The sequence below is a fragment of the Arthrobacter sp. SD76 genome, assembly GCF_049726125.1.
Classification (GTDB): Bacteria; Actinomycetota; Actinomycetes; order Actinomycetales; family Micrococcaceae; genus Arthrobacter; species Arthrobacter nitrophenolicus.
Genome location: NZ_JBNBLR010000001.1, coordinates 398,538 through 452,866, shown reverse-complemented (window position 1 = coordinate 452,866; position 54,329 = coordinate 398,538). Strand labels below are relative to the sequence as shown.

Here is a 54,329-nt window from a genome sequence, read left to right as displayed (position 1 = left end):
CGACTCCGGCGGAATGGGGGTATCACTCCGGCGAACCGTATCCTGATGCAGCTCCAAAGCGCTAGTCACAAGGGCGAAGTGGCTGAAAGCCTGCGGAGTATTCCCCAGCTGGCGGCCGGCCTTGACCGCCCACTCCTCGCTCAGCAGCCCCACATCGTTCCGCAGCTCCAGCAGGCGTTCGAAAAGCTGCCTGGACTCCTCGTGCCGGCCCGCCCCAGGAGTGCTTCCACCAGCCAGTAGGAGCAGGCCAGGAAGACGCCCTCGTCACCCGGCAGCCCGTCGTCGCTCTCGGCCGGGCGGTAGCGCAGCACGAAGCCGTCCTCGGTCAGCTCGCGCTGGATGGCCTCGATGGTTCCGATGACGCGCGGATCGTCCGGCGGCAGGAACCCTACGCGCGGGATGAGCAGGAGGCTGGCGTCCAACTCAGGCCTCCCGTAGGACTGGACGAACGTGTTGCGGGCGGCGTCGAACCCGTTGGCCATGACGTCGCGGTGGATGGTGTCCCGCAGCGTCTCCCAGCGTTCCACGGGACCCGGCAGCCCGGATTCGCGGACACCCTTCACCATCCGGTCCGCGGCCACCCAGGCCATCACCTTGGAATGCGTGAAGTGACGGCGCGGGCCACGCATCTCCCACAGCCCGTTGTCCGGCTGGTCCCAGATGGTCTCCAGGTGCTCCATCAGGGCGCACTGCAGGTCCCAGGCCTCGTCCGTGTGCTTGAGCAGCGAGTTGCGGGTCAGCGCCAGGCAGTCCAGCACCTCCCCCCAGACGTCCAGCTGCAGCTGTTCCGCGGCACCATTGCCGATCCGCACCGGGGATGAGTTCTCGTAGCCTTTCAGCCAGGACAGCTCCATCTCTGGCAGCCGCCGCTCGCCGTGGATCCCGTACATGATCTGCAGGTCCGCGGGATCACCGGCGACGGCGCGCAGCAGCCAGTCCCGCCAGGCGGCGGCTTCGGCGCTGTATCCGGCGGCAAGGAGCGCCTGGAGCGTCATGGTGGCGTCCCGCAGCCAGCAGTACCGGTAGTCCCAGTTGCGCGGGCCGCCCAGCTGCTCCGGCAGGGAGGTGGTCACTGCCGCCACGATTCCCCCGGTCGGCGCGTAGGTCAGGGCCTTCAGCGTGACCAGCGAGCGCAGCACGGCCTCCTGGTATTCGCCTTTGACGGTGCACTGCGACGCCCAGCCGCGCCAGAAGGCATACGTGGTGGCCAGGACCTTCTCGGCGTCCACGGTATGGGGCCGGCCCACGTGGCTGGGCGCCCACGTCAGCACGAACGGGATCCGCTCGCCTGCACTGACGGTGAACTCGCTGATGGTGTGCATATTTTCACTTTGGAGGGGCGCGGGGGTGACGAAGTAGACGGCGTCCGGGCCCGCAATGGCGTGCAGCCCGTACTTGTCCCGGCGGACCCAGGGAATGATGTGCCCGTAGTCGAAGCGCATGACCAGTTCGCCGCGCATCTTCACGCTGCCACTGACGCCTTCGACGATGCGGACGATGTCCGCCACCGCATCACGGGGCGGCATGAAGTCGATGACCCGCACCGTTCCCTCGGGCGTTTCCCACTCCGTCTCCAGGATCAGGGTGCCGTCCCGGTAGCCCCGCCGCGTGCACGGCCCGCCGTCCCGCGGCGCCAAAAGCCAGCGGCCGGCGTCGGGCGTGTCCAGCAGCGCGCTGAAGCAGGCGGGGGAATCGAAACGTGGCAGGCACAGCCAGTCGATGGAGCCCTCGTTGCTCACCAGGGCACCGGTCTGCAGGTCCCCCACCACCGCGTAATCCTCTATTCGCGCCATGACCTTACACTGCCATAAGTGGTGTCCTTCGGGAGGCCCGAAGGAAGGCACAATTCGGTGTAGCCTGCAGGGGTGGCAGTCCATATCGGCACGTCAGGGTGGAGCTACGACCATTGGGAGAACGTCCTCTACCCGCCCGGGCTCCCGGTGAAGGCCCGGCTCCAGCACTACGTTGCGCGTTTCAACACCGTCGAGCTCAACGCCAGTTTCTACCGCTGGCCCAGGGACACCACCTTCGCCGGCTGGAACCGGCGCCTGCCCCCGGGGTTCAGCATGTCCGTCAAGGCACCCCGCGGCCTCACCCATGCCAGGAAGCTCTACTCCCCCGAGGTGTGGCTGGAGCGGATCGAACGCTGCTGGCATGAACTCGGAGACAAGCGTGCGGTCCTGCTGGTCCAGCTGCCGCCGCAGATGGAACGCGACGATGCCCGGCTGGACTACTTCCTGGCCGCAGTTCCGCCCTGGATCAAGGTCACCGTGGAATTCCGCCATCCCACCTGGGACAGCCCGGAGGTGTTGGCACTGCTCGAACGGCACAACGCCGCCTACTGCATTATGAGCGGCGCCAACCTGCCCTGCCTCCTGCGCACTACGGCACCATTCGCCTACGTCAGGCTGCACGGTCCGGACCACCAGCACCTGTACGCAGGCTCCTACTCGGACGCCGACCTGCACTGGTGGGCGGACAGGATCCGAGGCTGGGCGGCCGACGGCCTGGATGTCTACGCCTATTTCAATAACGACGGCGGCGGCAACGCAGTACGGAACGCGGAGGCCCTGCGCGGCATCCTTGGGACGGGCTGACGCGGGAGGGCAGCACCAGGGAGCGGCGTCACGTTACCACGGGCTCCTCGCCGGCCGGCGCCCTGTGGCAGAGTGGAGCCATGGACACCGCGCCGCAGGATTCGCACCGGAACCCCGCCACCCCTTCCAGCCAGGCCGCGGACAGCGCGCCCGGGCTGTCCGGCAACCAGGTTTTCCGCCTTGCCCACAAGATCTCCGACACCTTCAACGGCGTCCGGATCAAGGTGGCCAAACGCTGGGATTTCGTGCCGCAGACCATCGCCTACCAGGGATACGGCTCCACCACCCTGGTCCGCGTGCTGGGCCGGGTCCTGATGACGCAAAAGCCGCGGCCCGGCAGCAAGGCCGAAACCGCGGCGAAGAACGGCAACCAGAACATCCGCGGCTGGCGGGCATTCACCGGGGTGCCGCTGCAGTTCACCGACGTCGAAATCACCATCGGCGATGTTGTCACCCACGTCCGCGCGGACCGGGGCGGGCTCATTGACACCGAGGTCAGCGTCCAGCTGACCCCCGGCTGGCACACCGCCGTGCTGCGGGCTGAAGGAACCGAGCCTGCCGAGGCCCTCATCCAGGTGATCGCCCCCGACGTGAAGTTCGGCATCGTTTCCGATATTGACGACACCGTCATGGTCACTGCCCTGCCGCGTCCGTTCCTGGCCCTGTGGAATACCTTCGTGCTCAACGAACGCGCCCGCATGGCCACCCCCGGCATGGCCGTCCTCCTGGACCGGCTGACCATCGAACACCCCGACGCGCCGGTGATCTACCTGTCCACCGGCCCGTGGAACGCCGCTCCCACGCTGGCACGGTTCCTGACCCGCAACATGTACCCGAAGGGTGCCCTGCTGCTGACGGACTGGGGGCTGACCCACGACCGCTGGTTCCGCAGCGGGCAGGAGCACAAACACCGCAACCTGGATCGGCTGAGCAAGGAGTTCCCGGACATGCGGTGGCTCCTTATCGGCGACAACGGCCAGCATGACGAAGCCATCTATTCGGGCTTCGCCAGCGAAAACCCGGACAAGGTGGCGGCCATCGCCATCCGCCAGCTCTCCGTCAGCGAGTCCGTGTTTGCCGGCGGCCACTCGGAGGACGGCGACCACACCGCCTCCAAGGTCCCATGGATTTACTCCCCGGACGGCGCCGGAATGGCCAAGCAGCTGACCATGCTGGGAATGCTCTAAGCCCGGCGCAGGCTCAGGCGCTGGCACCCAGCGGGGACACGCCGTCGTCGGGCGCTTCCGTTTCAAACTCCTCCGGCACCACAGCCTGCGCGATGGCGGCACCTGCGGCCACGGCCAAGTCGCGTTCCTCGATCAGTTCCTGGAGCCAGAAATACGAGGCCTTGGGCGTCCGCTCCAGCGTCTCGAAGTCCACGTGCAGGAGCCCGAACGGCTGGTTGTACCCGGCGGACCACTCGAAGTTGTCCAGCAGCGACCAGACGTAGTATCCGCGCAGGTCCACCGACTCCGCCTCGCCGCCCGGGGAGGTTGCCCGCAGCGCCGTCTCCAGGTGGTCCGAGAGATACTTCAGCCGGCGCTCGTCCGGGATGAACCTGGTATTGGTGGACTTGTCCCGGACAATGATGTCCTCGAAGCTGGCACCGCCCTCGGTGAGGATCACCGGCGGCAGGTTGGGATACCGCTCCGCCATCTCCTTCAGGGCCACCGCCATGTACTCCGGCTTCACCGGCCAGCCGTAGGACGTGATGTCCGCTTCCGGCCAGGTCTCCACGTGGAACGGGGTACCGCCGCTGCCGGCCGCGCTGAGGTCACTGCCCATGGCTTCGGCCATGCTCGCGGGCACTGCGCCGCCACCCGGGCCCACCGCCACCTTGGTGGGCATGTAGTAGTTGAGCCCGTAGAAATCCAGCGGCTGGGAGATAACCGCCATGTCCTCCTCGGGGTGCTCGAAGGAGGAGAAGAACTTGGCCGCCCGGATCAGGTCCGGGTATTTGCCGGTGAGCACCGGGTCCGCGTAGAGCCGGTTCTGGGCGAGGTCCATCAGCCCGGCGCTGATGCGGTCCAGCGGATTGATCGAGTTCGGCACCATGGGCGAGTAGACATTGGTCATGCCGATTTCGCCCGGCACCTTGGCGGCCCGCAGTGCCTGCACGGCCAGACCGTGCCCCAGCAGCTGGTGGTGGACCGTGGGGAAGGCCCCCAGGAGCAGCTCCTTGCCGGGCGAGTGCAGGCCAAGGGAGTAGCCGTTGGTGCTCACGGTGGCAGGCTCGTTGATGGTGACCCACCGGGCCACCCGGTCACCGAAGGCCTCGGCCAGGATCCCGGCGTACTCCCCCAGCCGGTACGCGGTGTCCCGGTTCAGCCATCCGCCCGCCTCGTCCAATGCCAGCGGGGTATCCCAGTGGTAGATGGTGGCCATGGGCGAGATTCCGCTGGCCAGCAGCTCGTCCAAAAGCCGGTCGTAGAAGGCCAGCCCCGCCTTGTTGGCCGGTCCGCTGCCGGTGGGCTGGATCCGCGGCCAGGCGAAGGAGAACCTGTAGGAGTCCACGCCCAGCTGCTTCATCAGGGCCACGTCCTGGGGCATCCGGTGGTAGTGGTCGCAGGCCGTGACCGGGCTGTGGCCCTCCACGATGGCGCCCGGCTTCGCGGCAAACACATCCCAGCCGGCGGGCCCGCGGCCGTCCTCGTCCAGCGCCCCTTCGATCTGGAAGGCGGCGGTGGCAACACCCAGGGTGAAGCCGGGAGGGATGAGAGCTGCGAGTTCCTTGGCGGTGATATGCATGGGCGGGCCTTTGTCACAGTGGATAAGTACGTCTCAGGATGGCACAGCCAAGGTCCCCTGACGAGCCGGGATATGGGTGGGTCACTGCGAGCCGAACAGGAACTCCTTGGCGTGCGCCACGGCCTTGCGGAACGCGTCGTTGCGGAGGGTCACCAGGTGCTCCGTTTCACCGTCCGCGGGTTCCAGGTAGGCGGTATAGCCCGGGCGCAGGACCCAGATGTCCCCGGAAGGCGGCAGGTAGAACACGCCAAAGGACCGTTGCTGCTTTTCATCGCCCGTCCACACCGGCACCACAGCAAGTGCCGCACCCGTTGCCGGGTTGATCCATTGCGCCCGGGGCAGGGGCTCCTCGTGCGCTTCCGGGTCGAGGAATGGTGCCGTCCCAACACCCCACCGCTGCTCAAAGCGTTCATGGAATGCCGGAATCAGGTGTGAATCGTAGCGCCGCCAATCGCTCATGCAGATCTCCGCCTCCTTGCGGGTTTCCTTGCTGTTTTCATTGGGAATACTCCAAACACTCGCTGCACGCCGTTTGCTAGGACCAGGGCCCGCTTTCCCAGCGCACGGGGGTGACCCTGATGGCCGGTCCGGAGGCTCCGCCGCGGGCGGGCACTTTCCGCACGGGAATTACCCTCGGACGGGAGGCCGCCTGCTGTTTGTCGTAGGCGGCGCGGCGCTGCGGATCGCGCAGGACGCTGAAGGCCTGCATGATCCGCAGCAGTTCACCTTCCGGGTCAGTAGCGCCCTCCATGTCGGGATGGTGGCTGCGCATCAGGGCCCGGTAGGCCCGGGAAATGTCCTGCTGGCTGGCCTCCGGCCGGACGTGCAGGGTGGCGTAGTAATCGGGGGTGTCAGTCATCGTGGCCTCCGCACCGGCGGCGCCTGGGCCGGAAGGCCGGCGCCGCCGTTCGGACAGGAACATCGCTGCCAGGGCGGCGCCGTGCGCGTGCCCTGCCATGCGGGGAGCTAGGTTGAGATCTGCTGCTTCTGGCCCTGCTGCGTCTCAATCTCGATCTTGCGCGGCTTTGCCTGTTCGGCGACGGGTATCCGCAGGGTCAGGACACCCTGGTCGTAGCTTGCCTTGATGTTGTCCGTGTTCAGCGTGTCGCCCAGGATCAGCTGGCGGCTGAACACACCGCGCGGACGCTCGGCAGCGACCAGTTCGACGTTCGGCTGTGTGGGGTCCTTGCGCTCGGCCCGGACGGTGAGGACGTTGCGTTCAACATTGAGGTCCAGCGAGTCAACATTGACGCCCGGAAGGTCAAATGCCACCACGAATTCACCGGCTTCCTGCCAGGCGTCCATGGGCATGGCAGCCGGGCGGGCGGCGGTTCCAAAGACCTGCTGCGTGAGCCGGTCCAGCTCGCGGAACGGGTCCGTACGCATCAACATCATTTTTCCCACTCCTTCAGCTTGTAGGTGTTGGATCGGTTCCGTATCCATCCGCCGATCTATGGTGGTGGATATAGATTTTTTATAGCACCCGTGGGAAACTGAGGCAATACCGCCGGACGACGATTTTTGGAGGCACGATGGCAGACGGAGCAGGACGGGCGCCGCGCCCAGCCAGCGGGCGCGCGCTCTACGCCATTTCGGTTGCAGCCAAGCTGGCGGGGACGGGCCAGCAGAACATCCGGTTGTATGAGACCAAGGGCTTGCTGACCCCGTCCCGGACGGCGGGTGGCACCCGCCAGTACAGCGACGACGACATCGCCGTGCTGCTAAGGATTGGCGAACTCCTGGAACAGGGGCTGAACCTCGCAGGCGTGGCCAAGGTGCTGGAACTGGAGGCGGCCAACGTGAAGCTGCACCGCGCCCTGAAACGGGCGAGGTCCCGGCCGCCTGCGTGAAAAACGCAGGCTAGTCCCGCGGCGTCTCCGCCTTGGACAGCTCCCCGGTGATCCGCTCCCCCGGAACCCGCGCGGTCCGCCAGGTGTCCACGGCAATCACGCCGCCCAGGATGATGAGCGAGAGGGAGACCGAGGCGAGCGCGTCGCTGAGCCAGTGGTAGCCCAGGTACAGCCGGCTCAGCGCCGCAAGGAAAATGCCGAAGCCCGCCCCCACAAAGCCCCACACCGCGGCGCGGTGTTTTTCCGCCGGGAGAAGATCAGGAAGGCGCCCACCAGCAGGAAGTCGCAGGCCCCCAGGACGTGCCCGGAGGGGAACGAGAACGTGTGGTCGATGCCGAAGAGCATCTGGTCCACGGGAGGCCGCGAGCGCCGCACGATCTGGAGGATGATCTGCGAGATGATGACGCCCGTCAGCATCGCGGAGGCCAGCAGGATGGGCCGCCAGGCATGCTTGGCCGCGAAGCCCCAGGCCACCACCACGACCAGGAGGATGATGGGCAGCGCTATGGGGCCGAAAACCACGGCAAGGAAAATCATGATGGCGGTGAGGGTGTTGGACCTCAGGCCGAGCAGCCAGTCACGGACGGGGCCGTCCGCCGCGGAGAGCCCGTCCGCCTGCAGCACGCTGATGAGGGTGGCCGCAAAGAGCGCCACGCCGGCCACCACCAGGATGACTGACGCCCGGTAGAGGCCCCGCCGGTCGGCAGGGTCGAGGTAGCGTTCCTCCACCACGAACTTGTCGTGGAAGTACCGCCACTTCCCCACATGCTTCCCGGTTCCCGACCCCGATGATTCGTGCTGCCCCACTGTCATACCCGTCCCTAGGTGCGAAATTGCTTAGGGTGAAGATTATCCCGCCTGCCGGACATTGGTGCCGCTTCCGGAGGAATCTTCCGTCCGGCCGGGTTGCGCGGGTCCTGGATCGTCGTACCCCCGCGCTAGCCTGACTGCATGGGTGCCATGAACGAGCTGATCAACGCCGGCAGCGTAAGAACCCTTACCCGGATCCTGGGGCAAACGGCCCCGGCGATCCGGTGGGACCGGACAGCCGCTGCCGCGTCGGGACTGGACCGTCTGGTCCTGCGCGCCCGTACCGACCTGCTGGCCGGGGCCCTCGTGGCTGACATCGCCGGCAGCCCCTCCCCGGCTATGCGACGGCGGCGCGAAGCTTCCGTGCGGCCCTGCAGGTTCCGGAGTTCACCGGCTGGTTCGTCTGGCCGGTGTCCGAGGCGGCTGTCACTCTTGCCCTGGACTCCGGAGCTGCGGGGGATTTCGACGACTGCCTGGCGCTCATGGCGGCACTCACGCCCAGGCTCACCAGCGAGTTCGCTGTCCGCCGGCTCCTCGCACGCGACCCTGAACGGGCCCTGGCAGCAGCCCGGGAGTGGGCAGACAGCGCGGATGAACACGTCCGGCGCCTGGCGAGCGAGGGCACCCGCCCCTACCTGCCGTGGGCTGTCCGCGTGCCCTCCCTTATCCAGCGGCCGCAGGCCACCATCCCCATCCTCGACGCCCTTTACCGGGACCCATCGGAGTATGTGCGCCGCTCGGTGGCCAACCACCTGAACGATCTCGCCCGGCATGCCCCGGACCCGGTAGTGGACACGGCGCGGCGCTGGCTCACCGCGCCGGACGCCAACACGGCCCGGCTGGTCCGGCACGGCCTGCGGACGCTGGTCAAGAAGGGACATCCTGACGCGCTGGCACTGCTCGGCTTCACACCCGGGCAGGTGGACGTCAGCGGCCCGAGCCTGGACCGGAACGTTCTCACCCTGCCGGACGAGCTGGCGTTCACGTTCGCCGTCACCAACACCGGAAACGGGGACGTGCGCCTCGCCCTGGACTACCGGGTGCATTACCGCAAAGCCAACGGCCGCGAGTCCGCCAAGGTCTTCAAGATCTCCACCGTGACCCTTGGCCCGGGGGAGAGCCGGAGCGTGACCAAGCGCCATGCCTTCCGGCAGATGACCACCAGGGTGCACTATCCGGGTGTCCATGCGCTGGAGCTGCAGGTCAATGGCGTGGCCCAGGGCAGGACGGAGTTCCTCGTCGAGCTGCCTTAGCTGCTGCCCTGGCTCGAACCGCTTAGAAGGAGCCGGTGGTGAACTGCCAGGTGCGGGTGGCCAGCTGGTTCCCGGCGAGGTCGCGGACCGCGGTCCCGCCGCCGGTGACCGTCACGGTGTACTTGGTTTTGGCAGCCAGCGCCTGCTGCGGGTCCAGGATCCACTGGTTGGTGGTGCCGTTCCGGAAAACGGTGGCCGGTACCACGTCTCCGGTGGCGGAGTTCTTCACCGTGAAGGTGGTGCCGTTGACGCCCTGGACCGCCTCACTGAAGCTCACGCTGATGTTGTTGCCGCGCCGCACCAGCAGCTTGTTGCTGGTTGGGATGGTGCCGGTGACCACCGGGGCGGGCCCGGTCAGGAAGGTCCAGCTGCTGGAGGCCAGCGGGGTTCCGGCTGCATCCCGGATGGCGGCCGAACCGCCCACCAGCGACGCCGTATACACGGTATCGGCGGCGAGGCTGGCCGAGGGGTCAAGGGTGGCGGTCCGGGTGGTCGCGTTATAGGTGACGGTGGCCGGAACGCTGCTGCCGGCCGCGTTCTTGAGCACGAAGGTGGCCGCGGAGACGCCCTGCACTGCAGTGCTGAAGGTGGCCGTCACGTTGGTGCCGGTCCCCACCGAGGTGGCGTTCGCGCCGGGAGCCACGGCCGTGACGGTGGGCGCAGGAGCCGGGGCGGGCGCGGGTGCAGCAGCTACGGCCCCGGCGTACAGCAGCCGGTTGGGGGTTCCGCTGGTGGCACCGCTGATGACGCCGGCGGTCGCGTTGGACACGAGTGACCCGGCTACCTGCGCCGGGGTGAGGGCCGGGTTCTGCGAGAGCAGCACGGCGGCAGCGCCCGCGGCGTGGGGCGCGGCCATGGACGTACCGGACATGGAGGCCGTTGCCGTGGCGGAGGTGTAGTACGTGGAGGTGATGCCCACGCCGGGGGCGTACAGGTCCACGCAGGAGCCGTAGTTGGAGAAGGACGCCTGCCGGTCTGCCGAATCGCTGGCAGCCACGGTGACGGCCGCGGGGACCCGGGCGGGAGAACTGCCGCACGCGTCCACGGCGGAGTTGCCGGCGGCAACCACTGCGGAGACACCGTCGTTCATCACAGCCTGGATGGCCGTGTCCACCGCCGTGCTGGCAGCGCCGCCCAGGCTGAGGTTGGCCACCGCCGGCACGCCTGCCGGATGGTGGGCCGCGATCCAGTCCAGTCCGGCCACCACGTCCGAGTTGTAGCCGGAACCCTTGCAGTCGAGTACCCGGACGGGCACCACGGTGGCCGCCTTGGCCACGCCGTAGGTGGATCCGGCCACGGTCCCGGCCACATGTGTGCCGTGGCCGTTGCAGTCGCCGGAGCCCAGGCCGTCAGCAACCGCGGTCCAGCCCGCCGCCACCCGGCCGCCGAAGTCGGCGTGCGAGGCCAGGACCCCGGTGTCCACCACGTAGGCGGTCACACCGGCCCCGGCAGCGGTCCACGAGTAGGAGCCGGACAGCGGCAGGCTGCGCTGGTCCACGCGGTCAAGGCCCCACGGCGAGGGCTGCTGGGTGCCTGAGATGCTGACGGGGGCGTCCGCCTCCACCGACAGGACGCGGCCGGAGCGGCCCAGCGCCTCGGCCTGGGCGGGGTTGGCCGTGATCACTGCGCCGCGGAGCGCGTTCTTGAAGGTGCGGCCGACGCCGAGCCCCTGCCCGCGCAGGTTTGCCGCCTCGGCTTCCACATCGGCATTCGCAGCGAACTGGACGATGTAGCGGCCCGCAGTGCCCGCGTCCTCTTTCGGTGCCGCTGCGGCAGGGACGGACGTGGCGGTCAGGGCGACGGCTGAGACCAGTGCTGCGGCTGCGGGCAGCACAAAAGATGGGGTGCGAATTTTGGGGTCCTTCGTGGTGGCGTTGGGGGTGCGGAGGCGGGGGAACCACCGCTGTTACCACCAGAATAGGAGCCCAAATGTGCCCGCCGGAGGGTCTTTGCAGGATCCTGCGGGAACCCTTGGACATTCCTGCGCGCGCATTCCTGCGGGCGCCGGGTTTTCCGCCGCCGGCCCCTGCCCTCGACCCTGCCTTGGACCCCTCCCGGTACCGTGCCCGCCGGGCTACGGCCGGTGGTCCCGCCAGCTGTGAACAGGTTCGAACCCCAGGAGCCGCCTGGCCTTGTCGATGGACAGCATGGTTTCGTGCTCGGCCAGTTCCTTGGTCACCTTGACCGCCGGGAAGACCTCGGCGGCGAGGCTGGCACTCGACCGGTCCATGACCGTGTCCGCGTTGGCGATGATGAAGGCCTCGAACCCGGGCCTGCCGTTCTCCAGGGCCCGTGCCACCGCCTGGGCCCCGTCCCGGCCGTCGATGTAGCCCCAGAGGTTCCACTTCCGCAGCATTGCATCGGCGTCGAAGGACGGGAACCGGGCATAGTCCTCCACGTCCATGACGTTGGAGAAGCGCAGGCCCACGATGCTCAGTTCCGGATCCCACCGCGTCAGCTCCACGGCCATCTGCTCCTCGAGGTGCTTGACCAGGGAGTAGGTGCTTTCCGGCCGGGCAGGGTATTCCTCGTCCACCGGGATGTAGGGCGGGTCGACGTCGAATGGCAGTCCCAGCACCGTCTCGCTGGAGGCGTACACCACTTTCTTGATGCCCGCGCGCCGGGCCGCCTGGAAGACGTTGTAGGTGGAGAGCATGTTGTTCTCGAACGTAGCCGCGTCCGGAAGGATGCCCGGCGCCGGGATGGCACCCAGGTGGACCACGGCGTCGAAGCCGCTGTGCCTGTCGTCCACGCCCAGCAGCGCATCCACCACCTGGCCGTAGTTGCGCAGGTCCACCACCAGCAGCCCGGGGCTCCGTGCCCCGTCCCGGTCCAGGTTGAGGACCTGGTGTCCGTCATCGGTGAGCCGGCGCACCACGTGCCGGCCGAGTTTTCCGCTTCCGCCGGTAACGGCAATTCTCATCAGGATGTCCTTCGGTTGGTTGTCCGCACCGGAATCAGGCGCGGGGTGTGGCAAGGAACTTTTCGACGGCGGCGATCGCCAGCGCGGTGATGTCGGCCGGGTCGCCGCTGCCGTCCACCGGCACCAGGATCCCCCGGCCCGCATAGACCGAGACCACCTCGTGGGTCTCGGTGTGGTAGAGGTCGAGCCGGCGGCGGAACACGTCCACGGTGTCATCCGTGCGCCCCTGTTCCTCAGCGCGCCGGCGCATCCGCTGCTCGAGTTCGGCGTCCGGTGCCCTTAGCTCGATGACGGCGTCCAGGGCGAGTCCCCGGGAGGCGAGCAGGTTGTCCAGTTCCACCACCTGGGGTGCGGTGCGCGGGTAGCCGTCCAGCAGGAAGCCGGACTGGACGTCGCTATCCAGCAGCCGGTCCTTCACCAGGGCGTTGGTGAGGTGGTCCGGGACGAAGTCGCCGCCGTCGAGGTATCTGGCCGCCTGGGTGCCCAGGTCCGTCTCCCTGCTCACGTTGCTCCGGAAGATATCCCCGGTGGAGACCGCAGGGACGCCGAAGTGCCGGGCCAGGTGTTCGGCCTGGGTTCCCTTGCCCGAGCCGGGCGGACCGATGATGAGCAGTCTGGTCATGTTCGTGTCCCTTCCAGGGAAGCTGGCGCGGGCCTCCGGCCTGCCGCCGGGGCGCCGGCACCTGCTTCATTCTGCCGGGAACACCGGCAGTGCGCCAGAGTGGCGCGTTCCGGCGCGGATGAATGTGACGTCAGGCCTGACGCCGGGATGTATATACTCGGACATATCGGTTTAGCAGCAGGCCGTTGGACAGTTCATCTATCCAGCGACCTCCACCGGTTCCCCGCCTCTCCAGCGGCCCGTGTGTGTTGCCGGGTTGTTTGACCTGAGCGAATGGCACCAGAAAAACCGTGGCCAGCGAGTCAACAGCAAAAACCGATACATCCATTACAGAGCACCTGCATGAGCTGGTCCTGAACAGCTCGGACGTCGAGGATTTCCTCACCGAACTGGCGCAGGTGTCTGCCCGCAATCTTTCCGAGCCAGGCGACGAAATGCTGTGCGCCATCACCCTGCTCCGGCAGCGCAAGGCCGCCACCGTGGCCAGCAGCAGCCCGGAGGCAAAGGCCCTTGGCCTCCTTGAGCACCAGTTCGCAGAAGCTCCCAACCTGACTGCCTCCACCACCCGGGAGACCGTGCACGTTCCGGATCTCGGGCGGACGGGCGGTGGCCCGAGTACTCCGCCGCCATGGCCGCGGAGGGGGTCCGTTCCGTCGTGGCGCTGCCGTTCCACCTGGAAGGCGAAACCAAGGCTGCCCTGCTGCTCTATTCGCGCAGGCCCAACCGCTTTGATGGCCGGGTCCTCGAATTCGCCGAGGATTTCGTTAGCCAGACGTCACTCGCGCTGCGCCTGGCCGTGCGTTTCGCGCATTACAGCGAAACGGCAGCCAACCTGCGCGCCACGCTGGAATCCCGCACCGTGATCGACATGGCCGTGGGCATCATCATGGCGCAGAACCGCTGCAGCCAGCATGACGCCTTTGAGATCCTCAAGACGGCGTCCAGCACCCGCAACTCGAAGCTGCACGACGTGGCGGCCGCCGTCGTCAACGCTTTGGGCCAGGGCCCGGCGCGCACACATTACGACGGCTAGTCATTGCCTCCGCAAAGCGCCCCGGCGCAGGTAGAATTAGGCCAACTTTTGCCGGGGGGCTGCGATGGAAAATAAAAGGGTCTGCCTTGTCGTCGAAGACGACAAGGACATCCGTGGACTGATCACCGTGATTCTCTCGCGCGCCGGATTCGAGGTGCAGGTGGTCTCGACCGGGGAAGAGGCAATCGCCGCGGCCGGGGATCCCGCCATTGCGCTGGTCACCCTGGACGTTGGCCTGCCGGACATGGACGGGCACGTGGTGGCGCGCGCCATCCGCGAGCTCAGCAAGGCCCCTTTGCTGTTCCTGACGGCCCGGTCCGAGAACGACGACCTGCTGGCCGGGATGGCTTCCGGTGCCGCGGCGTACCTCACCAAACCCTTCCGGCCCACCGAGCTCCGGGACCTGGCACTGCAGCTGTCCCCGCCCCCGTTTCACAGGCCCCGCACATATAGGGCAAACCCTGCTGCTAACTTGGCTGCCTAGAAATGGGGCATGACCCAGCAGCAGAAAACTTCCCGTAAACCCGGCCGCGTCCGGCGCGCCGTCATCGCAGGCGCGGTGGCCCTCACCCTCTCCGCCGGCGGTGCCACCGCCTGGGCACTGGACAGGTTCGTCATCCAGCACGTGGAAATCTCCGACGTCTCCGCGTACCAGGCAAGCCAGTCCGGCACCACCACGTCCGCCGTCCAGGCAGGAACCTCCACCTCCGCCGCCGTCACCACGGACACCACCTACTCCTCCGAGTCCTCGGACATCACCATCTCCACGGTGACCACCGGCAGCGGCGACAGCACCGTCACCTACTACGTGGCCGACGTCGTCCTGGGCGACGCCACCACCCTCCAGTCCGCCTTCGCCAACGACAGCTTCGGCGAAAACATCACCGAAACCACCTCCGCCATCGCCGAGGCAAACAACGCCATCTTCGCCATCAACGGCGACTACTACGGTTTCCGCGATACCGGCATCGTGATCCGCAACGGCGTGGTGTTCCGCGATGAGGGCGCCCGCCAGGGACTGGCCTTCTACCGCGACGGCACGGTCAAGGTCTACGACGAAACCACCACCACCGCCGAGCAACTGGTGGCGGACGGCGTCTGGAACACCCTCTCCTTCGGCCCGTCCCTGCTGGACAACGGCGAGGTGGCCGAGGGTATCGAGGACGTGGAGGTGGACACCAACTTCGGCAACCACTCCATCCAGGGCGAACAGCCGCGCACCGCGGTGGGCGTCATCGACGAAAACCACCTGGTGTTCGTGGTGGTGGACGGCCGCAGTCCGGGCTACAGCGCCGGCGTCACCATGACCGGACTCGCGGAAATCATGCAGGACCTGGGCGCCACCACCGCGTACAACATCGACGGCGGCGGCTCGTCCACCATGTACTTCAACGGCGGGCTGGTGAACAACCCGCTGGGCCAGAACAAGGAGCGCGGCACCTCCGACATCCTCTACATCGCAGGGTAGGCCCGGCCATGATCATCCTGATCCCGGCCTACCAGCCAGGCCAGCAGCTGCCGGAGCTCATCCGGGCCCTCCGCGCCGCCGAGCCGCGCGCCGCCGTCGTGGTGGTTGATGACGGCAGCGGCCCGGCGTACAAGGACGTGTTCGACGGCGTCCGCGCACTGGGGTGCCACGTCATCAGTTACGCCCGCAACAGGGGCAAGGGCTTCGCGCTCAAGGCCGGGTTCGGCTTCATCGAGGACAACGTTCCCGGGCAGGACGTGGTGTGCGCTGACAGCGACGGGCAGCACACGCCGTCGGACATCCTTAAGGTGGCCGCCGCCGTCGAAGCGAACACCACCCGTGCGAACCCCACGGAGGACGGCAGCGGGGACGGCAGCCGGCACTTCCGCGGCACGGCCACCATGGTGCTGGGCAGCCGGGCATTCACCGGGAATGTCCCGCCACGAAGCCGGATCGGCAACACCGCCACCCGGCTGCTGTTCACCCTCGCCACCGGCGAGCGCATCCCGGACACCCAGACCGGGCTCCGCGGCTACCCGGCGGCAATGCTGCCGTGGCTGCGCTCGGTCCGCGGCGACCGCTACGAGTACGAACTCAACCTGCTGCTGCAGGCACCGCAGGCCGGCTATTCGATCTCATCCGTGGACATCACCACGGTGTACCTGGACCGCAACTCCGGCTCGCATTTCCGGCCGGTCGTGGATTCCGTCCGGATTTACGCCCCGCTGCTCAATTCCTGGCCTCGTCCTTTACTGCGTTCCTGGTGGACACGGTGGTGTTCATGCTGCTGACCGTGATCGTCGATTCCCTGCTGCTGGCCGTGCTCGGCGCCCGGGCGGTCAGCTCAGCGGTGAACTTCCTGGTCAACCGGAACATGGTATTTGAGCACGGCCGGGACAGGCCGGCCACCAGCGCCGGGCTGCGCTACTTCGGCCTGGCGGCAGTGCTGCTGGCCGCCAGCTTCAGCCTTATCTGGGCGCTTGAGGCTGTTGCCGTGCCCGCCCTTCCCGCCAAGATCCTGGCGGAAATCGCGCTCTTGGCGGCCAGTTTCACCATCCAGCAGCGGTACCTCTTTCCCGGAAAACACTCCGGAATCCAGTCCCAAAGGCCGTGCCCGTGACCTCGGGCGAAGCCCCGGCCGGCACTCGATATATCCGGCTAGGTTCCGTCACAGCACATGCACAGTTTGGGCGGGCATCGTAACTACCAGTCCACCAAGAACACCCCGGAGACCTCCCATGAATTCACTTGTTTTTATCCTTGCCGACCTCGCCGCCATCAGCATCCTCACCTTCGCCCTGTACCTGCGCCGGCACCGCCGCCGCGACCTTGTGGTCTCCTACCTGGGCATGAACGTGGGCGTCCTGGCCGTTGCCACGGCGCTGTCCGGCTCCGCCGCAGGACTCGGCCTGGGGCTCGGCCTCTTCGGGGTCCTGTCCATCATCCGGCTCCGCTCCACCGAACTGGCGCAGCATGAGGTGGCCTACTACTTCTCGGCCCTGGCCCTCGGCCTGATCGCCGGGCTGGGCATCGAGCCGCTGTGGCTGACGGGCTCGCTGATGGCCCTGATCCTGCTGGTGATGTTCGTCGGCGACCACCCCAGGGTCCTGCCGGCCCACCGCCACCAGACGGTGGTCCTGGACCGCGCCATCGCCGAAGACGGCGAATTGTACGCCCGGCTCGAGGAAGTCCTGCACGGCAAGGTCCATTCGGCCACCATCTCCGAACTGGACCTGGTCAATGACAAGACCATCGTGGACGTCCGCTACGCCTACTCCCCCGCCGTCTTCCCGGCGCCGGCTGTCCCGGCCAGCATTTCAGCCATCACGACGGCGGCGCCCGCCCCGGCGGCGCCCGCACCGTCATTCGACGCACCGGCGGCTGCCCCCGCGCCGGCCCATGCCCCCGCACACGCCCAAGCCCCCGCACACGCCCAGGCAGGTGCGGCATGAGCACCAAGGCAACGGCCGCCGTCGGCAACCTCCACCTCCTGCCGGCCATTGGACTGGAGGAGCTCAACAGCGAGGCCGCCCTCCAGACCCGGGTGGACCGCAAATACGTTGTCCCCACCCGCCTGGCCCGTGAACTGCTGGCCACTGCCGGCACCGGGATGAGGGTCCTGGAGATGGAGGGATCCCGCAGTTTCGCCTACGACTCCGTCTACTTCGACACCGCCACCCTGGACAGCTACCTGCTGGCAGCCCACGGCCGGCGCCGCAGGTACAAGATCCGCACCCGGACCTACGTGGACAGTGCCATGAGCTTCCTGGAAGTCAAGACCGAAGGCGCCCGGGAAGCGACCGTCAAGGAACGGATCCCGTACCAGCTCGAAGACCGCTCCCGGCTCACCGCAGAAGGCCTGGAGTATGTCCGGGAAACACTGGCCGCGGCCGTAGGGTCAGTCCCGGCAGGTGCGCTGGAGCCGGTCATCGAAACCCGCTACCACCGCACCACGCTGTACCTGCCGGAATCCGGCAGCCGGGCAACGGTCGATACCGGCGTCACCTGGCAGTGCCCCGGCGAACCGGCCTGGGTCCTGGCCGACGCCGTCATCCTCGAAACGAAGTCGGGCTCCACGGCCGGCCCCTGGACCGGCACCTTTGGGCCAACGGCGTCAGGCCCTCCCGGATCTCCAAATTCGCCACCGGGATGGCGGCCCTCCGGCCGGGCCTCCCCGCCAACCGCTGGCACCGGACGCTCTGCCGCACCATGGCGCTCCGGCCCGCACCCTGATCCCTGAAACCCTGAGCCCCGCCACACTTCCCCCTGTTCCTCCACCATTCCAAAGGACACTTCCATGAAAAGCCTCCGCTCCTACCTTTCCGTCGCCGCCCTCACCCTCGCCGTCGGCCTCGCCGGCTGCTCCGTGGCTGGCAGCACCTCCACCGGTGTTTCCGCTGTCAGCGCCACCGGCACCTCCTCCGCCGCCACCGGGACAACACAGGCGGTATCGCTGGACACCCTCGCCGCGGACACCCACTACGACGCCGACGACCTCACCTGGGACGCCGCCGCCGAGGTTGCCGTGACCCTCGCCGACGGTGCCAGCTCCGTCGCGTCGGGCTCCCCGGACGCGGTGACGGTCGACGGCGATACAGTCACCATCAGCGCCGCCGGCACCTACCGGCTCAGCGGCTCCCTGGCGGACGGGCAGATCGTGGTGGCCGCCGCCGAGGAGGACACGGTCCGGATCATCCTCGACGGCGCCAGCGTCACCAGCTTCACGGGCTCACCCTTCGTGGTGCAGAGCGCAGACGAAGCCATCGTCTACCTGGCGGACGGGACCAGCAGCTCGCTCACGGACGCAGCAACCTACGCCGACCAGGGAACGGACGCCCCGAATGCCGCCCTGTATTCCATGGCCGACCTCACCATCGCGGGCACGGGCACCCTCACCGTGGACGGCAACTACAACGACGGCATCTCGTCCAAGGACGGCCTGGTCCTGGCAGACGGAACTGTCACCGTGGACGCCGCGGACGACGGCATCGTGGGCAAGGACTACGCGGTGCTGCTGGACGGCGCGTACCAGGTCAGCGTGGCGGGCGACGGCTTCAAGTCCGACAACGAGGAGGACGAGGGCCGCGGCTGGGTGCTGGTCAACGGCGGCACCCTCAGTGTTTCCGCCGGTGACGACGGCATCAAGGCCTACAACACCCTCACCATCGCCGCGGGCAACACCACCGTGGAGGAGTCCGAGGAGGGCCTGGAGGCGCAGCACATCGTCATGGCCGGCGGAACCGCCTCCGTCACGGCCAACGACGACGGCGTGAACGCCTCGGGCGGCAGCACAACCACCGCGTCGGGCCAGGGAGCGGGCGGCGGCATGGGCGGGGGCAGCATGGAGGTGGGCGACTACACCGTGGAGGTGACCGGCGGGCTGCTGACCATCAACTCACAGGGCGACGGGCTGGACTCCAACGGGAACGCCAGCATCTCCGGCGGCACCGTTGTTGTCAACGGCCCCACGAACAACGGCAACGGGGCGTTGGACGTGAACGGCGAACTCGCTGTTACCGGCGGAACTGTTGCCGCGGCCGGCAGCGCCGGCATGGTGGTCACCCCGGGCGAATCATCCACCCAGTCGGGCGTCCAAGTGACGCTGGGGTCCTCGGTTCCGGCCGGCACGGTCATCCAGGTGGCAGACCCGTCCGGCACCGTGGTGGCTGCCTTCGTGACCACCAAGGCGACGGCGTCGCTGGTGTTTTCCTCCGCCGCGATCACTGCCGGGGAAGGGTACACCGTCTACACCGGCGGCACCGCCACCGTGAGTGCGGGCATCGGCGAGGGGTCCCTGGACGGCGCCACGGAACAGGGCACCGTCACGGCCGGCGAATACACTGCCGAGCAGGGCCCGGGCGGAGGCAGCGGCCCCCGCTGGTAAACCCCCCCGCCGGTACACCCGCACGAACGTTGCTCTATCAGATTTGGCTCCTGAAACCTGGGTTTAGGAGCGTTATCTGATAGAGCATCCGTGCCGCCGGTGGCGCTTGAACCCTATTTGGCGAGGAAGTTGAGCAGTGCTTCGTTCACCTCGGCGCCATGGGTCCAGAGCAGGCCGTGCGGGGCTCCCTCGATCTCCACGTACTCCGCGCTGGGCAGAGCCTTCGCGAACAGCCGGCCGGTGGAGTCAATGGGGAGGATCTTGTCCGCGGTGCCGTGCAGGATGAGCGCGGGAACGTCGATCTTGGGGATGTCCGCCCGGAAGTCCGTGAGCCAGGTGGGCTGGGCGGCAACGGATGCGGTGGCACCCGCGCCGGCGGCAAGGTTCCAGCTCGCGTTGACGGCTTCCTGGCTGAGCCGGGGGGGTGCCAAGGAAGGTGTCGGAGTTGTAGAAGTTCTTGAAGAACCCGGTAAAGAAGGCGTAGCGGTCCGCCGTCACCGCTTCCATCAGGCCGTCGAAGACTTCCTGCGGGACGCCGTCCGGGTTGTCGTCGGTCTTGAGCAGGAACGGCTGCAGGGATCCGAGGAAGGCGGCGCGGGCCACGCGGGCGGAACCGTAGGTGCCCAGGTAGCGCGCCACCTCGCCGGTGCCCATGGAGAAGCCCACCAGCACCACGTCGTTCAGGTCCAGCGTGGTCAGCAGCCCGTTGAGGTCGGCAGCGAAGGTGTCGTAGTCGTAGCCTTCGGTGGGCTTGCTTGACTTGCCGAAGCCGCGGCGGTCATACGTGATGACCCGGTAACCGGCGTCCAGCAGCGCCGCTGTCTGCTTTTCCAGGACGAGCCGTCCAGGGGGTAGCCGTGGATCAGCACAACTGGCTGGCCCGAGCCGTGGTCCTCGTAGTAAAGCTCGATGTCGGTGCTGTTCTCGGTCCCAACGGTGATGAAAGCCATAACGGGCAGATTCCTTTCGAGGCTGGTCGGAGCGGGCACCGTTGTGCGGCGCCCGCGCACTCCCTACTCTAGGGCCGCGGATGGCGTTCGGCGCCGAACCTGCTACTGCGATGGCTGGGGCAGTTCACAGGAGATTTGCGGGTTGACCCCCATGTAGTTCAAGGGCCCGGCCACGATGGTGACGAGCACGGTTCCCGCCTCGGCACAGTTATCCGGTGCTCCGCTGAAGTAGCCGCGCTGCCATGCGGCCACGCCGCCGATGAGCAGCCAGATGACAAGAAGTGCTCCCAAGAACCGCATGATTCCTCCGTAGGCCGCGGCGGCTGTGGGATCAATTATGCGCGCCTGCCCGGGAGGTTGGAGAGCGTCGGCCGAAGACATGCAGGAAGTGGGAGAGCGTCGGTGGTGGGACAAAAACCTCCGGTTCCGGGTGGTCCCGGAACCGGAGGTTCCTTCAGTGCGCGTTGGACAGGCGGCGCGGTGGTTAGGCCGTGGCCGTCTTGCCCGGCAGTGCCAGCTTGAAGACCTTGGCCCAGGAGGATCCCACCTGCTTGATCAGCGGCCCGGTGGTGTACTTGAGCCCGTAGCGCTGGCAGATTTCGCGGACGCGCGGGGCCACCTCGGCGTAGCGGCTGGAGGGCAGGTCCGGGAACAGGTGGTGCTCGATCTGGTGCGACAGGTTGCCGGTCATGATGTGCATGAACTTCGAGCCCGAGATGTTGGCCGAGCCGATCATCTGGCGGACGTACCAGTCGCCGCGGGTTTCGCCTTCCACCATTTCCTCAGTGAAGGTGTCCGTGCCTTCGGGGAAGTGGCCGCAGAAGATTACCGCGTGCGCCCAGACGTTGCGGATCGCGTTGGCCGCGATGGTGCCGTAGAGGGCCTGCTTGCCGGAGCCGGTCAGCATGGCCACGGCGGGGGTGGCGGCGTAGTCCTTGGTGAACTGCGTGACCACCTTCTTGCCCAAAGCCTTGAGGTCCTTGAGCAGGGCCTCCTTGGACTTCGTGCCTTCCTTGTACTCGGTCAGTTCGAGGTCGTAGATGGCGATGCCCCACTCGAAGAGAGGCGCCAGGATGGCGTTGAACAGCGGGTTGGCCAGGTTGACGGGCTTCCACGGCTGCTGTTCGTCCATGCGCAGGAGGTTGTATCCGACGTCGTTGTCCTTGCCCACCACGTTGGTCCAGCGGTGGTGCAGGTCGTTGTGCGTGTGCTGCCAGGAGCGCGAAGGCGTGACGAAGTCCCACTCCCAGGTGGTGGAGTGGATGTCCGGATCGCGCATCCAGTCCCACTGGCCGTGCAGGACGTTGTGCCCGATCTCCATGTTCTCCAGGATCTTGGCCAGGCTCAGCAGCGTGGTTCCGGTAACCCAGGCGGCCTTGTTCTTGCTGACCAGCAGCGCTGCGCGGCCGGAGATCTCCAGTCCGCGCTGGATCTTGATCATCCGGCGGATGTAGGCCGCGTCCTCGGCGCCGCGCTTGGCCAGGATCTCGTCGCGGATGGCGTCGAGTTCACGGCCCAGCTCCGCCACCTGCTCGTCGCTCAGGTGCGCCGCTGCAGGCGGCCGGACGGTGGGGCTGCCGGACTCAGCCAGCTTTCCGGGGCGCGTCCTGGACCCGCCGGCGGCGCTGCCTTTGGTGGATGCGGGAGTGGTTTTGCTGGGTGAGATTACCAGACATACCTGGTGCTCCTCAGAGTTCGAGGTTGACGGGTCCGGCGGCTGCCGAGACACACGTTTGGATCAGTTGGCCGGGTTCGCCGTGGACTTCCCCGGTGCGGAGGTCGCGGACCTGGCCGGCCCGGAGCGGGGTGAGGCAGCTGTGGCAGATGCCCATCCGGCAGCCGCTGGGCATCAGGATTCCGGCGTCCTCGCCCACGTCCAGGAGGGGGTGTCGCCGTCGGCTTCCACTTCCCGGTCGGACGTTTCGAAGGTGACCACGCCGCCGTCGTGCCCCACGCCGAGGTTGAAGGTGGTATTGAACCGTTCGATCATCAGGTTGCCGGTGGTACCGGCCACCGCTACCTCGGAGCCGGGGGCCGCCGTGGTGAGCGCGGCACGCTTCCAAAGGGCCTCGGCGTCGTCCAGGAAGCTGTCCGGACCACAGGCGTAGGCTGCGCGTTCCTTCCAGTCCGGGCAGAGCTCGTCCAGCTGGTCTGTGCTGGTCAGGTCCATGCGGCCCTGCTCACCGGTAAACCAGTGGGCAAGCCGGAAGTTGGGGAACTGGTCTGCGAGCTCGGCGAGCTCCTCACGGAACAGGCTGTCGCCGGGAGTCTTGGCCGAGTGGACCAGCACGACGTCGGCATCCGGGCGCCGCGGCACAAGCGTGCGGATCATGGACATCACCGGAGTGATGCCGCTGCCCGCCGTGACCATCAGCAGGGGCCGGGGGTGCTCCGGGAGAACGAAGTCGCCCTGCGGGGGTGCCAGGAAGAGGACATCGCCGGGACGGGTGGTGCGCACCAGCGTGCCGGACACGGCACCGACATCCGTGACGGTGATGGCCGGATCCTTGCCCGCCGGGGCGCTCAGGGAATAGGAGCGCCAGTGCCGGACGCCGTCGAGTTCGACGCCGATGCGGGCCCACTGGCCTGCGAGGTGCGAGTGCCAGCCGCGCCCGGGCCGGAAGAAGATGGTGGCAGACTGCGCAGTTTCCTGCACCACGCGCGTGACCACGCCGCGCAGCTGGCGGGCGGAGTACACCGGGTTGAACAACGCAAGGATGTCCTCGGGCGCCAGTGGCGTGGTGAGTACTGAGGCCGCCTGGGCCAGCTGTCGTAGCCGGATCATGCGATTAAGCCTAGAGCGGCGCGAGCCATATTTCTCTCTCTCCGTCATATGACCGTTCCGCAGTCACGCTGTAAATGGGCGCTAAGCCCCCAAGCCGCACTTTAAGAGTAACGGCTGGCGTCCATGGATGGTTCCATCGCAACTCAGTAAGCATGCTTAGTGTATAACCAGAAGAGCCACCCGGGCACAAGTTTCTTCCGAGCGGGTGCGGAGTTTTACGGCCGGTCAGGAGCGGGAGGGGCCCATCCCAGCGCCGGGGCTATATGCCTGGCCACGTTGCCTAAAAGTTTGGCGTTGAACTCCACTCCCAGCTGGTTGGGGACCGTCAGCAGCAGGGTGTCCGCCGCCTGGACGGCTGAATCGGCAGCCAGCGCTTCTGCCAACTGGTCGGGTTCGCCCACATAGCTCTTGCCGAACCTGGCGGTGAGCCCATCGATGATCCCCACCTGGTCCCGGCTGTCCCGCAAGGCGCTCCCCGCGAAGTAGCGGCTGTCCTCGGCATCCACGATGGGCAGCACGCTGCGGCTGACGGAGATCCGGGGTTCGCGCCGGTGGCCGGCCGCGGCCCAGGCGTCCCGGAAGAGCCGAATCTGCTCGGCCTGCAGTTCGTGGAACGGAACGCCGGTGTCCTCCGTCAGCAGGGTGGAACTCATCAGGTTCATGCCCTGCTCGGCAGCCCAGACGGCGGTCTTGCGGCTCCCTGCTCCCCACCAGATGCGTTCGGCGAGGCCGGGCGACTGGGGCTGGACCGGCAACAACCCGGTGGCACCCCCGGCGTACCGCGGATCAGCCTCGGCCACGCCGGCGCCGCTGACCGCCTTCCGGAAAAGGGCCGTGTGGCGCCGGGCCATATCGGCGTCGGTCTCACCCGGTTCCGGCAAATAGCCGAAGGCTGACGCGCCCTGCCGGGCCGGCTCGGGTGAACCTCGGCTGATGCCGAGCTGAAGCCGGCCGCCGCTGATCAGGTCGGCGGCTGCTGCCTCTTCGGCCATGTAGAGGGGGTTTTCGTAGCGCATGTCGATCACCCCGGTGCCGATTTCGATCCGGCTGGTACGCGCCGCGATGGCGGATAGCAGTGGGAATGGGGAGGCCTGCTGACGGGCGAAGTGGTGGACACGGAAGTACGCGCCGTCCACACCAAGCTCCTCCGCGGCGACGGCCAGCTCGATGCCCTGGAGCAGCGCCTCACCGGCGGTCCGGGTGCGGGAGCCCTGGCCGGGACCCCAGTGGCCGAATGACAAGAATCCAATGCGCTCCATACCTGTCCCCAACCTCCGGGACCCGGCGGCATTCCCGGCTGGCATGATGGCTGCGTGGGTACTCCTGACGCGACATTAACTATCGGCAAGACTGTCCTGCTGTTCACCCCGGCAGCTGCGGCGGAGATTGGCGGCGCCTGGCTTGTGTGGCAATCCGTGCGTGAGGGCAAGGACTGGTGGTGGGCAGGGCTGGGCGTCATCGCCCTGGGCGCCTACGGCTTTGTGGCAACCCTGCAGCCGGACGCCCACTTTGGCCGGATCCTGGCAGCCTACGGTGGCGTGTTCGTTGCCGGTTCGCTCGCCTGGGGCATGATCTTCGACGGTTTCCGGCCGGACCGCTGGGACGTCGCAGGTTCCCTCATCTGCCTGCTGGGCGTGGCCGTGATCATGTTCGCGCCGCGGAGCGGCAGTTAAAGGAGGTCCGGCCGCACCGCCTAAACTGGCACCGTGACCAACTCGCAGCCAGCATCCAGCGAACCTTCACCGCCGTCGCGCGGAAGGATCGCCGAGCGGCTGCTGCCGGGCGGGGAAGAGCCGGACCCCCGGTTCACCCTCGCCAACGAGCGCACCTTCCTCGCCTGGATCCGCACATCCCTGGCGCTGCTGGCGGGCGGCATCGCCATCGAGGCGTTCACCGCCGACCTGTTCCTGGAGCCGGTCCGCAAGGGCCTGGCCATTGTGCTGCTACTGCTCGGCATGCTGCTCAGCGCCGGGGCGGCGGTACGTTGGCTCCGGGTGGAACGCAGCATGCGCAACAAGGCACCCCTGCCGCTGCCCCTCATTGTGCCGCTGCTTGCGGCGGCAGGCGCCCTGGCGGCCGCCGTCGTGCTTGTCTTCATCCTCTGGCGCTGACGGATGGCACGTTCCCGCCCCGGTCCCCACGGTGATCCCGGCCTGCAGCCGGAACGGACCAGCCTTGCGTGGGGCCGCACCATGATGGCGCTGGTGACCGTCAGCGCAATTTTCCTGCGATGGCTTCCGGCGCACGGATTCCCCATCCTGCTGCTGTTCGCAGTTTCCTCGGCGGCCGCACTGGCTATCTACCTCACCCAGCGCCGGCGCTACAGCACCAGCTCCCATGGCATAGCCAGGGAAAACGTCGACGCCGACATCACCGCAGTGCTGTGGACGGCCTTCGCTGGGGTTGTGCTGGGCGCCTTGGGCATCGGCGTGGTCCTCGCCGCCTAGCTGCCGGCGTACGTTTCAGAACATCGGCAGGACAAAACCGGCCAGCAGGGCCACCGCCCCGATGCCGGTCAGCACGCGGCCCAGCACCGCAGCCGTCCGGCCGGCCTCCTCCGGCTCCGCAGTCTGCCATTGGGTGGGACGCTTCGGATGGTAGTAAATGGGCAGCGTATCGCCCTCGGAAAGGTGCTTGATGTCGTGCGGCGACATGGGTGCCCGGTGCACCTGCTGCTTCCGGTCCAGCCAGCGGAAACCCACGCCGGTGCTGTCCGAGTACACCACGGCGTCGGCCACTGCCCAGGGGTGCACGAAGCGGCGGAGGAACCCGGTGTAGAACAGCAGGCCCAGGCCGGTGGGCAGGCACATCCAGGTCAGCATTTCCAGGATTGGACCTGCCATATCGAGCACAGTGGGCATGAACCTGATGGTACCGCGCAGGGGGTGGTGGGTTCTGCAGCGACTACGTACCCTGAGGGGACCAGAGGGACCTGCAAGGGAATGAGGGGAAACCGTGAACGATCAGGATATTTTGGCGCGCATCCAGGCCCTGGTGGAGGAGGAGCATTCCCTCCGCGAGGCGGCGGGCGACGGCCAGGTGCCGGACCAGGCCCGGCTTAAGCAGGTGGAGGAAAGCCTGGACCAGTGCTGGGACCTGCTGCGGCAGCGCAGGGCCAAATCGGAGTCCGGGGAGAACCCCAACGAGGCCGAGGCGCGGCCCGTCAGCGAGGTGGAGGGCTACAAGCAGTAGCTCGCTAAGCTGGGGATGCCCCCCGCCTAGCGCGCACCTGCCCCGCGGGCACCAGATTGGAGTTCATCCATGCGTCTCGCAGTCGCTCAGATCGTCAGCAGTGCTGACCCGGCAGCCAACCTGGAACTGATCCGGGACTACGCCGCACAGGCCAAGGCGGCCGGCGCGGAACTGGTGGTCTTTCCCGAGGCGGCGATGCGGGCTTTCGGCCACTCCCTGCGGGACATTGCGGAACCTCTGGACGGGCCGTGGGCCGATAAGGTCCGAAGCATCGCCAGGGAGCTGGAGATCGTGGTGGTGGCGGGGATGTTCACTCCCGGGAAGGACGGCCGGGTCCGCAACACCCTGCTGGTAACCGGCCCCGGCGTGGACACGTCCTATGACAAGGTCCACCTTTTCGACGCCTTCGGCTTCACGGAGTCCAAGACCGTGGACGCCGGGGAAAGCCCCGTCACGTTCGAGGTGAACGGAACAGTTTTCGGCCTGGCCACGTGCTACGACGTCCGGTTTCCGGCACTGTTCACGGCCAACGCGAAGGCCGGGGCCCAGGTGAACATCGTGTGCGCCTCCTGGGGTGCCGGTGAAGGGAAGGCGGAACAGTGGGACCTCCTGATCCGCGCCCGGGCACTGGACAGCACCACCTTCGTGGTGGCCTGCGGCCAGGGCGACCCCGAGACCATCGGTGCGGGACCGGCCGGCAGCGCCCCCACCGGCATCGGCCACAGCGCCGTCATCTCCCCGCTGGGCTCCGCCCTGGCAGCGCTCGGCGGCAAGCCCGAACTCGCCGTCGTGGACATCGATCCCTCCTCGGTTGACGAGATTCGCGCCAAGCTCCCGGTCCTCACCAACGCCCGGCAGTTCTAGCCAACAGCAGTGAGCCGCCGTTCACGGACAGGAAACGTGGCGGCAGGAAGCGTTCGACGGCGTTCCTCACCTTCTCCCCCGGCACTTCCCCGCCGTTCCGGGCCGGGAGAGCCGTGCACGCCTTTTCCCGCGCAGCCGGAAGGGTGCCCGTTAACACGGCGGAAACATCTTCGACACGCGAACTTCACGCCGAAGCGGTTTGTGTAACCTCGCCGCAACTTTCCAGGGCGGTAACCGAAACACAGGCAACGAAAGATTGGTCCCCGGGGGAATTGCCGGGACGTCAGGATCGTCCCGGGAGGATCTTGCGCGAAGGGACCGCTGGTGGAAATTTCTGCCCAACACGTCTGGCTGATGATGTCGGCCGCCATGGTACTGCTGATGACTCCGGGACTGGGTCTTTTCTACGGCGGCATGACGCGCGCCAAAGCGGCCCTCAACATGATCATGATGAGCTTCATTTCCGCCGGCATCGTCGGGGTGGTGTGGGTCCTGTGGGGCTACTCGATGACCACCGGCGACGGCGTGCTGGGCCTCTTCGGCAACCCCTTCACCAGCTTCGGACTGCAGAACCTGATGGGCTCCCCGGACCTGATCAAGGCTGGTTTCAGCTCCACGTTCGCCATCATCACGGTGGCCCTGATCAGCGGCGCCATCGCGGACCGGGCGAAGTTCGGCGCCTGGGCGCTGTTCGTGCCGCTGTGGATCACGGTGGTCTACTGCCCGCTCGCCTACATGATCTGGGGCGGCGGCCTCCTGAGCCCGGGCGGTGCCCTCACCGCCATCTTCGGCCAGGTCATCGATTTCGCCGGCGGCGCCGTGGTGGAGATCAGCTCCGGAACAGCAGCCCTGGTCCTCGCCCTCATCGTCGGGCAGCGGCACGGCTTCGCCAAGGACCCGAACCACCGCCCGCACAACGTGCCTTTCATCATGCTGGGTGCCGCCATCCTCTGGTTCGGCTGGTTCGGCTTCAACGGCGGCGCCGCCACCACCGCGGAGCAGGCAGGCCTGATCTGGGTGAACACGCTGGTTACCCCGGCCGCGGCCATGCTGAGCTGGCTGGTCACGGAGAAGATCCGGCACGGCCACCCCACGTCCCTGGGTGCGGCATCAGGCGTGGTGGCCGGGCTTGTGGCCATCACCCCGTCCTGCGCCAACATCAGCCCGGTGGCCGCAATCGGCCTGGGCCTGGTGGCCGGTGCGGCCTGCGCCGTCTTCGTCGACCTCAAATACCGGTTCGGCCTGGACGACTCCCTGGATGTGGTGGGCGTCCACCTCGGTGCCGGGCTCATCGGCACCCTGGCACTTGGCTTCATCGCCCTGCCCGTTGACGGCCAGGGCGGCGGACTCTTCTACGGCGGCGGCGTCCAGCAACTCATCGCCCAGACGGCGGCCGTCGTCGTCACCATGCTGCTCTCCGGACTCGGCACCCTGGTCATCGGCCGGGCGATCAACAAGACCATCGGGTTCCGGGTCAGCCACGAAGCCGAGACTGCCGGCGTGGACCTGTCCGAGCACGCAGAGAGCGCCTACGCCTTCGGTGAGCTGGGCGCCGGGTTCAACCCGCTCCGGTCTGGTTCCGCCGACCCCCACGGTACAGCCGGGAACGCTGTTGGACAGCGGGCCAAGGAAGATTCCTTCGCCTAGGGTGCCGAGCCGCCGGGCTTCCCTGTCCTAGTCCGCCAGGATCTTGTACAGGGCCCGGCGGGTTTCATCCAGCTTTTCGATGGCTGCCGCACGCTGCTCCTCGGAGACGCCGCTGCGGAACTGGTGGATGACGCCCATCAGCTTGCCGATGCTCTGGTGGAATTCCCGGTCCGAGCTGTCCGGGCCGGCGTTCCACGCATTCTCCATTTCCTCGGCGTGCTCTGCAACGTAGGCCCTGCCCGCGTCGGTCAGGGCAAACTCGGTGCCGCGCCCTTCGCTCAGCGCCTCGATGAGGCCCTCGTCCACGAGCTGCTGCAGCGTCGGATAGATGGACCCGGGGCTCGGCGCCAGGCGCCGTCCGTCTTTTCGGCGATGGTCTTGATCAACCCGTAACCATTCGACGGAGACTCGGCCAGGAGCGAGAGGATGGCCGCGCGGACATCGCCGCGGTTAGCCCGCCTCGGACCGCGGCCGAAGCCCGGACCAAAACCGGGCACGAAGCCCGGGCCGAAACCGGGTCCAAAGCCCGGGCCGGATCCGCCGCCGCGGTGGCCGTGCGGCCCGCGGTGGCCCCTTCCCCGTTCAAACCTGCCCCTGCCGGCTTCGCGGTGGGGGAATTTTTCGTCAGAAACACCCTTCATGATGGATCGTCCTTTCCAAGGAAGTCGTTTTCACTGACCTCTTCAGCGATAGTTAACGATATGTCGGTAACTATCGCCCGTCAAGGAACAACTGTGACCAAATCCTGATCTGCCTGGCTCTGGAAGACCCACCTACCCGGGCGTAGTCTTTTCACACCTCCAAGCTCCGAGGGCTGAAGAATGGCGAAAAAACGGAAGCGCAGGCGCGGCGAAGGCAGCGCCGTGGGACGAATCCTGGGGTTCCTGGCCGCGAGCGCCATGTGCGGCGTCCTGGTGGCCAGCCTGGTGGTCCCGGCAATAGCCGCCGCAGGATTCGGCGTCAGCAACTCCATCGGGTTCTTTGAAAGCCTGCCCGAGGAGCTGACCGTCGAGCCGCCGTCGCAGTCCACCAAGGTGCTGACCTCCGACGGCCAGACGATTGCCACGTTCTATGCGGAGAACCGCGTCCGGATTCCGCTGGACCAGATGTCGCCGTACATCAAGGACGCCGTCATCGCCATCGAGGACAGCAGGTTCTACGACCATGCCGGCGTGGACCCGCAAGGCATCCTCCGTGCAGTAGTGGCCAACCTGACCAGGGGCGAGCAGCAGGGCGCTTCCACCATCACGCAGCAGTACGTCACCAATGTCATCAATGAGTCGCGGGTGTCGCAGGACCGGCCTGACGAGGTGGTCCTCAGCGGCCAGAAGGACATGGGCGACAAGCTGCGGGAGATGAAGCTCGCCATCGCCCTGGAGAAGAAGTTCAGCAAGGAGCAGATCCTTGAGGGCTACCTGAACATCGTGTTCTTCAACAGCGACGCCTACGGCATTGAGGCCGCCGCACACTATTTCTTCAGCACCACCGCCAAGGACCTCACCCTCCCCCAGGCGGCTTTGCTGGCCGGACTGGTGAACAGCCCCACGTTCTACAACCCGGCCATCAACCCGGACAAGTCCATGGCCCGCCGCAATCAGGTACTGGGCGAAATGCTCACACTGGGCAAGATCACCCAGGCCGAGCACGACCAGGCGGTTGCCACCCCGATTGAACTCAAGATCAGTCCGGAGCGGCAGGGCTGCGCGAACGCCAGCATGGCCCCATACTTCTGCGACTACGTCTCACACCTGATCCTGAACAATCCAGCCTTCGGCCAGAATGAGGCCGAACGCCAGCGAAAACTGTATCGCGGCGGCCTGACCATCATCACCACGCTGGACAGCCGGTTGCAGGCCGCTGCCCAGGCGCAGGTGGACGGCACGGCCGGGGCCAACCCCGACCGGTGGGGCGCCGCGCTGGTCACGGTCCAGCCGGGAACCGGCAAGATCCTGGCCATGGCCCAGAACACGGTGTTCCTGGCGGAGCCGGGCAAGTTCGACACCCACCTGAACTTCAATGTGGATGCCAAGGATCCCCAGGGCAACAACCTGAATGGTGCGGGCGGGTTCCAGACCGGTTCCACCATGAAGCCGTTCACGTTTGCCCAGTGGTTGAACGAGGGCAAGCCGCTGACAGCGGAGGTGGACGCCTCACGGCGCGTCTATCCGCTGGGCTTCCCGTGGCGGTCGAGCTGCGGCAGGGTGCTGGGCGCCTACAGCACGGCGCAGAATAACCCCGAGCTGGGCGCCGCGGATGACCTGCAGAATTCCGAAGAGGGCTTCTACCGGAAGATGCCCATCAACTATGGCCTGTACAACTCCATCAACACGGCCACCTTCGCATCAGCCGCGCAGCTGGATTTCTGCGGCATCCAGAAGATGGTGGACAGCGTGGGCCTGCACAACGGGCTGGACGGGTCGCCGATCAACATGCACCAACTGGGCAACCTGCTCGGTGCCACCAACGTGGCTCCGCTGCATATGGCGAACGCTTTCGCGACCTTCGCCAATGACGGCCGCTACTGCGCCCCGATCGCACTGGTAGAGATCACCGACGCAGCGGGCGGCAAGCTGCCGGCGCAAGGAGTCGAGTGCCGGGATGCCGTCAAGCCGGACGTGGCGCGGGCGTCAATTCGGTGCTGCAGGACGTGCTGGTGAGGGGTTCGGGTTTCTGGATCAACCCCAAGGTCCACGACAAGTGGCCGACGGCCGCCAAGACCGGCACGTCCAACAACAACGGGGCAACCTGGATCGTCGGTTACACGAGCGGGCTGTCCACCGCCTCCTTCTTCGGGGACCCCCTTGAAAGCCAGAAACGCCCGGGCCAGAACGTCACCATCAACGGGACGTTCTACCCGCGGCTTGACGGCTACATGATCGCAGGACCGCAGTGGGCGAACTACATGCTGAAGGTGGCGCCGCTGTACCCGGCAGCACCCTTCCCCGGCCCTCCGCCATCGATGATCGGGCCCAACCCCACACCCAAGCCCTGAGTCCCAGAACTCTACGTCAGTCATCCAGGGGACCGGCCTTACCTGGTACCTGGACGGAGTTCTACACTGCTGCCCGCTTCCGGGCTTGTCCCGAGGCGGATCTACCCAGAAGCGCAGTTCCCGGCAGTGGGGGTGCGGTGGAGTGGTAGGTGTGGCCTGTTGGGGTGCGGGTCTGGACGGTGTGCCGGAGGCCGGGCAGCGGGAGTGGTTTTGCCGACCAGCCGCCCAAGCCGCGTCGCTCTGCCACAATGAACGGCGTGAAGAGCCTCGAAACGGAGCGGCTGATCCTCCGCCAGTGGGAACCGGAGGATGCCGGTTTTGTGCTGGATCTCTACTCCCGGTGGGAGGTCCAGCAGTTCATCGGCAATCCGCCCAGGTCATGACGGACCTGCAGCAGGCGGAAGAACGGATCCGCGTGTGGCGGGCGACGGACCACCCTGGCCATGGAGCCTGGTCCGTTCAGATCAAGGCCACCGGGGAGTTGGCCGGAGCGCTGCTCCTGAAGTCCATTCCGGCGTCGGGCGGTTCACTTCCCCTGCAGCCCTCCGGGGACACTGAAATCGGCTGGCATTTCCACCCCGACTACTGGGGCCACGGCTATGCGAGCGAGGCGGCGGCCGCGGTCCTCGCGTATGCCTTTGACAGCGGCTTGCGGAAGGTAGTGGCAGTGACGGCGCCCGCCAACACCGCGTCACAGAAGGTTTGCATCCGGATCGGACTGGTTCACAAGGGGCAGACTGGGCGCTACTACAACGCCCTCTGCGAGCTCTTCGAGCGCACTGCCTAGCCGGCGCCCTTCCACAGCTTCTGCCACCACGAGCGCGGAGCTTCAGGCTCCGGCGCCGGCTCGACGGTCCGGGAGGCGCGCCGCTGCCGCCAGCGGACCACTTCCTCTTCGACATCCCGCAGCCTGGTGATGACCGGTGGGCCGCCCTGCAGCTGCCGCCGTGCATCGACCACCCGGCGGTTGAAGTCCTGCAGGATGTCGCGGACCTGCTGCTCGGTGTATTGGGCATCAAGTTTGGCATCCAGCTCCGCATCCTCGGTGCGCAGGAGGATGGCCGGCGGGCCGAGGCCGCTGATGTTCTCGCGCTGGAGCAGGCCCTTGACCCACCAGTCGGGATCGTACGACTCACCCAGCCCCGGGATGGGCTTGCCGGCGTACTTGAGGTTGTCGAACTTGCCCTGGGCCATGGCGTCCCGGACCAGGTAATCCGCCCTGGCGGCATCGCTTACCTTGCGGCGCTTTTCCCGTTCCTTCGCTTCCAGGGCATCAAGGGCGGCTTCCTCCTCGGCGCTGATGCCGGCTCCCCGGTAGGACCGCACCTCGGCGGCGCGCTCCAGCCGCTTCCGGAATTCCCCGGACCCGCTTCCCATCCTGCCACCGCCTTCCGCAGCCAACCCCGCCACTGCTACAAGTATTTCGAAGCCCTCCGGACGGTTCAACGCCTTCGCCAGCACAGGGCAAGAAAACGCTTCCCCGATATGCGATACTTCCAGCATGCCCGATCCTCTGAAACGTTCCACTTCCGTCCTGCGCGCCACCCACGCACCCTGGGACGGGCCGCTGGTCCGGCCCGCAATGAGCAACACGGAGGAACGCCACGAAAGGTTCCGGGTCACCAGCCGATACGTGGAGCTGGGCGGGAAGCCGGCGATCCCGGTGTCCGGCGAGCTGCACTACAGCAGGGTTCCCCGCGCGCGGTGGGAAGAGCGGCTGCGGCTGATGAAGGCCGGCGGAATCACAGTGGTGGCCTCCTACACGTTCTGGATCCACCATGAGCGCACCGAGGGCAAGGTAAGTTTCGACGACGGCCTGGACGTGGCAGCGTTCGTCCGGCTGTGCAGGGAGGTCGGTCTGGACGTGGTGCTGCGCGTCGGGCCCTGGTGCCACGGGGAGGTCCGGAACGGCGGATTTCCGGACTGGGTCAAGGCGGCGCCGGCGCAGCACCGCACCAATGATCCCGCCTACCTGGACCTGGTAGGGCGCTGGTTCGGCTACCTGGGCGAGGAGCTGGCCGGGCTCCTCGGGCCGGACAGCAACGTCATCGGAATCCAGCTGGAAAACGAGCTGTACGACCAGCCGGACCACCTCACCGAACTCAAGAGGCTGGCAAGGAACGCCGGACTGTCCGCGCCTGTGTGGACGGCGACGGCGTGGGGCGGCGCCGAGCTTCCCGACGGCGAGGTCCTGCCCCTGTTCGGCGGCTACGGCGACGGCTTCTGGGTGGACGCCGATGCACCGTGGGACCCCACCTTCCGCGAGCACTACTTCTTCAGCCACACCTGGGACGATCCGGGCATCGGCGCGGACGTCCGCGGGCAGCTGGGAACCCGCGCAGCCGCAGCCCCGCGGACGCCGTCGGCCCTTTCCCGCCCGCCACCTGCGAGCTCGCGGGGGGCATGGCCACCGCCTACCAGCGCCGGCCCTGGCCTCAGGGCCTGGATGTGGGTGCGGTGGCGCACAACAAGATCGGCAACGGCTCGGCCTGGCAGGGTTACTACATGTTTGCCGGCGGCATGAATCCGGCCGACGGACTGCAGGAATCACAGGACACGGGCTACCCCAACGACCTCCCCCGGTTCGACTATGACTTCCATGCGCCGATCGGCGCCTCCGGGCGGCCGGCGTCCAGTTTCGCCGCGCTCCGGAAGCAGCACGCCTTCCTGGCAGCGTTCGGCGGGCGCCTTGCCCGGATGCCGTCCTCTTTGCCGGATGTCATGCCCGCAGGAGTGGAGGACGCCACCACCCTTCGCTGGGCGCTGCGCAGCGACGGCAGCACGGGCTTCGTCTTCATCAGCTGGCACCAGCCGCATGTCCCGCTGCACACCTACCGCGGCGCGCAGTTCGAGGTAACGCTCGACGGCGGAGCGGTCACCTTCCCCGCCGTGCCCGTGAACATCCCGGCCGGAACTCTCGCCCACTGGCCCGTCAACCTGGACGTGGCCGGCGTGACCCTTGAGTGGGCCACGGCCTCCCCGCTGACCCTGCTCGAACCGGCCCCGGGAGTAACGGGCGGCCGGCCCACCCTGGTCCTCGCCGCCGAAGCCGGCATTCCGGTGGAGATCCGGTTCGCCGCCGGCACGGACGCCAGCGGTTCGGCTGCCGGCAGCGGCCGCACCGCCCGGCTTCCAGGCGACGAGCCGGAGGTGCTGACCGCGAAGGCGGGGAACGCCGTCGCAGACATCCTGGTCCTTCCGGCCGAAGCCGCGGACACGGCGTGGGTCCTGGAGAGCGCAGGCGGCCGCGAGCTGGTCCTCTCTGCCGGGCAGCTGTGGCTGGACGCCGACGGACGCCTTGCGGGACGGTCGGCGGAGCGGCCGGACGTTCTGCGCTACAACCTGAACACCCGCACGTTCGACGCCGTCACCACGAACCACACCAGCCCAAGGCAGGGCAGGATGTCGGTTGAAGCGGTCCTCGTCCGCGAAGCCGGCCCCGTTCCGGCATCCTATGGGGAAGCCGCCAACCGCGCGGCCGCACCCGGGCCGCCCGTCATCGATAGCCTGGCCGGGAGTACACCCTGGAACTCCCGGGCGGAGCCTTCCCCACCGGCCACGAGGAGCTCGAGATCCGTTGGGCCGGTGACGTGGCCCGCATCCTGGTGGACGGCGTGCCGGTGGCCGACCGTTTCTGGGACGGCTCCCCCTGGATCCTGAACGTGGCCGACGCCGGCATCCGGCCGACCCAGGCGGGCCCGCCCACGTCACGCTGCAGATCCTGCCCCTGTCCCCGCTGGCCAAGGTCGGCGTACCGGCAGAAGCGCAGCAGCGGAGGGAGGCCACGGCCGGGGACCTTGCGGCGCTGGATGCCGTCCACCTGGTGTGCTGGATGGGGTGGCACGAAGCTGCGGACTGAACTGCCGGCCAGACACCGCAGCGCCTAAGCTGGCACAAAACGCGGCCACTGCAGAGGAGAAGCCCATGGACACCAGCGGGCAGGCGGAGCGCTCGGAGACCTTCAGCTGGACAGACCCGAAGGTGGGACTGAAGTACCTCCCGACCATGTCCGGGCTGGACTTCCTCTCCGGCATGCGGGACGGCAGCATCCCGCGTCCGCCCATGGCGTCGCTTATGAACCTGCGCCTGCTGGCGGTGGAAAACGGGCGGGTGGAGTTCGAGTGCCGGCCCGGCGAGGCGCACTACAACCCGCTGGGCGTGGTGCATGGCGGACTGGCCTGCACACTGCTGGACACGGTAGTGGGATGCGCGGCGCACAGCACGCTGGCCGCCGGCTTCGGCTACACCTCGATAGACCTGTCGGTCAGCTACCTTCGCCCCATCACGCTGCAGCATGCCGTGCTGCGGGCGGAAGGAACGGTGGTGAAATCGGGGTCCCGGGTGATCTTTGCGGAGGGCCGTGTCCTCGCCCCGGACGGCGGCCTGCTGGCCACCGCCACCAGTTCGCTGCTGGTTTTCGCTGCCGCCGCCCCAACGCAGGCGACACCCAAGGCATAGCGGACGACGGCGGGACGTCCCGCCGTCGTACGCTATCGTTCGGTCAGGCGTTGGCGTGCTCGGCGAGGATGCCGTCCATCTGGCCGACGGCCTCCTTCAGGCCCTCTTCCATGCCCATCGCCACCATCTGTTGCAGCTGTTCTTCGGACTCGAAGGTGGACAGCATGGTCATCCGGGTCCGCTCCCCCACAGATTCCAGGGTGACGGCAGCATGGGCACTCCCCATGTCTCCGGTCGGGTTGCCGTCACTGTCCGCGAAACCGTCGTTGAACTCGAGCCGGCGCGGCGCCTCAATGTTGGTGAACTCCCACCAGCCGTGGGACTTCTCTCCTTCGGGACTCGTCATGTAGTAGCTGGCCTTACCGCCCGGGACGAACTCATGCTTGTAGAACGTGGCCGGGTAGGTGGGCGGACCCCACCAGCGCTCCAGCTGGCGCGGGTCTTCGAAAAGCTGCCACACCCGCTCCACCCCCGCCTCAAACTCGGCAACGAGCGTCATGCTCAGGGCCTCGGGATTCGTGTCCATACTGATGACTGTCATGGCAATGCCTTCCTAACCTTCAGCGAGAATGTCGGCCATCCGGGCGGCACGCTGCCGCCAGATTTGTTCATATTCGTCGAGCAGCCGCCGGGCTTTCTGCAGGCCTTCATGATCACCCCGCACAATCTGCTCCCTTCCGCGCTTTTCCTTGGTAATCAGGGATGCACGCTCCAACACCGCCACATGCTTTTGCACTGCGGCGAAACTCATGGCGTAGAGGGCCGCGAGACCCGAGACCGAGTACTCGCCGCCCGTCACCCGCCGGACGATGTCGCGGCGCGTCGAGTCGGCGAACGCCTGGAAGAGGCGGTCAAGTTCGGTTTCGCGGAGCTGATCTACAACCATTTGGTTGTACAATATGCCTTGCCCGGGGCGGGGGTCAAGGGTTTTTCCCCTCTTTTGTGGCTTCAGTCCACGGTCTGGGCACGACGGGTAGGTTGAAGCGCATGAGCATTTTCCTTGCCGGTGCCGGGCCGGACCCGTTGGCCTTTCCCGAAGTGTTCGACCGCTTTGCCGGGGAGGTGTCGCAGAAACCGGGTGCTGCCCGCTGCGCGACGATTGCCGTGGTGGTCCATGACCGGGCCGGCAACCCCGCTGGCCGGCTGGCCGAGTATGTCGAGCCGCTGCGCGCACGGCTGCCGTTTGAACCGGTTCCGGTACTCCTCGGCGGGGCCGGCGCCGCGGACCCGGAAATGTTCGACGGCGTGGATGCAGTGGTGGTGGGCGGCGGACTGACGCCGGCCTACCTGGAAGGCCTCCAGCCCGCGATGGCGGCACTCACCCGGACAATTGCACGCGGCGCCTCCTACCTTGGCTTTTCCGCGGGTGCCATGGTGGCGCCGGAACGCGCGCTGATCGGCGGCTACCGGGTGGATGGCACCGAGGTATGTGGTGAAGAGTGCTCCGAGGGGCTGGATGTGCTCGATATCCGGGTCGGCCTCAGCCTCGCCCCCTTTGCCGTGGACGTGCATGCCGCACAGGCCGGAACACTGGGGCGGGCGGTCGGCGCCGTGACAGCAGGGCTGGTGGAGCGGGCTGTTGCCATCGACGAAAACACCGCCCTTGTCCTGCCCCGGACGGGATCGCAGGACTTCGAGGTCATCGGCAGCGGCAACTGCTGGGACGTCCGGGCACACGCGCCAGGTGACGCGCAGGCGGCCGGCGCATCCGCCGTCGTTTCCGTCCTGCGGGCGGGCTGACGGCCCGCTGCTGCTACCCGTCGAAGTGGGTCTGGATGCTGTCGCCGGAGAGCTGTTCGATCAGTTCGGTGGCAACATCACGCAGCTTGCGGTTGCGGTTGCTGGAGACCTTGGTGAGGATGTCCATCGCCTCGGCCTGGGAGCAGCGGTTTTGCGCCATGATCACGCCGCAGGCCAGGTTGATGGCGGTCCTGCTCTCCAGCGCCGCCTCAAGGTCCTCCGCCCGGTTCTGGGCGGTGTTGATCCGGACGGACAGGTGCAGCGTGTTGTGGGCTGCCGCAGCAAACCCCCCCGGCCTTTTCATAGACGTCCGCGGTGAAGGCTCCCGGCTTGGTGGCAAAGAAGTTCAGGGCTGCGCGGGCGTCGCCGCTGATCTCCAGCGGCACGCCCAGGGTGCTGTGCACGTTGGCGGCGGCAAGCGCCTCGTTGTAGGCGGGCCAGCGCGGGTCCTTGGAGACGTCGTCGATCATGACCGACGACATCTCGCGCAGGGCCCGGATGCAGGGACCGTCCCCCAGGCTTTGCTCCACGTGGTCGAGGTCCAGGGCGCGCTGGCTGCTCCCGGCCGCTGTGGCCGGCCGCCGGCGGAGCTGGAGCGTCACCGCGCATTCGATCTGGTCGTCGGCAGCTTCGGACACGGCCGCTGCCGCCAGGCCGGAAAGTCCGGAGAGGAATTCCACCGCGTTCTCCGCGCCCACCAGGATTTCCTGCAGCTGCTGTATTGACTCGTTATCTGCAGAACTCGACATGGGGACATCTTACTGGCCGCCCGGAAAAAGGAGCCGTGACGTCCGGGGAAACGTAGCCCCCTCCCGCAGGGCGGGGAACGGCTTGGCATATGCTGGGCGTATGGCGCAGCAACTACCCCTGGACGAGCTCAGCACGATTATTGCTCGCATCCAGGGCCTGCTGCTGACGGAGGAAAAAGTGACCACGGCGGTCCAGCTCCTGGCCAGGGCGGCGAAGGAATCGGTGCCCGGAACCATCGGCGCCGGCGTTTCCCTCCTGGATGCCCGCGGCCGCCGGACCAGCAGCGGCTACACGGACGGCATTGTGGAAAAAGCCGACGCCGCCCAGTACGAATACGGCGAGGGCCCATGCCTGACGGCCTGGGCCTCGGAGAAGCCGGTCCTGGTCCAGGACGTACATACCGATCCGCGCTGGACCGGCTGGCGCAACGCCGTCCGGGACCTGCCCGTCCGGGCCGTTGTGAGCGCCCCGCTGATCGCCGGCAAGGAAGCCCTGGGCGCCCTGAAACTGTACGCAGCCACCCCAGCCACCTACGACGACTCCAGCGCCAGGCTGCTGCAACTCTTCGCCGGCCCGGCCGCCACCCTGCTCTCGCATGTGCAGGCCAGCGAGACTCCAAAAAGGATGACCGAAGGCCTGCAGCTCACGCTGAACACCCGGGATACGGTCAATCAGGCATGCGGCGTCCTCATGGAACGGCTGGGCGTTTCCCGCGATGCCGCGCTGCAACAGCTGCTCCGGCAGGCCAGGGAGCGGGCCAATACCCTGCAACAAGTCTGCGAGTCTGTCCTGGCCGGGACGCCAGCATCCGGAATCTAGGCACCGCCCATGGGCTTCGATCCAAATGAACCGGAACAACGGCGCCGTCTCCGCGCAGCACTGCGGGCAGCGGACATCAGCGTCTCCGAGCTCTGGCTTAAATGCTTCAGCCTCTCCGGCGATGCCGGTGAATATGAAGTGGAAGCCTACTTGCAGGGACTCCTGTCCCTGCCCGCCGTCCAGCGGGACCTGCTCGCTTTGGCAGCCAACGAAATGATCGACGAACTCCCCCGGCCGCGCGCTCCATATTCGGACGACTTCGACCGCGAAGCGGAAGAGCTGGACAACCGGGATGAGTCCGGCGGGGCCGCTGGCGGGCGCGCTGCAGAGGCGGACGAATAGCAGTCGCCGGACGGGGGCGCCGTATCGGAAAGCCTTGCACAAGCGTAGTGTCGAAGGTAGGAGATTTCGGGATGGCAAGAGGATCCGGAGGTTGAATACAGGGGCCAGTCCGCAGTAAGCGCGGCGGCCGACAGCCAGGGCAGAAGCTGGCGCAACCAGGAATCGGGGCCTTATGGCCGGGAATGATGCGCTGACCACAGCTGAGGAATACCAGGACCTGCTGCTGGAAAGCGCAGGGTTTGCTGAGTTCCTCCTGGGGCTGGCCGCAATCTCCGCCTCGCAGATCGCCGACGGCACGGCGCCGGTGCTGTGCACCATCACAGTGGAGCGCGACGGCGCCCCCTCCACCGTTGCCAGCAGCACCGAGGAGGGGCGGCGGCTGGACGAGACGCAGTACGTGGCCGACGCCGGCCCCTGCCTGACGGCGGTCCGGCAGCAGACGGTGGTCCTCATCGACGACATCGATGCCGATACGCGCTGGGGTTTGTACGCCAGGGCGGCCCTCCAGCAAGGGGTGCATTCGATGATGGCGGTGCCGATACCGACAGATTCCCCGGCCAGGGCCGCACTGAACTGCTACGCGCAGCGGGCACATGCATTTGACCAGCGGACCGTAAGCCGGGTGCAGGGGCACGCCCAGTCCCTGTCCCGTATCCTCCGGCTGGCCCTGCGGCTGCACGCGCCCGAGGCCTACACGGGGCACCTTCGGAATGCCCTGAAATCCAGGGCGGCCGTGGATGCTGCCATTGCACTGATCATGCTGCAGCACCGCGGCGGTCGCGAGGATGCCCTCGAACTGCTCCAGGTGGCCGCCAAGTCCAGCGACCGCCGGATCCAGGACATCGCCAGGGACATTGTGGACGGAGGAAGCTTTTCCGCCGCCCGGCTGGATGGAGGCTAGGAATGGGCATCGAGGGCCACGTACCGGACACTGATACCCGCCTGCAGGAGCTGGTGCTGGACAGCCGGGACGTCCGGGACTTCCTGGCGGAGCTCGCTGTGCTGGCGGCCGCCCGCCTGTCCGGGCCGGGCAACACCATCCACAGCGGGGTTACGGTCCTGCGCCGCAAACGGCCGGAGGTCGTTGCCTGCAGCGATGCCGTGGCAGCGACCCTGGATGAGCTGCAGAACAGCTTTGGCGACGGCCCCTGCCTCACTGCGCTGCGTACGGGGACAACCATCCTGGCGGCGGACCTTTCCACCGAGCAGCGCTGGACGCCCTATGTTCGGGCCGCGGCTGGCCAGGGGGTGTCCTCCATCCTTGCGGTGCCGCTGGACCTGGCCGGGGAGGCCGAAGCGGTCCTGAACCTCTATTCCGACCGTGTCGACGGATTCTCGGGTGAGGATATTACGACAGTGGAGGCTTTTGCCGGACAGGCCGCCAGTTCGCTGCGGCTGGTTCTGCGCATCACCCATCTGAGGGAAACCCGGAACGACCTGGCCGCCGCGATGCAGTCCAGGACGGTGATCGACATGGCCGTGGGAGCGATCATGGCTGAGAACCGCTGCAGCAGCGATGAAGCTTTTGCCATCCTCACCAGGGCTTCCAACGCGCGGAACGTCAAGCTCCGGGAGGTGGCGGCGGCGGTTGTGACGTCGATTGCCGGGCAGCAGCAGGTCCCCACCTACTTCGACGAATGACACGGGCGCTTCACCGCTGCGGCACGGGGATTCCGTTGACGCCCGAGCCGGCCTTCCCGAGGCTCCAGTAGCCCCGGAGTTCCGATGCCCTGGGATCCACACCCGACTCTGTGAGGCACCGGCGGAGGGATCTGACCGTTGCCGCTTCGGCACCGATCCACGCGTACGGATGCCAGGTCCCGGCGTCGGAGGCAAGTGCCTCCTGCACCGCTGCCAGGAGGCGGGCACCGCGCTGCACGTCGCCGGTGCCGCGATGGAGCCACGTCACCTGGACACCGCTTTTCGTAGCCAGCGGAAGGACGTCCGCGGCTTCGGGGACTTCGAGGAACGCGTGGCCGCTGATCTGCGGCGGAAGCGCTTCGAGGATGGAACTGACCGCGGGAACCGCCGTTTCATCCCCTGCCAGCAGGACCCGGTCCGAGCGGCCGGGTTTCCAGTTGATCCCGGCTTCGGGCAACGGCGTTGCCGCTGTCACCGCGGTGATGTCCGGGCCCACGAACAGGCCGGGCAGCCTGGGGTTGCCTCCAGCGCCCAGCCGGATCCCGGCCCCGGCTGGCTCCCGGGTCCCCGGTGGAGGACAAAGTCGACGTCGACTTCCGGGCCCGAGGGGGGCCGGCGCAGCGCCCGGACCGTGTAACTGCGGATGAAGCCGCGGCCGGGCTGATACTGTCGCAGCCAGTCCTGGTACCAGCCGGCCTGCAGGACGCCGTTCACGCCCGGAAGTCGCAGTGGATGGCCCGGGTTGGGCAGCAGCAGCTTGAGGCGGAGGTCCAAGGGTTGGGCCCGGCACACCGAAGTCCAGCAGGGAAGGACCGGTTAACGTGACGCGGCGGAAGTGCGGGGACAGGTCCCGCACTTCCGCCACCACTGCTTCGAACACCCGCACGGGGTGCCCGGAAACCGGTTCTGAAGCAGCCATCAGGGGCATTACGGCAGCTGCGGATCAACGCCGTAGTGGTTGGCCAGCTCGGTGATCACGGCGTGGGCACCCTGGATGCTGACCGATGCCAGGAACGTGGCGTCATCAACGTTCTTGACCTCGCCCTGGAGCCGCTGCCACAGCGGGTTGGACTGGAAGGCCTCCTGCTGGGCGCGGGCCTTGTCACCCTCGGCGCCGGCGGGGGTGAAGGCGCTGACCATCACCAGGCCGGCGTCGCCCTGCAGGATCTGCTCGGCAGAGAGCGGGACGAAGATCTCCTTGTCGCTGTCCGGCTGGTCCTTGGGCCGCGGGATGTTCATGTCCGCCATGATCTCGCCAATGAAGGAGTTCGAGGAATACAGGCGGGCGGTGTCACCGCCGGTGAAGCGGATCAGCGAGTAGGTGGCGTCCGGCTTCTTTGCCAGGATCTCGGCGCCGACCTTTGCCGCACGGTCCTCGTATGCCTTGACCAGTTCCTCAGCCTTGGCTTTCTTGCCCAACGCCTCGCCGAGGAAAACAACATTCTCCTTCCAGGTGGGACCGGTGCTCACGGAAAAGATGGTGGGCGCGATCTTGGACAGCTGCGAGTACAACGCCTCGTGTCGGACCTTTGCGGACACGATCAGGTCCGGCTGCAGTTCCAGGATCTTTTCCAGGTTGGGCTCGGCCAGGGTTCCAACGTTCACCGCATCCTTGGTGGCATCGGCAACGTCGCCGAGGTACGGGGCGAAGGGGGCCTTGGGGTCCTGCCGGTACTGCACGTAGCCCACCAGGTCAGCCTCGAGCAGGAGCGCCGCGTCGATGTAGCTGGGATCCAGCGCAACCACGCGCTTGGGGACCTCTTCGATGGTGGTGGAGCCCATGGTGTGTTCCATGGTCAGCGGGAATCCGGCGGCTTCGGCAGCGGCGGTGGTGGCGGTGCTGCTGGTGGTGGCGGCCGGGGAGCCGCAGGCCGCGGTGGCCAGAAGGACCAGGCCGGCGGCGGCAGCAGTGAGCTGCCTGGAGATGCGAGTTTTCACGGGGATGCCTTCATAAACGGAACGGGTCTGCGACGCATTAGGTAAGGCTTACCTGCGTCTGCCGTAGACTGTAGCAGGATTTGGAGAATAGCTCACAAACCCGTGACGTAATCGAAAGTCCCATGTGAAAACGCTGAACCTTGAGGCGGGCCCCACGGACGAGCGGGCGCCGGCAGGACCCGCTGCGCCCGCTCCCCCGCGCCGGAAGGCTCCCCGGAACCGGACAGCCTGGTTCCTGGCCTCGGTACTGGCACTGCTCCTGGCCAGCGCGCTCAGCATCTGCATCGGCGGGCAGCCCTCCTCGCTGCAGGAAGCCTGGCATGCCCTGTTTACCCCCACCGGCAACGTCATGGACGTGACCATCCGCGAGCTGCGCTGGCCCCGCACCGTGCTCGGGATCTGCGCCGGTATCTGCCTCGGCCTGGCGGGAACCCTGGTCCAGGGCCACACCCGGAATCCCGTGGCGGACCCCGGCCTGCTGGGGATCAACCAGGGTGCCGCGCTGGCCATCGTGGCTGCCATCGCCATTGCCGGCGACCTTCCCGCCCTGGCCCAGGCACTGCTGGCCTTCGCCGGCGCCCTCGTGGCCAGCGTCCTGGTGTTCATGATCGGCTCGGCGGCCCGCTACGGTGCCACCCCCGTGACGCTGGTGCTTGCCGGTGCCGCCGTCACCGCACTGTGCTCCGGGCTGGTGGCCGGCATCGTCCTGCTCAACGACCAGGCCCTGGACACCCTGCGTTTCTGGCAGGTGGGTTCCCTGGCCGGCAGGACCGGCGTCCTTCAACTGGTGTGGCCGTTCATCGCGGCCGGGGTGGTGCTTGCCCTGCTCAACATCCGCGCCCTGAACGCCCTGGCGCTGGGCGCGGACACCGCCGTTTCGCTCGGCATCTCGGTCCTCCGGGCACGCGCCGTGGGCATTGGGGCCGTCACCCTCCTTGCCGGCACTGCCGTGACCCTGGCAGGTCCCATCGCCTTCGCCGGCCTCTTGGTTCCCCACATCACCCGCGCCATCACCGGCCCGGACTACCGCTGGCTGGTGCCCGTTTCACTCTTCACCGGCGCCACGGTGGTGCTCCTCGCGGACACGGCGGGACGCCTGATCGCCAGGCCCGGCGAACTCTCCGTTGCCGTGGTCCTTGCCGTGGTGGGCGCACCCTTCTTTATCTACCTGGCCCGGCGAAAAAGGCTGCAGACGCTATGACCGTCCTCCAGAAGGCGCAGCCAGGGAAACTTCCCAGGGCATCACGCGTATCAGGGCCCTGCGCGCAGGCCCTGTTTCCATCCGTTTCAACGTCCACGTACTGGTGGTGTCGGTCCTGCTGGTCCTGGCAACGGTGGCCGCCATGGCGCTGCACGTTGCCTTCGGCGGCACACCGATGGCCTACCCGGACGTCCTCCGCGCGCTGCTGGGGGACGACTCCAATACCCGCATCCACCTGGCAGTAACGGAGTTCCGCGCACCGCGGATGGTGGCCGCCGTCGTAGTGGGAGCGTGCCTGGCAGCCGCCGGCGCCATCACCCAGACGGTGGCGCGGAACCCCTTGGCAAGTCCGGACCTGCTGGGAGTGACGGCGGGCGCCTCGCTGGGTGCCGTGACGGTGCTGGTCATCGCGGGCGGGGGCCACGCGGGCCTGAGCGGGCTGGCCGCGACGGTGGGAATGCCCGCCGCCGCGTTCACCGCCGGCATCGCCAGCGGATTGGCCGTCTATCTGCTCTCCTACCGGCGGGGGCTGGACAGCTACCGCCTGGTCCTGGCAGGCCTGGGCATCTCCGGCCTGGCAGCCAGCCTCACCACGTGGATCCTCACCCTGGGCGATGTGACAAGTGCCGCCCAGGCGCTGACGTGGATGATGGGCTCGCTCAACGGAAAGGACTGGGAAACCGTCCGGCCCATGGCGATCAGTGCTGCGGTGCTGCTCCTGGCTGCGATGTCCAGCGGCAGGTGGCTGCTGCTCACCAGCCTGGGTGAGGACACCGCCGTCGGCCTCGGTGTCCGGATCGGCGTGGTCCGCCTGGTTGTCCTGGCCCTCGCCGTCCTGCTCGCGTCGGTGGCGACCGTGACTGCGGGACCCGTGGCGTTTGTCGCCCTGGCCAGTCCCCGGATTGCCCGGGCGCTGACGTCCACGGTGATTCCCTCGGTGGGCGTGTCCGCCCTGGTGGGCGCCATCTTCGTGCTGCTGGCGGACACCCTGTCCGCCAATGCCCTCGCCGCCCCGCTGCCGGTGGGCGTTGCCACCGCCGTGGTGGGCGCACCGTTCCTGATACACCTGATCCTCAAGTACCAGCGGAGGCTGAGTTGAACATGTCCACCCCGCAACAGGGCCTCCGCGCCCGGGACCTCAGCCTTGGCTACGAGGGCGCCGACATCATCAGCGGCCTCACCCTGGACGTCCCCGACGCCCGGGTCACCTCCATCATCGGCCCCAACGGCTGCGGCAAGTCCACGCTGCTGAGGGGGCTCGGCAGGCTGCTGAATCCCCGGTCCGGCGACGTGCTGCTGGACGGCATCCCGCTCCGGGAACACTCCACCCGGCACATCGCCACCCGCATCAGCGTGCTGCCGCAGGCCCCCACCGCGCCGTCCGGCCTGACGGTGGCGGACCTCGTTTCGCGGGGCAGGCACCCGCGGCAGAAGTGGTACCAGCAGTTTTCCGCCTCCGACGAACGGGTGGTGGAGGCTGCCCTGGAGGCAACAGACATTCTGGAACTGGCGGATTCGCCGCTGGAGGACCTCTCGGGCGGGCAGCGGCAGCGGGCCTGGATTTCGATGACGCTGGCGCAGGAAACGGGGATCCTGCTCCTGGACGAGCCCACCACCTACCTGGACCTCGCCCACCAGGTGGACGTGCTGGAACTCGTCCGCCGGCTGTACCGTGAGCACCACCGGACCGTGGTGATGGTGCTCCACGACATCTCGCTGGCCGCGCGCTACTCGGACCACATCATCGCCATGAAGGACGGGGCCATCGTGGCGCAGGGCACCCCGTCCGAGGTCATCACCCCCGAGTGCCTGCTGGAGGTGTTCGGCCTGGACGCCCACGTGGTGGCGGAACCCACCGAGGGCCGTCCGCACGTCATACCGCTGGGGACCGTGGGGGCGGCACCCGTCCATACGTGATGAGATTCACTTGCAATAATCGGCGATTTGGTTGAGAGCACCCTTTCGGTTTCGGCACCATGGAAGGGCAGGGCAGGATTCATTTTCCGGCCCTTAACCCATCCTGGTGACGCAATGAGGCGCGCCGGCATGCCCAGCGGGCGGCCGACCGCCCCATGACGCGAGCAGGCCGATTTTCCGGCTTTACCGGCCGGACCAATGCAAGGAAGTACTGAACAATGACGTTTGAAACTGCCGAATCCGTGACCCTCAAAATCTGGGACCGCTCCGCCGTGCACACGACCCTGGACACGTTGGTGGAAGACCTCTCCGTGCGCCACAACACCGACAAGAGCCGGATCGCCGTGACCTGCAGCGGCCCCAACACTTTCACCCTCAGCCTTAACCCCGCACTCTAGGGCCGGGGGCTTCCCCCGGTGTGCTTGCTCAGCTTAATCCCGGTTCCGGTTGCCATTCATCCGGGAGCCATGCAGACTAAAACCTGGGAATGCGCTTTCCCATCTGCTTGTCCTCACCGACGAGGACACGGCCGGACACGACCAGGCCGCCAGACCGCAAGAAATGGAAGTTGAATAATGACGTTCGATGCCACTGATTCCGTAACCCTGAAGATCTGGGACAAAGCCACCCTCCACCACACCCTGGACTCCGCGATCAGCGATCTTTCGGAACGGCACAACACCACCACGTGCCGCGTTGCGGTGACCTGCAGCGGACCCAACACCTTCACGCTGAGCGTTCGCGGCGAGGACAAGGCCCTGGTGGGCGCCTAAGCGGCGACCCTCCTCTAAAGCAAAGCGTACGACGCCGGCACCGCCCGCCGTCGTACGCTTTGCTTTAGTCCCGGGCAGATGGCCGGGAGGCCATGGTGCGCACCCGGAGGCCCCTGCATACTGGACGGGTGACGGTTCGCAAATGGCAGGGCCATGGGGAGCAGCGTGGACCGCGGGATGTCTGGTCCGACTGGACGGCCGCGGACGACGCCGGCGAAACGGACAGGGCAAGGGCGCTGGCTGGCGAGATGCTGCGCCTCGCCCCGGATTCCTTCTACGCCTGGTTCCATGCCGGGCTGCTGTCGAAGGCGCTCGGCAAGTGGGCTGAAAGCCTGGAACGCAACGCCCGGGCGGTTGAGCTCTTCACGCCTGTGGAGGCGGCGGACTTCGACGGCGTCAACCCCGCTGCCTGGAACCTGGGAATCGCCTCCACGGCCCTGGGCGACTGGGCAACGGCCCGCCGGGCGTGGGCTGCCTACGGCATTGGCGGCCTGGGAACCGGCTACGATCCCATCGACTCCAATTTTGGCCTGGCGCCGGTCCGGCTGAATCCGGACCAGCCAAGCCTTCCCCACCAGGTGCTGCCCTCCGCCGGCGCCACCGAAGTGGTCTGGTGCTGGCGCAGGAGCCCCGCCCACGCGGTCATCGCCAGTGTGCCGCTGCCCGAATCCGGGCACCGGTTCCGGGACGTGGTCCTGCACGACGGCGAACCGAAAGGGTTCCGCCAGCTGGACGGGCAGGACGTGGCAGTATTCGACCAGCTCCTGCGGCTGGAGGACTCAGGGCTGCCCACATGGCAGGCCCAGGTGACCGGGGCAACGCCGGACGACCTCCAGGAACTGTCCGACCTTCTGGAGCGGCATGGCATGGGCGCGGACGACTGGTCCGGGATGCGCCTGCTGTGTTCGGAATGCTCGCACGGAACCCCCGACGACGGGCACCACCACGTGCCGGCATCGTCCGATGCCACGCAGCTGGGGCTGGCCGGCGCCGAGTCCCAGCTACGCCCTGTACTCGACACGTGGCTGGAGGCCCGGCCCGCCGCGGACCTGGAGTTGACGCTGCTGTGGTGATCCGGCACCTCGTCCGGCGTCCGGCCGGCAAGTATACTTTTGAGCATCCACCGGAAGCGCCACTGAAGCATAGGGACGTGATGAGGCAGCAATCACAGGCGCAAGCCGATCTCCAGAGCGCGGAAGCAGGGAAGCCCGCCCGGACCACACTGGCGGTGGTTCCCGCAGCCCTCGTCTCGGCGTCGGGCTTCCTGCTGTTCGCACGGGAGGACCGGATCTTCGGCTTCACCCTCCTGGCCGCGGCACTGGTCCTGGCCGGCATCATCAGCCGCCGGCTCCTGATCGACCTTGCGCTGATCGCGGTGGGGCTGACCGCCATGAGCCTGGTCCCCATCACCACGGACATCAGCACCGGACATATGGCGGTGATGGGAACCGCGATGATCCTGGCGGTGGGCATCCCCTACGCCGTGTCCCGGTTCGTCACCAAGGACCATGCCATCCGTTTCCCCGTCCGGACCGGGCAGCCGTGGACCCGCGCGGAGAAGTGGTACCTGCCCGCCGTCCTGTTGATCGGGTACGCCCTGATGCCGGTGTACATGATCCGCACCGGCGTCTACAACAACTGGCCGGCGGTCAGCGACGCGGACGGCATCGCCCGGCTGTTCCTGGGCACCAATGTGCTGGGGATCTGGGATGAACTGTTCTTCATCTGCACCGCCTTCACCCTGCTGCGCCGGCACCTCCCCGACTGGCAGGCCAACCTGCTCCAGGCCGTCCTCTTCACATCCTTCCTCTGGGAACTCGGGTTCCACGCCTGGGCGCCGTTCTTCATCTTCCCGTTTGCCCTGCTGCAGGCCCGGCTCTTCACGGTCACCAAGTCCCTCTCCTACATCGTCAGCGTGCACCTGCTGTTCGACTTCGTGCTGTTCCTGGTGCTGATCCATGCCCACAACCGGGAATGGATCGACATCTTCCTCTACTGATTCCGGCCAGTTCCGCAGCTGACCCGGCGGCCAGCCAGCCTGATACGGAAGGACTCCATGAGCCACCAGCACAACTCCCGCTTCGATCTTGCTTCCCTGCCGGTTCCCGTCATCCAGGCACCCATGGCCGGCGGACCGTCCACGCCGCGGCTGGCTGCTGCTGTGAGCGAGGCGGGCGGACTGGGTTTCCTGGCCGCCGGCTACAAGACGGCGCATGCCATGCGGGCGGAGATCGAAACCGCCCGCGGCCTCACGGGCAGGCCGTTCGGCGTCAACCTTTTCGTTCCGCAGGCCCCCTTCAGCACCCCCGATGCGCTCCGCGCCTACGCCGATGCCCTGGCGCCGGACGCTGAGCGCTTCGGCGTCCGGCTGGGCGATCCCCGGCACGACGATGACGACTGGGACAACAAGGTGCACGTCCTGCTGGAGTTGGCGCCCGCCGTCGTCTCCTTCACCTTCGACCTGCCGGAAAACACAGTCATCGGCGCGCTGCAGGAGCGGGGAAGCGCCGTGGTCGCCACCGTCACTTCGCGCGCCGAGGCCCTGCAGGCGCTCGACGCCGGCGTGGACGCGCTCTGCGTGCAGGGACCGGAAGCCGGCGGCCACCGCGGCACCTTCGATCCCGCCGCCGACGAGACGCAGCCCCTGCACACCCTGCTGGCCGGGCTTGCCGACCTTCCTGTCCCGCTGATCGCCGCTGGAGGAATCGCCACCGCAGCGGACGTCCGGGCGGCCCTGGCCCTGGGCGCGATCGCAGTCCAGGCGGGCACGGCGTTCCTGCGCGCAGACGAGGCCGGAACCAAGGCCGCGCACCGGGCAGCATTGTCGTCCGGAAGCTTCACCGCCACCGCCGTCACCCGGTCCTTTTCCGGCAGGAACGCCCGCGGCCTCACCAACGAATTCATGCGCCTGCACGACGCCGAGGCGCCCTACGGCTACCCGGAGATCCACCACATGACCACTCCCCTGCGCGCAGCGGCCGCGGCAGCCGGTGATCCGAACTGGCTCAACCTCTGGGCGGGCACCGGGTTCCGGCATGCGGTGGACGGACCCGCCGCCGCGATCCTGGCAGCGCTCACGCCGTAGGCTGCAGGGCGGTTTGTTGCGCCACGGGTTTTGGGAATGGCCCGCCTCTCCCCGTACCCTTACTTAGGCTTGGCTTACCTAAGAAAGGGACCCGACCCGTGCCCACCCCCACAACTCCGCCCCATGGCCGCTGAGACCTTCCGCGACCCGTGGGGCATCCCCCATCTGCGCGCCGGGTCGGCCACCGAGCTCGCCTTCCTGCAGGGTGGGAACGCCGCCACGGACCGCTCCTGGCAGGTCGAGGTGGAGCGGTGGCGATCCGAGGGCAGGACCGCCGAACACCTGGGACCGGACGGCGTGGTGTGGGACCGGTTTGCCCGGCAGGCGCGGATCGATGACACCGCCCGCCGCTGCTTCCACAACCTGGACCCGGCCACGCAGCAGTGGTGCGGGGCCTACGTGGATGGTGTGAACAACGCCCTGGAAGCCGGCCGGCGGGAAGCCCGGGAGTTCCGGGACACGGCCACGGCACCCGCCCGCTGGGAGCCGTGGACTCCGCTCGGCGTCTTCCTGGTCCACCACATCCTGTTCAGCACCTTCCCCAACAAGCTTTGGCGTGACCACGTGGCCCAGACCCTTGGCGCGGAAGCGGTGGAGCTGTTCAGCATCGAGGCACCGGTCTGGGCGGGCAGCAACGCCTGGGCTGCCACGGGAGGCCGGACGGGCTCCGGCGCTCCGTTCATCGCCGGCGACCCGCACCGGCTCCTGGAACTTCCCGGCGTCTACCAGCAGGTGCGGCTCGCCTGCCCGGAGTTCGACGCCGTCGGGCTGGCTTTTCCCGGCGTCCCCGGCCTGCCGCACTTCGGCCACACGGGGACGGCGGCATGGGCGGTCACCAATGCCATGGCCGACTACCAGGACCTCTACCGTGAACAGCTCAGGCGCGACGGCGCCACCCTCCAGGCACTCGGCCCGGACGGGTGGGAGCCGGTGGTTGCCGACCACCAGGAGGAGATCCTGGTCCGCGGCGCCGCCACGGAAACGGTGCACGTGGTTGAGACAGCCCGCGGCCCTGTCATCTCGGGCGGGCCCGACGGCGGCGCGCTGAGCCTGCGGGCACCGTCGCGGGCCGGGGGGCAGCTGGGTTTCGAGGCCCTCCTGCCGCTGCTGCGGAGCCGAAGCGCCGCCGATATTGAGGCTGCGCTGCAAGCCTGGGTGGAGCCGGTCAACTGCGTGCTCGCCGCCGATACCGGCGGCGACGTCCGGCAGCTGGTGGCGGGCAAGGTCCCGGTGCGGAACCCGGAGAACCGGGTCCGTCCCGTTCCGGCCGAATCCCCGCAGCACCGGTGGTCGGGCACATGGGTGGACCTGCCGGCGTCCCGCGTGGACGCTCTGGCCGTGAACGCGAATGACCGGGAGTCCGGCGGCGGCAGCCTGACCGGGCTGGAGTTCGCTCCCGCCCACCGGGCTCACCGGATACGGCAGCTCCTGGAAGACGCCGGGGACAACCTGGACGTTGAAGACATGCAGCGGATCCACATGGACTGCCGGCTGGGTCCTGGCCCGCGCTGCGTGCCCTGCTGGCGGGGCCCGGTGGGAAAGATGGGATTTCCCTGTCCGCCCCCGCCGCGGAACTGCGGGACCGGCTGCTGGCCTGGGACGGATCCATGCATGCCGCCAGCACTGACGCCGCAGCTTTCACGGCCTGGCGCTCGGCACTGGTGGTGGAGCTGGCCGGCGACCCCCTGCTGGCACGGCTCACGGCGTCCGCCGGGCACTCGGCCCTGTTTGCACCGTGGCTTAACCCGGTCTCCCGGGTTGGCTTCGCCCTGGAAACCATCATCGCCAAGGGTGCCGGGCACGGCATCGACGTGGCGGCCGCGGCGGGGCGGGCGCTGGAGGCGGCGGCAGCATCGCCGTCGTCCGCTGCCTGGGGTGAAAGCCACACGGTACTGCCCCTGCACGCGCTGTCTGATTTCCCGGGCGCAGGTGCCGCCGCACCCGCCGTGCCGGCCACCGCCCTGTCCGGGGACACCAGCTGCGTGCTGTGCACGGAAAGCCTGCCGGGCGTGACGGATGCGTCCTTCCGCGGACCCGTGGCCCGCTACGTCTGGGACCTTTCCGACCGTTCGAAGAGCCGATGGATCGTGCCGTTCGGAGCGTCCGGACAAGCAGACGACCCGAACTTCCTCAGCCAGCTGCCGCTTTGGGCCGCCGGCGAACTCCTCCCCGTTGTCACCGACTGGGACCAGCTCACCAAGGAGACTCCATGACAAGCATCGAGGCCGGACTTACGCACGCAACCCGGGACGCCGTGTACGAGGAGGACCTCCCGGGCCTGGGCCGCCTCCGGCTGCTCCGCCTGGCACCTGAACAGGACGCGGACCTGGTGCACAGCTGGGTGCGGGAGGAGCGCGCCCGGTTCTGGGGCATGAACGGCTGGAGCCGGGACGAGGTCCGGGACGTCTATGCGTTCCTGGACAGCCTGGACACGCACCACGGATTCCTGATGACCGTTGACGGCGAGCCTGCCGGCGTATTCCAGACGTACGAGCCGCTGCACGATCCCGTGGCCGAGGTGTATCCGGCCCGCGCCGGGGATGCCGGCATCCACCTGCTGCTGGCCCCGGCTGAACGCCCTATCCCGAACTTCACGGCGACCCTGCTGTCCGGGCTGGTGCGGTTCGTGCTCTCCGATCCGGCGAAGAACCGCGTGGTGGCGGAACCGGATGCCCGGAACGCCAAGGCCATCGGCCGGCTCACCGGCTTCGGCTTCGAGGCCGGGCCCAAGGTCCAGCTGCCCGAGAAGGAAGCGCAGCTGGTGTTCCTGGACCGGGAAGCGTTCGAATCCCGGACTGCGGAGTAGGGACTGGCCCCTACTCCTCGCCGGTGTCCTGGGCTTCCAGGTACTTTGCCATGGCTTCGCAGGCCTGGTTCCAGCGTGCGTTGAGCGCGTGCCTGTTCAACGGCGAGAACATGCCGTCGAGCACTTTTTCCACTGCGTCATATGCGGCGTCCCGGACTCTTTCCTGCGCCGCCGGGGTGTAGTAGTTCATGCCAGTAATTCGTTGTGGTTGCGGGAACGGATGGCGGGAAACCTGCGGGGTTTCTAGCCCGCCGGGCGGAGCGAGGTGATCATCCGGCGGATGTTCTGGTACTCGGTGGTGTCCATGTACCTCCGGGCCTGTTCCAGGTAGGGAAGGGACTCGGTGCCCGGGGTCCTGTTGTTCTCCGGGTTGTAGAACGCACCGAACATTGCGGCGGTGGGAGGCCAGGTGAAGAAGTGGAACATCGGGCAGGCCAGGTCCCCCGTGGGGCGGGAACGGAAACGATGCCGTAGGCGGCGGCCGGCGTGTCAGCGGGACCGGGCGTTGCGGTGTTGCCCCGGGTTTCGTAGATGAACCGTGGAGTCTCGCCGTCCTGCGCCAGGGCGGGCAGCTCCTGCGACTCCAGGACCTCATAGGGGTACTTCTCCAGGCAGGTGGAACCTGTGGCCATGTTGGTCCGCAGCGTTGCCATCGGCCTGCCCGCCTCGTTCGTCACCTCGGCGAAAGCCCCGCCGCCTTCGGGCAGTTCCCCGGCCGGATCGCGCACGCTCCACGTGGCG

At 67.6% G+C, this 54,329-nt stretch carries 54 protein-coding genes and 10 pseudogenes (2 of these 64 cut by a window edge); 39 read left to right on the top strand and 25 right to left on the bottom strand.

Annotated elements, in window-relative coordinates:
* A pseudogene (locus ACPEE0_RS02205) lies at positions 1 to 1,793 on the bottom strand (glycoside hydrolase family 15 protein) (it extends 60 nt beyond the left edge of the window).
* Between the two features lie 72 nt (positions 1,794 to 1,865).
* On the opposite strand from ACPEE0_RS02205, the gene ACPEE0_RS02200 reads away from it, so the two are divergent.
* Positions 1,866 to 2,597 (top strand): DUF72 domain-containing protein, encoded by a 732-nt coding sequence (locus ACPEE0_RS02200; RefSeq protein WP_407710070.1) that lies wholly within the window; start codon positions 1,866 to 1,868, stop codon positions 2,595 to 2,597.
* Between the two features lie 80 nt (positions 2,598 to 2,677).
* Positions 2,678 to 3,784 carry an App1 family protein gene (locus tag ACPEE0_RS02195; protein WP_407710071.1) on the top strand — a complete coding sequence of 369 codons (1,107 nt, stop codon included), beginning with the start codon at positions 2,678 to 2,680 and terminating at the stop codon, positions 3,782 to 3,784.
* 13 nt (positions 3,785 to 3,797) lie between these two features.
* Here the strand turns inward: ACPEE0_RS02195 and ACPEE0_RS02190 are convergent, their stop codons facing one another.
* From ACPEE0_RS02190 to ACPEE0_RS02175, 4 genes are all read right to left on the bottom strand, one after another.
* Positions 3,798 to 5,345, bottom strand: a complete 1,548-nt coding sequence (locus ACPEE0_RS02190; RefSeq protein ID WP_009358508.1) for a glycoside hydrolase family 1 protein — start codon at positions 5,343 to 5,345, stop codon at positions 3,798 to 3,800.
* An 81-nt stretch (positions 5,346 to 5,426) separates the two neighbouring features.
* Positions 5,427 to 5,804, bottom strand: coding sequence for a hypothetical protein (locus tag ACPEE0_RS02185; RefSeq protein ID WP_009358509.1), 378 nt, complete (start codon positions 5,802 to 5,804; stop codon positions 5,427 to 5,429).
* Between the two features lie 76 nt (positions 5,805 to 5,880).
* Positions 5,881 to 6,303 carry a J domain-containing protein gene (locus ACPEE0_RS02180; RefSeq protein WP_009358510.1) on the bottom strand — a complete coding sequence of 141 codons (423 nt, stop codon included), beginning with the start codon at positions 6,301 to 6,303 and terminating at the stop codon, positions 5,881 to 5,883.
* An 8-nt stretch (positions 6,304 to 6,311) separates the two neighbouring features.
* Positions 6,312 to 6,737 carry an Hsp20/alpha crystallin family protein gene (locus ACPEE0_RS02175; protein ID WP_009358511.1) on the bottom strand — a complete coding sequence of 142 codons (426 nt, stop codon included), beginning with the start codon at positions 6,735 to 6,737 and terminating at the stop codon, positions 6,312 to 6,314.
* Between the two features lie 140 nt (positions 6,738 to 6,877).
* Between ACPEE0_RS02175 and ACPEE0_RS02170 the strand changes: the two genes are divergently transcribed.
* On the top strand, positions 6,878 to 7,195 hold the full coding sequence (locus ACPEE0_RS02170; protein WP_009358512.1) for a MerR family transcriptional regulator: 318 nt from the start codon (positions 6,878 to 6,880) through the stop codon (positions 7,193 to 7,195).
* A 10-nt stretch (positions 7,196 to 7,205) separates the two neighbouring features.
* Here the strand turns inward: ACPEE0_RS02170 and ACPEE0_RS02165 are convergent.
* Positions 7,206 to 8,008 (bottom strand): annotated as a pseudogene (locus ACPEE0_RS02165) (phosphatase PAP2 family protein).
* Positions 8,009 to 8,415: 407 nt separating this feature from the next.
* Between ACPEE0_RS02165 and ACPEE0_RS02160 the strand changes: the two are divergent.
* Positions 8,416 to 9,258 (top strand): DNA alkylation repair protein, encoded by an 843-nt coding sequence (locus ACPEE0_RS02160; protein WP_424573812.1) that lies wholly within the window; start codon positions 8,416 to 8,418, stop codon positions 9,256 to 9,258.
* 22 nt (positions 9,259 to 9,280) lie between these two features.
* On the opposite strand, the gene ACPEE0_RS02155 is transcribed toward ACPEE0_RS02160, so the two are convergent.
* From ACPEE0_RS02155 to ACPEE0_RS02145, 3 genes are all read right to left on the bottom strand, one after another.
* Positions 9,281 to 11,092 (bottom strand): S8 family serine peptidase, encoded by a 1,812-nt coding sequence (locus ACPEE0_RS02155; protein WP_009358515.1) that lies wholly within the window; start codon positions 11,090 to 11,092, stop codon positions 9,281 to 9,283.
* A 240-nt stretch (positions 11,093 to 11,332) separates the two neighbouring features.
* Positions 11,333 to 12,181 carry an NAD-dependent epimerase/dehydratase family protein gene (locus ACPEE0_RS02150; RefSeq protein WP_009358516.1) on the bottom strand — a complete coding sequence of 283 codons (849 nt, stop codon included), beginning with the start codon at positions 12,179 to 12,181 and terminating at the stop codon, positions 11,333 to 11,335.
* 34 nt (positions 12,182 to 12,215) lie between these two features.
* Positions 12,216 to 12,803, bottom strand: a complete 588-nt coding sequence (locus ACPEE0_RS02145) for an adenylate kinase (RefSeq protein ID WP_009358517.1) — start codon at positions 12,801 to 12,803, stop codon at positions 12,216 to 12,218.
* Between the two features lie 290 nt (positions 12,804 to 13,093).
* Between ACPEE0_RS02145 and ACPEE0_RS02140 the strand changes: the two are divergent.
* The 8 genes and pseudogenes from ACPEE0_RS02140 (at position 13,094) to ACPEE0_RS02105 (ending at position 19,688) form a co-directional block, all read left to right on the top strand.
* Positions 13,094 to 13,836: pseudogene (locus tag ACPEE0_RS02140) on the top strand (GAF and ANTAR domain-containing protein).
* 64 nt (positions 13,837 to 13,900) lie between these two features.
* Complete coding sequence (locus ACPEE0_RS02135) at positions 13,901 to 14,320, top strand: response regulator transcription factor (RefSeq protein WP_424573811.1); 420 nt, start codon at positions 13,901 to 13,903, stop codon at positions 14,318 to 14,320.
* 9 nt (positions 14,321 to 14,329) lie between these two features.
* On the top strand, positions 14,330 to 15,304 hold the full coding sequence (locus tag ACPEE0_RS02130; RefSeq protein ID WP_009358520.1) for a phosphodiester glycosidase family protein: 975 nt from the start codon (positions 14,330 to 14,332) through the stop codon (positions 15,302 to 15,304).
* 8 nt (positions 15,305 to 15,312) lie between these two features.
* On the top strand, positions 15,313 to 16,095 hold the full coding sequence (locus ACPEE0_RS02125) for a glycosyltransferase family 2 protein (RefSeq protein WP_424573810.1): 783 nt from the start codon (positions 15,313 to 15,315) through the stop codon (positions 16,093 to 16,095).
* Positions 16,086 to 16,424, top strand: coding sequence for a GtrA family protein (locus tag ACPEE0_RS02120; RefSeq protein ID WP_424573809.1), 339 nt, complete (start codon positions 16,086 to 16,088; stop codon positions 16,422 to 16,424). The genes ACPEE0_RS02125 and ACPEE0_RS02120 overlap by 10 nt, the downstream gene beginning before the upstream one ends.
* A gap of 118 nt (positions 16,425 to 16,542) precedes the next feature.
* Positions 16,543 to 17,256: a DUF4956 domain-containing protein gene (locus tag ACPEE0_RS02115; protein WP_354176999.1), complete on the top strand. Its 714-nt coding sequence runs from the start codon at positions 16,543 to 16,545 to the stop codon at positions 17,254 to 17,256.
* A pseudogene (locus ACPEE0_RS02110) lies at positions 17,253 to 18,037 on the top strand (polyphosphate polymerase domain-containing protein). The gene ACPEE0_RS02115 and the pseudogene ACPEE0_RS02110 overlap by 4 nt, the downstream one beginning before the upstream one ends.
* A 64-nt stretch (positions 18,038 to 18,101) precedes the next feature.
* Positions 18,102 to 19,688 (top strand): carbohydrate-binding domain-containing protein, encoded by a 1,587-nt coding sequence (locus tag ACPEE0_RS02105; protein WP_009358334.1) that lies wholly within the window; start codon positions 18,102 to 18,104, stop codon positions 19,686 to 19,688.
* A gap of 113 nt (positions 19,689 to 19,801) precedes the next feature.
* On the opposite strand, the pseudogene ACPEE0_RS02100 reads toward ACPEE0_RS02105, so the two are convergent.
* The 5 genes and pseudogenes from ACPEE0_RS02100 to ACPEE0_RS02080 form a co-directional block, all read right to left on the bottom strand.
* Positions 19,802 to 20,638, bottom strand: a pseudogene (locus ACPEE0_RS02100) (alpha/beta fold hydrolase).
* Positions 20,639 to 20,740: 102 nt separating this feature from the next.
* Positions 20,741 to 20,938, bottom strand: coding sequence for a hypothetical protein (locus ACPEE0_RS02095; protein WP_009358335.1), 198 nt, complete (start codon positions 20,936 to 20,938; stop codon positions 20,741 to 20,743).
* Between the two features lie 184 nt (positions 20,939 to 21,122).
* Positions 21,123 to 22,304, bottom strand: coding sequence for a fatty acid desaturase family protein (locus tag ACPEE0_RS02090; protein ID WP_424575219.1), 1,182 nt, complete (start codon positions 22,302 to 22,304; stop codon positions 21,123 to 21,125).
* Positions 22,305 to 22,326: 22 nt separating this feature from the next.
* A pseudogene (locus ACPEE0_RS02085) lies at positions 22,327 to 23,423 on the bottom strand (ferredoxin reductase).
* Between the two features lie 215 nt (positions 23,424 to 23,638).
* Entirely contained in the window at positions 23,639 to 24,682 is a 1,044-nt protein-coding gene (locus ACPEE0_RS02080) for an LLM class flavin-dependent oxidoreductase (RefSeq protein WP_035752983.1), read from the bottom strand.
* 54 nt (positions 24,683 to 24,736) lie between these two features.
* Here ACPEE0_RS02080 and ACPEE0_RS02075 point away from each other — a divergent pair, with 54 nt between their 5' ends.
* From ACPEE0_RS02075 to ACPEE0_RS02065, 3 genes are read left to right on the top strand one after another with little or no spacing between them, the layout of a single operon-like run.
* On the top strand, positions 24,737 to 25,096 hold the full coding sequence (locus ACPEE0_RS02075; protein ID WP_035752985.1) for a YnfA family protein: 360 nt from the start codon (positions 24,737 to 24,739) through the stop codon (positions 25,094 to 25,096).
* Positions 25,097 to 25,129: 33 nt separating this feature from the next.
* Positions 25,130 to 25,534: a YidH family protein gene (locus ACPEE0_RS02070; RefSeq protein WP_009358340.1), complete on the top strand. Its 405-nt coding sequence runs from the start codon at positions 25,130 to 25,132 to the stop codon at positions 25,532 to 25,534.
* 3 nt (positions 25,535 to 25,537) lie between these two features.
* A complete protein-coding gene (locus tag ACPEE0_RS02065) occupies positions 25,538 to 25,870 on the top strand; it encodes a DUF202 domain-containing protein (protein WP_009358341.1) in 333 nt (110 codons plus the stop codon).
* Between the two features lie 15 nt (positions 25,871 to 25,885).
* Here the strand turns inward: ACPEE0_RS02065 and ACPEE0_RS02060 are convergent, their stop codons facing one another.
* On the bottom strand, positions 25,886 to 26,284 hold the full coding sequence (locus tag ACPEE0_RS02060) for a hypothetical protein (RefSeq protein ID WP_035752999.1): 399 nt from the start codon (positions 26,282 to 26,284) through the stop codon (positions 25,886 to 25,888).
* Between the two features lie 94 nt (positions 26,285 to 26,378).
* On the opposite strand from ACPEE0_RS02060, the gene ACPEE0_RS02055 reads away from it, so the two are divergent.
* The 3 genes from ACPEE0_RS02055 (at position 26,379) to ACPEE0_RS02045 (ending at position 29,126) form a co-directional block, all read left to right on the top strand.
* On the top strand, positions 26,379 to 26,615 hold the full coding sequence (locus ACPEE0_RS02055) for a DUF2630 family protein (RefSeq protein WP_009358343.1): 237 nt from the start codon (positions 26,379 to 26,381) through the stop codon (positions 26,613 to 26,615).
* A gap of 69 nt (positions 26,616 to 26,684) precedes the next feature.
* The gene (locus tag ACPEE0_RS02050; RefSeq protein WP_407710073.1) at positions 26,685 to 27,479 is read left to right on the top strand and encodes a carbon-nitrogen hydrolase family protein; all 795 of its coding nucleotides are present in this window, start codon (positions 26,685 to 26,687) and stop codon (positions 27,477 to 27,479) included.
* 324 nt (positions 27,480 to 27,803) lie between these two features.
* Positions 27,804 to 29,126: an ammonium transporter gene (locus tag ACPEE0_RS02045; protein ID WP_354177007.1), complete on the top strand. Its 1,323-nt coding sequence runs from the start codon at positions 27,804 to 27,806 to the stop codon at positions 29,124 to 29,126.
* Between the two features lie 27 nt (positions 29,127 to 29,153).
* Here ACPEE0_RS02045 and ACPEE0_RS02040 read toward each other — a convergent pair.
* Positions 29,154 to 29,767: pseudogene (locus ACPEE0_RS02040) on the bottom strand (PadR family transcriptional regulator).
* 180 nt (positions 29,768 to 29,947) lie between these two features.
* Between ACPEE0_RS02040 and ACPEE0_RS02035 the strand changes: the two are divergent.
* The 3 genes and pseudogenes from ACPEE0_RS02035 (at position 29,948) to ACPEE0_RS02025 (ending at position 32,905) form a co-directional block, all read left to right on the top strand.
* A pseudogene (locus tag ACPEE0_RS02035) lies at positions 29,948 to 32,118 on the top strand (transglycosylase domain-containing protein).
* 257 nt (positions 32,119 to 32,375) lie between these two features.
* Entirely contained in the window at positions 32,376 to 32,501 is a 126-nt protein-coding gene (locus tag ACPEE0_RS02030) for a GNAT family N-acetyltransferase (RefSeq protein WP_424573808.1), read from the top strand.
* Positions 32,498 to 32,905, top strand: a complete 408-nt coding sequence (locus ACPEE0_RS02025) for a GNAT family N-acetyltransferase (RefSeq protein ID WP_424573807.1) — start codon at positions 32,498 to 32,500, stop codon at positions 32,903 to 32,905. The genes ACPEE0_RS02030 and ACPEE0_RS02025 overlap by 4 nt, the downstream gene beginning before the upstream one ends.
* Here ACPEE0_RS02025 and ACPEE0_RS02020 read toward each other — a convergent pair.
* Positions 32,902 to 33,495 (bottom strand): DUF1992 domain-containing protein, encoded by a 594-nt coding sequence (locus ACPEE0_RS02020; protein WP_009358347.1) that lies wholly within the window; start codon positions 33,493 to 33,495, stop codon positions 32,902 to 32,904. The genes ACPEE0_RS02025 and ACPEE0_RS02020 overlap by 4 nt on opposite strands.
* A gap of 124 nt (positions 33,496 to 33,619) precedes the next feature.
* On the opposite strand from ACPEE0_RS02020, the gene ACPEE0_RS02015 reads away from it, so the two are divergent.
* Both ACPEE0_RS02015 and ACPEE0_RS02010 read left to right on the top strand, forming a co-directional pair.
* Positions 33,620 to 34,642 (top strand): beta-galactosidase, encoded by a 1,023-nt coding sequence (locus ACPEE0_RS02015; RefSeq protein ID WP_424573806.1) that lies wholly within the window; start codon positions 33,620 to 33,622, stop codon positions 34,640 to 34,642.
* 1,400 nt (positions 34,643 to 36,042) lie between these two features.
* Positions 36,043 to 36,576, top strand: a complete 534-nt coding sequence (locus tag ACPEE0_RS02010; RefSeq protein ID WP_009358349.1) for a PaaI family thioesterase — start codon at positions 36,043 to 36,045, stop codon at positions 36,574 to 36,576.
* Between the two features lie 43 nt (positions 36,577 to 36,619).
* Here ACPEE0_RS02010 and ACPEE0_RS02005 read toward each other — a convergent pair whose 3' ends face one another.
* Positions 36,620 to 37,117, bottom strand: coding sequence for an SRPBCC family protein (locus ACPEE0_RS02005; RefSeq protein WP_009358350.1), 498 nt, complete (start codon positions 37,115 to 37,117; stop codon positions 36,620 to 36,622).
* A 12-nt stretch (positions 37,118 to 37,129) separates the two neighbouring features.
* The gene (locus ACPEE0_RS02000) at positions 37,130 to 37,462 is read right to left on the bottom strand and encodes an ArsR/SmtB family transcription factor (RefSeq protein ID WP_009358351.1); all 333 of its coding nucleotides are present in this window, start codon (positions 37,460 to 37,462) and stop codon (positions 37,130 to 37,132) included.
* Positions 37,463 to 37,563: 101 nt separating this feature from the next.
* Here ACPEE0_RS02000 and ACPEE0_RS01995 point away from each other — a divergent pair, with 101 nt between their 5' ends.
* Entirely contained in the window at positions 37,564 to 38,316 is a 753-nt protein-coding gene (locus ACPEE0_RS01995; RefSeq protein ID WP_009358352.1) for a hypothetical protein, read from the top strand.
* A gap of 13 nt (positions 38,317 to 38,329) precedes the next feature.
* Here the strand turns inward: ACPEE0_RS01995 and ACPEE0_RS01990 are convergent.
* Positions 38,330 to 39,065 (bottom strand): annotated as a pseudogene (locus ACPEE0_RS01990) (GAF and ANTAR domain-containing protein).
* Between the two features lie 100 nt (positions 39,066 to 39,165).
* Between ACPEE0_RS01990 and ACPEE0_RS01985 the strand changes: the two are divergent.
* The 4 genes from ACPEE0_RS01985 to ACPEE0_RS01970 all read left to right on the top strand — a co-directional run bounded on the left by ACPEE0_RS01985 (position 39,166) and on the right by ACPEE0_RS01970 (position 41,868).
* Positions 39,166 to 39,885, top strand: a complete 720-nt coding sequence (locus ACPEE0_RS01985; RefSeq protein WP_354177014.1) for a GAF and ANTAR domain-containing protein — start codon at positions 39,166 to 39,168, stop codon at positions 39,883 to 39,885.
* A 9-nt stretch (positions 39,886 to 39,894) separates the two neighbouring features.
* Positions 39,895 to 40,227: a hypothetical protein gene (locus ACPEE0_RS01980; protein WP_424573805.1), complete on the top strand. Its 333-nt coding sequence runs from the start codon at positions 39,895 to 39,897 to the stop codon at positions 40,225 to 40,227.
* Positions 40,228 to 40,399: 172 nt separating this feature from the next.
* Entirely contained in the window at positions 40,400 to 41,128 is a 729-nt protein-coding gene (locus tag ACPEE0_RS01975; protein WP_009358355.1) for a GAF and ANTAR domain-containing protein, read from the top strand.
* A gap of 2 nt (positions 41,129 to 41,130) precedes the next feature.
* Positions 41,131 to 41,868 (top strand): GAF and ANTAR domain-containing protein, encoded by a 738-nt coding sequence (locus ACPEE0_RS01970; RefSeq protein WP_009358356.1) that lies wholly within the window; start codon positions 41,131 to 41,133, stop codon positions 41,866 to 41,868.
* A 10-nt stretch (positions 41,869 to 41,878) separates the two neighbouring features.
* On the opposite strand, the gene ACPEE0_RS01965 is transcribed toward ACPEE0_RS01970, so the two are convergent.
* The 3 genes from ACPEE0_RS01965 to ACPEE0_RS01955 all read right to left on the bottom strand — a co-directional run bounded on the left by ACPEE0_RS01965 (position 41,879) and on the right by ACPEE0_RS01955 (position 43,806).
* Complete coding sequence (locus ACPEE0_RS01965) at positions 41,879 to 42,364, bottom strand: siderophore-interacting protein (RefSeq protein WP_009358357.1); 486 nt, start codon at positions 42,362 to 42,364, stop codon at positions 41,879 to 41,881.
* Entirely contained in the window at positions 42,340 to 42,642 is a 303-nt protein-coding gene (locus ACPEE0_RS01960) for a siderophore-interacting protein (protein ID WP_424573804.1), read from the bottom strand. The genes ACPEE0_RS01965 and ACPEE0_RS01960 overlap by 25 nt, the downstream gene beginning before the upstream one ends.
* 153 nt (positions 42,643 to 42,795) lie before the next feature.
* Entirely contained in the window at positions 42,796 to 43,806 is a 1,011-nt protein-coding gene (locus tag ACPEE0_RS01955; protein WP_354177017.1) for an ABC transporter substrate-binding protein, read from the bottom strand.
* A gap of 124 nt (positions 43,807 to 43,930) precedes the next feature.
* On the opposite strand from ACPEE0_RS01955, the gene ACPEE0_RS01950 reads away from it, so the two are divergent.
* From ACPEE0_RS01950 to ACPEE0_RS01900, 11 genes and pseudogenes are all read left to right on the top strand, one after another.
* Positions 43,931 to 45,007, top strand: coding sequence for a FecCD family ABC transporter permease (locus ACPEE0_RS01950; protein WP_424573803.1), 1,077 nt, complete (start codon positions 43,931 to 43,933; stop codon positions 45,005 to 45,007).
* Positions 45,008 to 45,110: 103 nt separating this feature from the next.
* Positions 45,111 to 46,106: a FecCD family ABC transporter permease gene (locus tag ACPEE0_RS01945; RefSeq protein WP_009358360.1), complete on the top strand. Its 996-nt coding sequence runs from the start codon at positions 45,111 to 45,113 to the stop codon at positions 46,104 to 46,106.
* 2 nt (positions 46,107 to 46,108) lie between these two features.
* Positions 46,109 to 46,924, top strand: a complete 816-nt coding sequence (locus tag ACPEE0_RS01940) for an ABC transporter ATP-binding protein (protein ID WP_035753007.1) — start codon at positions 46,109 to 46,111, stop codon at positions 46,922 to 46,924.
* Between the two features lie 218 nt (positions 46,925 to 47,142).
* The gene (locus tag ACPEE0_RS01935) at positions 47,143 to 47,322 is read left to right on the top strand and encodes a hypothetical protein (protein ID WP_009358362.1); all 180 of its coding nucleotides are present in this window, start codon (positions 47,143 to 47,145) and stop codon (positions 47,320 to 47,322) included.
* 177 nt (positions 47,323 to 47,499) lie between these two features.
* On the top strand, positions 47,500 to 47,697 hold the full coding sequence (locus ACPEE0_RS01930) for a hypothetical protein (protein ID WP_009358363.1): 198 nt from the start codon (positions 47,500 to 47,502) through the stop codon (positions 47,695 to 47,697).
* A gap of 128 nt (positions 47,698 to 47,825) precedes the next feature.
* Positions 47,826 to 48,770 (top strand): hypothetical protein, encoded by a 945-nt coding sequence (locus tag ACPEE0_RS01925; RefSeq protein WP_009358364.1) that lies wholly within the window; start codon positions 47,826 to 47,828, stop codon positions 48,768 to 48,770.
* Positions 48,771 to 48,850: 80 nt separating this feature from the next.
* Positions 48,851 to 49,696 (top strand): CPBP family glutamic-type intramembrane protease, encoded by an 846-nt coding sequence (locus ACPEE0_RS01920; protein WP_354177022.1) that lies wholly within the window; start codon positions 48,851 to 48,853, stop codon positions 49,694 to 49,696.
* Positions 49,697 to 49,753: 57 nt separating this feature from the next.
* Positions 49,754 to 50,782, top strand: a complete 1,029-nt coding sequence (locus ACPEE0_RS01915) for a nitronate monooxygenase (RefSeq protein ID WP_009358366.1) — start codon at positions 49,754 to 49,756, stop codon at positions 50,780 to 50,782.
* 36 nt (positions 50,783 to 50,818) lie between these two features.
* Positions 50,819 to 52,240, top strand: a pseudogene (locus tag ACPEE0_RS01910) (penicillin acylase family protein); the annotation flags it as partial.
* A gap of 149 nt (positions 52,241 to 52,389) precedes the next feature.
* Positions 52,390 to 52,995 (top strand): penicillin acylase family protein, encoded by a 606-nt coding sequence (locus ACPEE0_RS01905; protein WP_424573802.1) that lies wholly within the window; start codon positions 52,390 to 52,392, stop codon positions 52,993 to 52,995.
* Positions 52,992 to 53,588 (top strand): GNAT family N-acetyltransferase, encoded by a 597-nt coding sequence (locus ACPEE0_RS01900; RefSeq protein WP_354177023.1) that lies wholly within the window; start codon positions 52,992 to 52,994, stop codon positions 53,586 to 53,588. Before ACPEE0_RS01905 ends, ACPEE0_RS01900 begins: the two co-directional genes overlap by 4 nt.
* A gap of 10 nt (positions 53,589 to 53,598) precedes the next feature.
* Here the strand turns inward: ACPEE0_RS01900 and ACPEE0_RS01895 are convergent, their stop codons facing one another.
* Together ACPEE0_RS01895 and ACPEE0_RS01890 are read right to left on the bottom strand one after the other, a co-directional pair.
* Positions 53,599 to 53,778 (bottom strand): hypothetical protein, encoded by a 180-nt coding sequence (locus tag ACPEE0_RS01895; protein WP_035753009.1) that lies wholly within the window; start codon positions 53,776 to 53,778, stop codon positions 53,599 to 53,601.
* A 79-nt stretch (positions 53,779 to 53,857) separates the two neighbouring features.
* Positions 53,858 to 54,329, bottom strand: the 3' portion of a protein-coding gene (locus ACPEE0_RS01890) for a hypothetical protein (RefSeq protein WP_424573801.1). The gene runs 239 nt beyond the window's last position; 472 of the gene's 711 nt are visible here — the last part of the coding sequence; its start codon lies off the right edge, out of view — the gene reads right to left on this strand; its stop codon occupies positions 53,858 to 53,860.

Excerpts from the sequence above, each read along its gene's own strand:
- ACPEE0_RS02195 (WP_407710071.1), top strand. The coding sequence starts at position 2,678 with ATGGACACCGCGCCGCAGGATTCGCACCGGAACCCCGCCACCCCTTCC.
- ACPEE0_RS02190 (WP_009358508.1), bottom strand. The coding sequence starts at position 5,345 with ATGCATATCACCGCCAAGGAACTCGCAGCTCTCATCCCTCCCGGCTTC.
- ACPEE0_RS02185 (WP_009358509.1), bottom strand. The coding sequence starts at position 5,804 with ATGAGCGATTGGCGGCGCTACGATTCACACCTGATTCCGGCATTCCAT.
- ACPEE0_RS02180 (WP_009358510.1), bottom strand. The coding sequence starts at position 6,303 with ATGGCAGGGCACGCGCACGGCGCCGCCCTGGCAGCGATGTTCCTGTCC.
- ACPEE0_RS02175 (WP_009358511.1), bottom strand. The coding sequence starts at position 6,737 with ATGTTGATGCGTACGGACCCGTTCCGCGAGCTGGACCGGCTCACGCAG.
- ACPEE0_RS02170 (WP_009358512.1), top strand. The coding sequence starts at position 6,878 with ATGGCAGACGGAGCAGGACGGGCGCCGCGCCCAGCCAGCGGGCGCGCG.
- ACPEE0_RS02150 (WP_009358516.1), bottom strand. The coding sequence starts at position 12,181 with ATGAGAATTGCCGTTACCGGCGGAAGCGGAAAACTCGGCCGGCACGTG.
- ACPEE0_RS02145 (WP_009358517.1), bottom strand. The coding sequence starts at position 12,803 with ATGACCAGACTGCTCATCATCGGTCCGCCCGGCTCGGGCAAGGGAACC.
- ACPEE0_RS02135 (WP_424573811.1), top strand. The coding sequence starts at position 13,901 with ATGGAAAATAAAAGGGTCTGCCTTGTCGTCGAAGACGACAAGGACATC.
- ACPEE0_RS02130 (WP_009358520.1), top strand. The coding sequence starts at position 14,330 with ATGACCCAGCAGCAGAAAACTTCCCGTAAACCCGGCCGCGTCCGGCGC.
- ACPEE0_RS02125 (WP_424573810.1), top strand. The coding sequence starts at position 15,313 with ATGATCATCCTGATCCCGGCCTACCAGCCAGGCCAGCAGCTGCCGGAG.
- ACPEE0_RS02120 (WP_424573809.1), top strand. The coding sequence starts at position 16,086 with ATGCTGCTGACCGTGATCGTCGATTCCCTGCTGCTGGCCGTGCTCGGC.
- ACPEE0_RS02115 (WP_354176999.1), top strand. The coding sequence starts at position 16,543 with ATGAATTCACTTGTTTTTATCCTTGCCGACCTCGCCGCCATCAGCATC.
- ACPEE0_RS02105 (WP_009358334.1), top strand. The coding sequence starts at position 18,102 with ATGAAAAGCCTCCGCTCCTACCTTTCCGTCGCCGCCCTCACCCTCGCC.
- ACPEE0_RS02095 (WP_009358335.1), bottom strand. The coding sequence starts at position 20,938 with ATGCGGTTCTTGGGAGCACTTCTTGTCATCTGGCTGCTCATCGGCGGC.
- ACPEE0_RS02080 (WP_035752983.1), bottom strand. The coding sequence starts at position 24,682 with ATGGAGCGCATTGGATTCTTGTCATTCGGCCACTGGGGTCCCGGCCAG.
- ACPEE0_RS02065 (WP_009358341.1), top strand. The coding sequence starts at position 25,538 with ATGGCACGTTCCCGCCCCGGTCCCCACGGTGATCCCGGCCTGCAGCCG.
- ACPEE0_RS02060 (WP_035752999.1), bottom strand. The coding sequence starts at position 26,284 with ATGCCCACTGTGCTCGATATGGCAGGTCCAATCCTGGAAATGCTGACC.
- ACPEE0_RS02050 (WP_407710073.1), top strand. The coding sequence starts at position 26,685 with ATGCGTCTCGCAGTCGCTCAGATCGTCAGCAGTGCTGACCCGGCAGCC.
- ACPEE0_RS02025 (WP_424573807.1), top strand. The coding sequence starts at position 32,498 with ATGACGGACCTGCAGCAGGCGGAAGAACGGATCCGCGTGTGGCGGGCG.
- ACPEE0_RS02020 (WP_009358347.1), bottom strand. The coding sequence starts at position 33,495 with ATGGGAAGCGGGTCCGGGGAATTCCGGAAGCGGCTGGAGCGCGCCGCC.
- ACPEE0_RS02015 (WP_424573806.1), top strand. The coding sequence starts at position 33,620 with ATGCCCGATCCTCTGAAACGTTCCACTTCCGTCCTGCGCGCCACCCAC.
- ACPEE0_RS02010 (WP_009358349.1), top strand. The coding sequence starts at position 36,043 with ATGGACACCAGCGGGCAGGCGGAGCGCTCGGAGACCTTCAGCTGGACA.
- ACPEE0_RS02005 (WP_009358350.1), bottom strand. The coding sequence starts at position 37,117 with ATGACAGTCATCAGTATGGACACGAATCCCGAGGCCCTGAGCATGACG.
- ACPEE0_RS02000 (WP_009358351.1), bottom strand. The coding sequence starts at position 37,462 with ATGGTTGTAGATCAGCTCCGCGAAACCGAACTTGACCGCCTCTTCCAG.
- ACPEE0_RS01995 (WP_009358352.1), top strand. The coding sequence starts at position 37,564 with ATGAGCATTTTCCTTGCCGGTGCCGGGCCGGACCCGTTGGCCTTTCCC.
- ACPEE0_RS01985 (WP_354177014.1), top strand. The coding sequence starts at position 39,166 with ATGGCGCAGCAACTACCCCTGGACGAGCTCAGCACGATTATTGCTCGC.
- ACPEE0_RS01980 (WP_424573805.1), top strand. The coding sequence starts at position 39,895 with ATGGGCTTCGATCCAAATGAACCGGAACAACGGCGCCGTCTCCGCGCA.
- ACPEE0_RS01975 (WP_009358355.1), top strand. The coding sequence starts at position 40,400 with ATGGCCGGGAATGATGCGCTGACCACAGCTGAGGAATACCAGGACCTG.
- ACPEE0_RS01970 (WP_009358356.1), top strand. The coding sequence starts at position 41,131 with ATGGGCATCGAGGGCCACGTACCGGACACTGATACCCGCCTGCAGGAG.
- ACPEE0_RS01940 (WP_035753007.1), top strand. The coding sequence starts at position 46,109 with ATGTCCACCCCGCAACAGGGCCTCCGCGCCCGGGACCTCAGCCTTGGC.
- ACPEE0_RS01935 (WP_009358362.1), top strand. The coding sequence starts at position 47,143 with ATGACGTTTGAAACTGCCGAATCCGTGACCCTCAAAATCTGGGACCGC.
- ACPEE0_RS01930 (WP_009358363.1), top strand. The coding sequence starts at position 47,500 with ATGACGTTCGATGCCACTGATTCCGTAACCCTGAAGATCTGGGACAAA.
- ACPEE0_RS01920 (WP_354177022.1), top strand. The coding sequence starts at position 48,851 with ATGAGGCAGCAATCACAGGCGCAAGCCGATCTCCAGAGCGCGGAAGCA.
- ACPEE0_RS01915 (WP_009358366.1), top strand. The coding sequence starts at position 49,754 with ATGAGCCACCAGCACAACTCCCGCTTCGATCTTGCTTCCCTGCCGGTT.
- ACPEE0_RS01905 (WP_424573802.1), top strand. The coding sequence starts at position 52,390 with ATGCATGCCGCCAGCACTGACGCCGCAGCTTTCACGGCCTGGCGCTCG.
- ACPEE0_RS01900 (WP_354177023.1), top strand. The coding sequence starts at position 52,992 with ATGACAAGCATCGAGGCCGGACTTACGCACGCAACCCGGGACGCCGTG.
- ACPEE0_RS01895 (WP_035753009.1), bottom strand. The coding sequence starts at position 53,778 with ATGAACTACTACACCCCGGCGGCGCAGGAAAGAGTCCGGGACGCCGCA.